Source organism: Streptomyces sp. NPDC004065 (assembly GCF_044903565.1).
Taxonomy (GTDB): Bacteria; Actinomycetota; Actinomycetes; order Streptomycetales; family Streptomycetaceae; genus Streptomyces.
On record NZ_JBJDQT010000001.1, the window covers coordinates 112957 to 167838 of the forward strand.

52 protein-coding genes (2 of these 52 cut by a window edge) are annotated in these 54882 nt (G+C 74.3%); 20 read left to right on the plus strand and 32 right to left on the minus strand.

Translation table 11 applies throughout. The annotated features are described in order from the left end of the window. The 7 genes from ACI2LW_RS00515 to ACI2LW_RS00545 all read right to left on the minus strand — a co-directional run. On the minus strand, positions 1 to 752 hold the beginning of the coding sequence (locus ACI2LW_RS00515) for a dipeptide ABC transporter ATP-binding protein (protein WP_404728900.1). It extends 1048 nt beyond the left edge of the window; 752 of the gene's 1800 nt are visible here — the first part of the coding sequence; it begins with the start codon at positions 750 to 752; its stop codon lies off the left edge, out of view. Then, positions 749 to 1756: an ABC transporter permease gene (locus ACI2LW_RS00520; protein ID WP_404728901.1), complete on the minus strand. Its 1008-nt coding sequence runs from the start codon at positions 1754 to 1756 to the stop codon at positions 749 to 751. Before ACI2LW_RS00520 ends, ACI2LW_RS00515 begins: the two co-directional genes overlap by 4 nt. After that, entirely contained in the window at positions 1753 to 2820 is a 1068-nt protein-coding gene (locus tag ACI2LW_RS00525) for an ABC transporter permease (protein WP_404728902.1), read from the minus strand. The genes ACI2LW_RS00520 and ACI2LW_RS00525 overlap by 4 nt, the downstream gene beginning before the upstream one ends. 4 nt (positions 2821 to 2824) lie before the next feature. Further along, positions 2825 to 4543: an ABC transporter substrate-binding protein gene (locus tag ACI2LW_RS00530; RefSeq protein WP_404728903.1), complete on the minus strand. Its 1719-nt coding sequence runs from the start codon at positions 4541 to 4543 to the stop codon at positions 2825 to 2827. A gap of 207 nt (positions 4544 to 4750) precedes the next feature. Beyond that, positions 4751 to 4843: an Ms4533A family Cys-rich leader peptide gene (locus ACI2LW_RS00535; RefSeq protein WP_404728904.1), complete on the minus strand. Its 93-nt coding sequence runs from the start codon at positions 4841 to 4843 to the stop codon at positions 4751 to 4753. Positions 4844 to 4899: 56 nt separating this feature from the next. Next, positions 4900 to 6627, minus strand: coding sequence for a DUF3152 domain-containing protein (locus ACI2LW_RS00540; protein WP_404728905.1), 1728 nt, complete (start codon positions 6625 to 6627; stop codon positions 4900 to 4902). 7 nt (positions 6628 to 6634) lie between these two features. Further along, entirely contained in the window at positions 6635 to 7870 is a 1236-nt protein-coding gene (locus ACI2LW_RS00545; protein WP_404728906.1) for an alpha/beta fold hydrolase, read from the minus strand. Positions 7871 to 8046: 176 nt separating this feature from the next. On the opposite strand from ACI2LW_RS00545, the gene ACI2LW_RS00550 reads away from it, so the two are divergent. The 4 genes from ACI2LW_RS00550 (at position 8047) to ACI2LW_RS00565 (ending at position 10156) form a co-directional block, all read left to right on the plus strand. Continuing rightward, positions 8047 to 8265, plus strand: coding sequence for a hypothetical protein (locus tag ACI2LW_RS00550; protein ID WP_404728907.1), 219 nt, complete (start codon positions 8047 to 8049; stop codon positions 8263 to 8265). Between the two features lie 204 nt (positions 8266 to 8469). Continuing rightward, positions 8470 to 9114 (plus strand): TetR/AcrR family transcriptional regulator, encoded by a 645-nt coding sequence (locus ACI2LW_RS00555; RefSeq protein ID WP_404728908.1) that lies wholly within the window; start codon positions 8470 to 8472, stop codon positions 9112 to 9114. Between the two features lie 237 nt (positions 9115 to 9351). Further along, positions 9352 to 9579 (plus strand): DUF3107 domain-containing protein, encoded by a 228-nt coding sequence (locus ACI2LW_RS00560; RefSeq protein ID WP_189705270.1) that lies wholly within the window; start codon positions 9352 to 9354, stop codon positions 9577 to 9579. 307 nt (positions 9580 to 9886) lie between these two features. Beyond that, positions 9887 to 10156, plus strand: coding sequence for a hypothetical protein (locus ACI2LW_RS00565; RefSeq protein ID WP_404728909.1), 270 nt, complete (start codon positions 9887 to 9889; stop codon positions 10154 to 10156). Positions 10157 to 10224: 68 nt separating this feature from the next. On the opposite strand, the gene ACI2LW_RS00570 is transcribed toward ACI2LW_RS00565, so the two are convergent. Next, the gene (locus ACI2LW_RS00570; RefSeq protein WP_404728910.1) at positions 10225 to 10971 is read right to left on the minus strand and encodes a ferritin-like domain-containing protein; all 747 of its coding nucleotides are present in this window, start codon (positions 10969 to 10971) and stop codon (positions 10225 to 10227) included. Between the two features lie 526 nt (positions 10972 to 11497). Between ACI2LW_RS00570 and ACI2LW_RS00575 the strand changes: the two genes are divergently transcribed. Further along, entirely contained in the window at positions 11498 to 13918 is a 2421-nt protein-coding gene (locus tag ACI2LW_RS00575; RefSeq protein ID WP_404728911.1) for a DEAD/DEAH box helicase, read from the plus strand. A gap of 185 nt (positions 13919 to 14103) precedes the next feature. Next, positions 14104 to 15012, plus strand: coding sequence for an alpha/beta fold hydrolase (locus tag ACI2LW_RS00580; protein ID WP_404728912.1), 909 nt, complete (start codon positions 14104 to 14106; stop codon positions 15010 to 15012). 7 nt (positions 15013 to 15019) lie between these two features. Here ACI2LW_RS00580 and ACI2LW_RS00585 read toward each other — a convergent pair whose 3' ends face one another. Next, positions 15020 to 15919: an NYN domain-containing protein gene (locus tag ACI2LW_RS00585; protein WP_404728913.1), complete on the minus strand. Its 900-nt coding sequence runs from the start codon at positions 15917 to 15919 to the stop codon at positions 15020 to 15022. 235 nt (positions 15920 to 16154) lie between these two features. Here ACI2LW_RS00585 and ACI2LW_RS00590 point away from each other — a divergent pair, with 235 nt between their 5' ends. After that, positions 16155 to 16307 (plus strand): hypothetical protein, encoded by a 153-nt coding sequence (locus ACI2LW_RS00590; RefSeq protein WP_404728914.1) that lies wholly within the window; start codon positions 16155 to 16157, stop codon positions 16305 to 16307. 180 nt (positions 16308 to 16487) lie between these two features. Here ACI2LW_RS00590 and ACI2LW_RS00595 read toward each other — a convergent pair whose 3' ends face one another. The 3 genes from ACI2LW_RS00595 to ACI2LW_RS00605 form a co-directional block, all read right to left on the minus strand. Next, positions 16488 to 17093, minus strand: coding sequence for a MarC family protein (locus ACI2LW_RS00595; protein ID WP_404728915.1), 606 nt, complete (start codon positions 17091 to 17093; stop codon positions 16488 to 16490). 153 nt (positions 17094 to 17246) lie between these two features. Further along, positions 17247 to 18104, minus strand: coding sequence for a PHP domain-containing protein (locus ACI2LW_RS00600; protein WP_404728916.1), 858 nt, complete (start codon positions 18102 to 18104; stop codon positions 17247 to 17249). 334 nt (positions 18105 to 18438) lie between these two features. Next, positions 18439 to 19080 (minus strand): DUF6758 family protein, encoded by a 642-nt coding sequence (locus ACI2LW_RS00605; protein ID WP_404728917.1) that lies wholly within the window; start codon positions 19078 to 19080, stop codon positions 18439 to 18441. A gap of 186 nt (positions 19081 to 19266) precedes the next feature. Between ACI2LW_RS00605 and ACI2LW_RS00610 the strand changes: the two genes are divergently transcribed. Next, on the plus strand, positions 19267 to 20496 hold the full coding sequence (locus ACI2LW_RS00610; RefSeq protein ID WP_404728918.1) for an MFS transporter: 1230 nt from the start codon (positions 19267 to 19269) through the stop codon (positions 20494 to 20496). 96 nt (positions 20497 to 20592) lie between these two features. On the opposite strand, the gene ACI2LW_RS00615 is transcribed toward ACI2LW_RS00610, so the two are convergent. Then, positions 20593 to 21177: a suppressor of fused domain protein gene (locus tag ACI2LW_RS00615; protein WP_404728919.1), complete on the minus strand. Its 585-nt coding sequence runs from the start codon at positions 21175 to 21177 to the stop codon at positions 20593 to 20595. A 508-nt stretch (positions 21178 to 21685) separates the two neighbouring features. Here ACI2LW_RS00615 and ACI2LW_RS00620 point away from each other — a divergent pair. Then, the gene (locus tag ACI2LW_RS00620; RefSeq protein WP_404728920.1) at positions 21686 to 22801 is read left to right on the plus strand and encodes a magnesium and cobalt transport protein CorA; all 1116 of its coding nucleotides are present in this window, start codon (positions 21686 to 21688) and stop codon (positions 22799 to 22801) included. A 139-nt stretch (positions 22802 to 22940) separates the two neighbouring features. After that, complete coding sequence (locus ACI2LW_RS00625; RefSeq protein WP_404728921.1) at positions 22941 to 23453, plus strand: hypothetical protein; 513 nt, start codon at positions 22941 to 22943, stop codon at positions 23451 to 23453. Positions 23454 to 23647: 194 nt separating this feature from the next. Here ACI2LW_RS00625 and ACI2LW_RS00630 read toward each other — a convergent pair whose 3' ends face one another. Beyond that, on the minus strand, positions 23648 to 24403 hold the full coding sequence (locus ACI2LW_RS00630; protein WP_404728922.1) for a hypothetical protein: 756 nt from the start codon (positions 24401 to 24403) through the stop codon (positions 23648 to 23650). 226 nt (positions 24404 to 24629) lie between these two features. Here ACI2LW_RS00630 and ACI2LW_RS00635 point away from each other — a divergent pair, with 226 nt between their 5' ends. From ACI2LW_RS00635 to ACI2LW_RS00645, 3 genes are read left to right on the plus strand one after another with little or no spacing between them, the layout of a single operon-like run. Next, entirely contained in the window at positions 24630 to 26030 is a 1401-nt protein-coding gene (locus tag ACI2LW_RS00635) for a magnesium transporter MgtE N-terminal domain-containing protein (protein ID WP_404728923.1), read from the plus strand. Continuing rightward, on the plus strand, positions 26020 to 26613 hold the full coding sequence (locus ACI2LW_RS00640) for a DUF1003 domain-containing protein (protein WP_404728924.1): 594 nt from the start codon (positions 26020 to 26022) through the stop codon (positions 26611 to 26613). Before ACI2LW_RS00635 ends, ACI2LW_RS00640 begins: the two co-directional genes overlap by 11 nt. 43 nt (positions 26614 to 26656) lie before the next feature. Next, positions 26657 to 27790, plus strand: coding sequence for an Mrp/NBP35 family ATP-binding protein (locus ACI2LW_RS00645; protein WP_404728925.1), 1134 nt, complete (start codon positions 26657 to 26659; stop codon positions 27788 to 27790). A gap of 167 nt (positions 27791 to 27957) precedes the next feature. Here ACI2LW_RS00645 and ACI2LW_RS00650 read toward each other — a convergent pair whose 3' ends face one another. The 5 genes from ACI2LW_RS00650 to sigE all read right to left on the minus strand — a co-directional run bounded on the left by ACI2LW_RS00650 (position 27958) and on the right by sigE (position 34128). Continuing rightward, positions 27958 to 28629, minus strand: a complete 672-nt coding sequence (locus ACI2LW_RS00650; protein WP_404728926.1) for a hypothetical protein — start codon at positions 28627 to 28629, stop codon at positions 27958 to 27960. A 332-nt stretch (positions 28630 to 28961) separates the two neighbouring features. Beyond that, the gene (locus tag ACI2LW_RS00655) at positions 28962 to 29429 is read right to left on the minus strand and encodes a sec-independent translocase (protein ID WP_404728927.1); all 468 of its coding nucleotides are present in this window, start codon (positions 29427 to 29429) and stop codon (positions 28962 to 28964) included. 134 nt (positions 29430 to 29563) lie between these two features. Further along, positions 29564 to 31696 (minus strand): trypsin-like peptidase domain-containing protein, encoded by a 2133-nt coding sequence (locus ACI2LW_RS00660; protein ID WP_404728928.1) that lies wholly within the window; start codon positions 31694 to 31696, stop codon positions 29564 to 29566. Positions 31697 to 32476: 780 nt separating this feature from the next. Continuing rightward, positions 32477 to 33472, minus strand: a complete 996-nt coding sequence (locus ACI2LW_RS00665; RefSeq protein WP_404728929.1) for an anti-sigma factor family protein — start codon at positions 33470 to 33472, stop codon at positions 32477 to 32479. Next, positions 33469 to 34128, minus strand: coding sequence for an RNA polymerase sigma factor SigE (gene sigE, locus ACI2LW_RS00670; protein WP_404728930.1), 660 nt, complete (start codon positions 34126 to 34128; stop codon positions 33469 to 33471). The genes ACI2LW_RS00665 and sigE overlap by 4 nt, the downstream gene beginning before the upstream one ends. Before the next feature lie 276 nt (positions 34129 to 34404). Between sigE and ACI2LW_RS00675 the strand changes: the two genes are divergently transcribed. Next, positions 34405 to 35103, plus strand: coding sequence for an O-methyltransferase (locus ACI2LW_RS00675; RefSeq protein ID WP_404729480.1), 699 nt, complete (start codon positions 34405 to 34407; stop codon positions 35101 to 35103). Between the two features lie 116 nt (positions 35104 to 35219). Here ACI2LW_RS00675 and ACI2LW_RS00680 read toward each other — a convergent pair whose 3' ends face one another. After that, positions 35220 to 35387, minus strand: a complete 168-nt coding sequence (locus tag ACI2LW_RS00680; RefSeq protein WP_003966491.1) for a DUF3117 domain-containing protein — start codon at positions 35385 to 35387, stop codon at positions 35220 to 35222. 395 nt (positions 35388 to 35782) lie between these two features. Here ACI2LW_RS00680 and ACI2LW_RS00685 point away from each other — a divergent pair, with 395 nt between their 5' ends. Beyond that, positions 35783 to 36586 (plus strand): enoyl-CoA hydratase/isomerase family protein, encoded by an 804-nt coding sequence (locus tag ACI2LW_RS00685; RefSeq protein WP_404728931.1) that lies wholly within the window; start codon positions 35783 to 35785, stop codon positions 36584 to 36586. Positions 36587 to 36883: 297 nt separating this feature from the next. Here the strand turns inward: ACI2LW_RS00685 and ACI2LW_RS00690 are convergent, their stop codons facing one another. Together ACI2LW_RS00690 and ACI2LW_RS00695 are read right to left on the minus strand one after the other, a co-directional pair. Next, the gene (locus tag ACI2LW_RS00690; RefSeq protein ID WP_404729481.1) at positions 36884 to 37468 is read right to left on the minus strand and encodes a DNA-3-methyladenine glycosylase I; all 585 of its coding nucleotides are present in this window, start codon (positions 37466 to 37468) and stop codon (positions 36884 to 36886) included. A gap of 116 nt (positions 37469 to 37584) precedes the next feature. Beyond that, positions 37585 to 37941: a DivIVA domain-containing protein gene (locus tag ACI2LW_RS00695; protein WP_404728932.1), complete on the minus strand. Its 357-nt coding sequence runs from the start codon at positions 37939 to 37941 to the stop codon at positions 37585 to 37587. A 124-nt stretch (positions 37942 to 38065) separates the two neighbouring features. Here ACI2LW_RS00695 and folP point away from each other — a divergent pair, with 124 nt between their 5' ends. Next, complete coding sequence (gene folP, locus ACI2LW_RS00700) at positions 38066 to 38926, plus strand: dihydropteroate synthase (RefSeq protein ID WP_404728933.1); 861 nt, start codon at positions 38066 to 38068, stop codon at positions 38924 to 38926. Between the two features lie 154 nt (positions 38927 to 39080). Here folP and ACI2LW_RS00705 read toward each other — a convergent pair whose 3' ends face one another. Next, a complete protein-coding gene (locus ACI2LW_RS00705; protein WP_404728934.1) occupies positions 39081 to 39839 on the minus strand; it encodes a TIGR00730 family Rossman fold protein in 759 nt (252 codons plus the stop codon). A 217-nt stretch (positions 39840 to 40056) separates the two neighbouring features. Further along, positions 40057 to 41136 carry a succinyl-diaminopimelate desuccinylase gene (gene dapE / locus ACI2LW_RS00710; protein WP_404728935.1) on the minus strand — a complete coding sequence of 360 codons (1080 nt, stop codon included), beginning with the start codon at positions 41134 to 41136 and terminating at the stop codon, positions 40057 to 40059. Positions 41137 to 41230: 94 nt separating this feature from the next. Between dapE and ACI2LW_RS00715 the strand changes: the two genes are divergently transcribed. Together ACI2LW_RS00715 and ACI2LW_RS00720 are read left to right on the plus strand one after the other, a co-directional pair. Continuing rightward, on the plus strand, positions 41231 to 42301 hold the full coding sequence (locus ACI2LW_RS00715; protein WP_404728936.1) for a heavy metal transporter: 1071 nt from the start codon (positions 41231 to 41233) through the stop codon (positions 42299 to 42301). A gap of 314 nt (positions 42302 to 42615) precedes the next feature. Then, positions 42616 to 43035 (plus strand): ATP-binding protein, encoded by a 420-nt coding sequence (locus ACI2LW_RS00720; protein WP_404728937.1) that lies wholly within the window; start codon positions 42616 to 42618, stop codon positions 43033 to 43035. Between the two features lie 289 nt (positions 43036 to 43324). On the opposite strand, the gene ACI2LW_RS00725 is transcribed toward ACI2LW_RS00720, so the two are convergent. Then, positions 43325 to 44422, minus strand: a complete 1098-nt coding sequence (locus tag ACI2LW_RS00725; RefSeq protein ID WP_404728938.1) for a bifunctional succinyldiaminopimelate transaminase/glutamate-prephenate aminotransferase — start codon at positions 44420 to 44422, stop codon at positions 43325 to 43327. Positions 44423 to 44543: 121 nt separating this feature from the next. Further along, the gene (fdxA, locus tag ACI2LW_RS00730) at positions 44544 to 44861 is read right to left on the minus strand and encodes a ferredoxin (RefSeq protein ID WP_404728939.1); all 318 of its coding nucleotides are present in this window, start codon (positions 44859 to 44861) and stop codon (positions 44544 to 44546) included. Between the two features lie 140 nt (positions 44862 to 45001). Between fdxA and ACI2LW_RS00735 the strand changes: the two genes are divergently transcribed. After that, the gene (locus tag ACI2LW_RS00735; RefSeq protein WP_404729482.1) at positions 45002 to 46096 is read left to right on the plus strand and encodes a GNAT family N-acetyltransferase; all 1095 of its coding nucleotides are present in this window, start codon (positions 45002 to 45004) and stop codon (positions 46094 to 46096) included. A gap of 30 nt (positions 46097 to 46126) precedes the next feature. Then, complete coding sequence (locus tag ACI2LW_RS00740) at positions 46127 to 46978, plus strand: tetratricopeptide repeat protein (RefSeq protein WP_404728940.1); 852 nt, start codon at positions 46127 to 46129, stop codon at positions 46976 to 46978. A gap of 1650 nt (positions 46979 to 48628) precedes the next feature. Here the strand turns inward: ACI2LW_RS00740 and ACI2LW_RS00745 are convergent. The 6 genes from ACI2LW_RS00745 to ACI2LW_RS00770 all read right to left on the minus strand — a co-directional run. After that, positions 48629 to 49243, minus strand: a complete 615-nt coding sequence (locus tag ACI2LW_RS00745; protein ID WP_404728941.1) for a response regulator — start codon at positions 49241 to 49243, stop codon at positions 48629 to 48631. Continuing rightward, complete coding sequence (locus ACI2LW_RS00750) at positions 49240 to 50454, minus strand: sensor histidine kinase (protein ID WP_404729483.1); 1215 nt, start codon at positions 50452 to 50454, stop codon at positions 49240 to 49242. Before ACI2LW_RS00750 ends, ACI2LW_RS00745 begins: the two co-directional genes overlap by 4 nt. Positions 50455 to 50459: 5 nt before the next feature. Further along, a complete protein-coding gene (locus tag ACI2LW_RS00755) occupies positions 50460 to 51200 on the minus strand; it encodes an ABC transporter permease (RefSeq protein ID WP_404728942.1) in 741 nt (246 codons plus the stop codon). Continuing rightward, positions 51197 to 52129 carry an ABC transporter ATP-binding protein gene (locus ACI2LW_RS00760; RefSeq protein ID WP_404728943.1) on the minus strand — a complete coding sequence of 311 codons (933 nt, stop codon included), beginning with the start codon at positions 52127 to 52129 and terminating at the stop codon, positions 51197 to 51199. Before ACI2LW_RS00760 ends, ACI2LW_RS00755 begins: the two co-directional genes overlap by 4 nt. A 119-nt stretch (positions 52130 to 52248) precedes the next feature. Then, complete coding sequence (locus ACI2LW_RS00765) at positions 52249 to 54534, minus strand: hypothetical protein (protein WP_404728944.1); 2286 nt, start codon at positions 54532 to 54534, stop codon at positions 52249 to 52251. 155 nt (positions 54535 to 54689) lie between these two features. Continuing rightward, positions 54690 to 54882, minus strand: partial view of a DUF6113 family protein gene (locus ACI2LW_RS00770; RefSeq protein WP_404728945.1) — the final stretch only. The gene runs 236 nt beyond the window's last position; only the last 193 of its 429 coding nucleotides appear in the window; its start codon lies beyond the right edge, outside the window; it ends in the stop codon at positions 54690 to 54692.

Sequence of the window (54882 nt, forward strand, 5' to 3'; positions counted from 1 at the left end):
CCGAGCAGTTCCCTGGTGTACGGCTGCGCGGGCGCGCCCAGCACGCCGTCCACCGGGCCGTGCTCCACGGCCCGTCCGTGCCGCATGACCAGCACCTCGTCCACGCTCTCGGCGGCGACCCCCACGTCATGGGTGACGAGCAGCAGGCCCATGCCGGTCTCCTCGCGCAGCGCGTGCAGCAGGTCGAGGATCTGCGCCTGGACGGTCACGTCCAGCGCCGTGGTCGGCTCGTCGGCGATCAGCAGATCCGGCTCGCACGCCAGCGCCATCGCGATCAGCGCACGCTGGCGCATGCCGCCGCTGAACTCGTGCGGGCGCGAACGCGAGCGCCGGGGCGCGTCCGGTATGCCGACCCGGCCCAGCACCTCCACGGCACGCGCGCGTGCCGCGCGCCGGGGCGCCCGCGTGTGCACCCGGTACACCTCGGCGATCTGGTCGCCGATCGCGTAGTACGGGTCGAGGGACGACAACGGGTCCTGGAACACCATGGCGGCCCGCCCGCCGCGCAGCCGCCGCAGCTCCTCGTCACCGGCCCGCTGGACGTCGACGCCGGCCACGCGGACCCCGCCGCGCACCCGCGCCCCGGTTCCGCGGTGCAGCCCCAGCAGGGCGGAGGCGACCGTGGACTTGCCCGAACCGGACTCGCCGACCAGGGCCAGGGCGGCCCCCGGCGCCAGCCGGAAGGAGAGCCCGTCCACGGCGCGCAGCGCCCCGAACTCGACCGTGAGGTCCGTGACGTCGACCAGGCTCATACGAGTACCACCCGTCGGTCGGCCACCGCGTACAGGACGTCCGCGACGGCGTTGGCGATGACGACGAAGAAGCCGACGACCAGGACCATGCCGACGACCACCGGCAGGTCCACGGCCTTCACCGCGTGCACCAGCTCCTGGCCGATGCCCGGCAGGCCGAACAGGGTCTCGGTGAGGACGGCCCCGCCGACGGCCGAGCCGACGTTGTTGGCGTTCAGCGCGATCACGGGCGCCAGCGCGCCGCGCAGGGCGTGCCGTCCGACGATCGCGCGTTCGCCCACGCCGTACGCCCGGAAGGTGCGGATGTGGTCCTCGGCGAGCGTCTCCAGCATCGCCGCCCGGGTGAGCCGGGCGAACGCGGCCGCCTCGATCAGGGCCAGCGACAGCCAGGGCAGCAGCAGGTTCCACGCCCACTGCTCGGGGTCGTCGGTGAACTTCACGTACTGCGGAAAGGGCAGCAGCCGGAGCTCGCCGCAGACGACGATCATCAGGACCAGCCCGAGCACGAAGACGGGCGTCGCCCAGCCGGCGAGCGTGACGACGGTCAGCAGGCGCTCGGAGAGCCGGCCGCGCCGCCATGCGGACAGCACGCCGCTGCCGACGCCGAGGACCAGCCACAGCACCATGGCGCCGAGGACCAGCGACAGGCTGACCGGCAGCTTGGTCAGGATGATGTCCAGGACCTGCCGGTCGCTCTGGTACGACAGCCCCAGGCAGGGCGCCGGGCAGTGCTGCACCGAGGTGCCCGTCGAGTAGTCCTGGCCGGCGAAGAGGCCCTGAAGGAAGTGCCAGTAGCGCAGGGGCAGCGGGTCGTCGAGCCTGAGCTGCGCGGCGACCTGGTGCACCTGTTCGGGTGAGCAGCGCGGTCCGCAGGTGATCTGGGCGACGTCGCCGGGGGTGGCGTAGAAGACGACGTGGACGAGCACCGAGATGGCGAGCAGGGTGACCGCCGTGCCCACGGCGCGGCGCAGCAGGAAGCCGCCGAGTCCGCCGAAGCCGCTCATGCGGACGCCTCCTCGTCATGGCCCGGCGCCTTGTCACCGCCGGACGCCTTGTCACCGCCGGACGCCTTGTCGCTGCTCGGCGCCTTGTCCTCGCGGCCGGTGCCGACGCGCAGGCGGGAGGCCGCGCGCGGGTCCAGGGCGGTGCGCACGCCGTCGCCGAGGACGGTGAGGGCGAGGACGGTGACGAACAGGGCTCCGGCCGGCAGCAGCAGGTACTGCGGCGCCGCCTGGTACCAGACGTCGGCCGCGGTGAGCATCTGCCCCCAGGACGGTGTCGGCGGCTTCACGCCGACACCCAGGAAGGACAGGGCCGCCTCGGCGGAGATGTTCGTGGGCACCAGCAGCGCGGCGTAGGTGATGACGGGCGCGGCGAGGCCCGGCAGCAACTCCCGCCGGGCGATCCGCCGGACGCTCCAGCCGCTGAGCCGGGCGGCGGAGACGTAGTCGAGCCCCTTGAGGGCGAGGGTCTGCGCTCGCACGATCTTCGCGATGTTGCCCCACGCGATCAGGCCGATGACGAGCGTGACCAGGACGGGCCGGGGGAAGCTCGACGGCACGATCGCGAGCAGGGCCAACGACATGATCATCAAGGGCAGGGCCACGATGACGTCCGTGGCGCGGCTCAACACTTGATCAACCCATCGGTTGCCGAGGGCGGCGGCCATGCCGACCACGACGCCGACGGTGACCTCGATCAGGGTGGCCGCCAGGGCCACGCCCAGCGACACCCGTGCCCCGTACACGAGCCGTGCGAACAGGTCGCGGCCGGTCTGCGGCTCGACGCCCAGCCAGTGGCCGGCGCTCGCGCCGCCGAACGGCCCGACCGGCACGCCTCCGCGCGCGGAGTCGACCAGGGACGGGTGGTAGGTGGTCGGGTCCTGGCCCTCCAGCGCGGTGAGCAGCGGCGCGGCGAGCGCGACCAGGACGAGGAGGGCGACGACGGCCGCCGCGACGAGGGCGGCGCGCCGCGCGCGCAGCCGCCGCCAGAACTGACGGGCCCCCGTGGCCGCCGGGACGGGGCTGTCCGTCCCGGCGGCCGGGGAGGCGGCAAGGGCCTGGCTCACGGCGTCACTTCACCGCGACCTGGGAGATGTCCAGCACGCCGGTCCAGTCGCTGATCACGACGTTCCTGACGTCCTTGCCGTACAGGCGCTTGTAGACGGGGTGGAACAGCGGCACGGTCAGGGCCTGCTCGCCGATCTTCTTGTCCAGGGCGCCCCACCGCCGGGCGGCGGCGTCGAGGTCGGTCAACTTGTTGATCGCATCAATCTCGTTGTTGACGGACCTGTCGTTCAGCAGGCCGGTGTTGAAGTTCGCGCCGTTCTTGACGATCTGCCGGCCGTCGAAGATCGGGGCCAGGAACGGACCGCCGGAGGGCCAGTCGGCGCCCCAGTGGGCGAGGAAGAAGCCCGGCTCGGTCCTCACGTCGTGGATCTTGTCGGAGTAGTCGTTGTCCTCCAGGCCCTGGAGTCTGACGGTGATCCCGGCCTTCTTGAGCGCGTCCTGGACCGCGGTGGCGATCTCCGGGCTGGTCTCGGAGTCCTTGCTGTTGGAGTGGGTCAGCGTGATGGTGAGCCCGTTGCCGTGACCGGCCTCCTTCAGCAGCCGGCGGGCCTTGGCCGGGTCGCCCGACTTCCCTGCCGGGAAGAGGTCGTAGGGCGTGTGGCCGAAGGACTTCTGGTCGGGCAGGAAGGTGGTCGCGGGCTCGGCGAGCGCGGAGCCGCCCGCCGCGTTGACGACCGACGACCGGTCGACGGCGTACGAGATCGCCTGCCGCACCCTGATGTCGTCGAACGGCTTGACCGTGGGGTTGAACGCCAGGTAGTTCGTGTAGCCGAAGTGGCCGGTGCCCACGCGGGCGGCCAGCTCCTTGTCGCCGGTCACCTTGGCGAGTTCGGCGGGGCCGAGGTTGGTGTCCGTGGTGACCGCGGCGGCGTCCGCACCCTGGGACGCGGACAGCCGCTGGTTGATCACCGAGGAGTCCAGCCCCGACCGTACGTCGATCCGGTCCGGGTAGGCCTTGCGCTCGGCGTCGGTGGCGGCCGACCAGTGGGTGTTGCGCTCCAGGACGAGGTGCTCGCCGTCGTTCTCGTTCCTCACGACCTTGTAGGGGCCGGACGAGACCGGGTGCTCCTCGTACTTCGTGCCGGTGTCCTTGGCCTTCGGCACCGGCGTGAACTGCGTCTGGGTGGCCAGGAAGGGGAACTCGCCCTCGGGCTTGTTCAGATGGAAGACGATGGTCCGGCTGTCCGGCGTCTCGATCGCGGCGAGGCCCTTCTTGTCCTTGTACGGCCCCTGGTAGCCGGCCGCGCCGGCCAGCCAGTCGCGCAGGTAGGGGGCGCCGCCGGAGAGTTCGGGCGCGAAGGAGCGCTCGATGCCGTACTTGACGTCGGCCGAGGTGATCGGCGTGCCGTCCTCGTACTTCAGGCCCTTCTTCAGGGTGTACGTCCACACGGTCGCGTTCTCGCTGGGGCGCCCGGTGTCGGTGGCGAGGTCCGGGACGACCTTCGCGCCGGCCGCGCCGTTCTCGCGGTTGCGGGTGGTGAGCGTGCGGAAGACGAGGGAGGGGACGTTGCCGCCGCCGGAGGTGTACAGGCGCGCGGGGTCGAAGTCCTGCTGGGGACTGGCGTTCAGCACGGTCAGGGTGCCGCCCTTGTGGGGCGGGGAGTCACCGCCCGTGCCCTTGGCATCGTTGTCCTCGGGCCCGCAGGCGGCGGCGCCCGCCGCCACGGCCACGGCGAGCGACACGGCGGCCAGGCGGGATCTCTTCACGGACGGTTGACGCATCGGAATGACGACCTCTCGGAGGGAGTCTCGGGCGTCCCGGATCGCGAGACGCATTGACGAGGAGTGAGACGACAATGCACAGACGTCTGCCTCGGCGGCGGGTCGTCGGAACACCGCGCACCCTCGGACGTGGCGGCTGTGAGCCGTCAGGTGCCAGGGGTCACGGCGGGGAAAGGGGGGTGCGACGCGCGCGCCGGAGGGCGGGCGTCAGCGACAGTGGACGTCGGCCACGCAGAGGGCGGTCACGCCGATGAGCGCGAGCTCGATGGCTGCGCTGTCGACGGCATGACGGGACCACATGCGCAGAAATATGAACGAACTTTCGGCGTGTGTCAATGTGACGAGAGTGGCGCCTGTCAACTCGTGGGGTGCGGCCAGGGGTTGGGCAGGCAGTGGATGCCGTCGTGGTCCAGGAACTTGGTCTGCTGCTGCATCACGGGCGCCAGGCCGCCGTCCTTGTCGCAGGTGACGTGGCCGAAGCCGAGCCGGTGGCCCACCTCGTGGTTGATCAGCATCTGCCGGTAGGCGAACATCCGGTCGCCGAAGGTCTTCGAGCCCTGGGCCCACCGGTAGGCGTTGATCATGACGCGCTCGGTGGCGGCCGAGTCGCACGAGACGTTGTCCTCGGTGGTGTCCAGGCCCGACTTGGCGCACCAGGTGGCCGTGGTGCCGGGGCTGGCCAGCGTGATCACGAAGTCGGCCTTGCCGGAGGAGACGCGCTCGAAGGTGCGGGCGCCTGCGTGGGCCCAACTGCGGTCGTCGTTGAGCGTCTTCTGGACGGCCTCGGCGAACAGCAGGCCGTCGAGTCCGAGGCCCTGCTCCACATCGACCCGGTAGGTGTACGTGCGTCCCTTGCCAGGCGCCTTGGCGGAGCCCGGCACGGTCTCGAACCGGCCCGACCCCTTGAGGTCCGCCCCGAGCGGGTACTTGGCACTCATCTTCTGGTCGTACGTCAGCACCGTCGCCTTGGGCGGCGCGGCCGGGTCCGCCTGGCCGCCCAGGGCGCTCCGCGCGTCGCCGGCCCGGTCCGGGGCGCTCTGCGCCCGGGCTCCCGGGTCCCCGTTGCCGTCGGTGACCTGTCCGGCGACGACGACGGCGAGCACGGTGGTGACGGCCGCGGCGGCGATGCCGGTGAACGTCCGGCCCTTGGTGCCCCTGGCGGACGCGGGCTCGTCGGCGGGCGGGGCGGTGTCGCCGTCGGCGCCACTGCCCCCGGCGGGCACGGCGCCGTGCTCGGCGGGGGCCGCGGCGCCGGTCACGGCGGACGCGGCACCGCGCGGCCGGGGCACGAAGAGGTCCTGGTCGCTGTCGAAGGCGTCGAGGTAGTCCTGCCTCGGCGCACCCGGGGAGGCGGGCACCGGCGCCTCGGCGGGCGCCCGCCGCTGCCGGGGGAACGGGGCGCCCGGACGGGGCGAGGTGACGGGTCCCGCGGGAGCGGCACGACCGGCGGCAGCACCGGGAACGACACCGGCGCCCGGGCCGGCGGCGGTCCCGGGGAAGACGCCGGCACCCGGGCCGGCGGCGGCTGCCCGCCCCCGTGCCCCACGGATTCCGGCACCGCCCTGCGGCCCCAACTGCCCCCAGCCGCCGCCCGCTTCCCACTGCTCGGGATGTCCGCCCCTGGCCTGGGGAACGCCGCGCGCGGGAGTCCCGTCGGGCAGCCGCGGCACACCGTGCGCGGGGGTGCCGTCCGGGAAACGGGGGACGCCGTGCGCCGGCGTACCGTCGGGGAACCCGCCGTACGCGGGGCCGCCGCCCTGGTGCCGCCCGGGCAGCGGGCCGGTGCCCGGCCACGGTCCCGCGGGCGGGCCCTGGACGGTCCCCGGACGCCCTTGCGGGCCGCCGCTCCAGCCGCCCGGCCCCGTCAGGCCCTCGGCGGCACCCCGTGTGTCGCGGCCGCCGTCCTGGCCGAACCGGCCGTGCTGGTTTGTCGGGAAGCCCGGATCCCCCGGTCCCTCCGGACCGCTCCGGTCGTCGCGGCCGCCGGAAGCGCCCCGTCCCTCCCGGCCTTCCCGGCCGTCCCGTCCCGCGGTCGTGGCGCCGGTGCTCTTGGGAGCAGGCCCGCGGCGGCTGTGGCGTCCCACTTGGGCCTCAGCCTCCCGCGCTCGTGTCTGTGTCCGTGCCTGTGTCTGTGTCTGTGTCTGTGTCTGCGTCGGTACGTGCAGCTGTACCTGTACCTGTACCTGTACCTGTGTCTACGTCCGTGCCCCTGCCCGTGTTCACGTCCGTGGCCGTGCCCGTAGTCACGTTCGCGTCCGCGTCGCCGCCAGTACCCTTGCCCGCCCCGGCGTCAGGGGCCGCAGCCGCACCGGATCTCCCGGGGCCGCCCGGGCCGCCGGCCGTCTCCGTGCGCCTGGCCTTCACCGCGTCCAACTCTCCCGTCTCCACCAGAAGTTCCCGGAACGCGGTGGCGACCGTCTCCGGGTACTCCATCATCGCAACATGCCCGGCGTCCGGGAGCGTCACGAGGCGGGAGTCGCGGAAGGCGCGGGCCGCGCGCTGGGCCATGCGGAAGCCGACCAGCCGGTCCCGGCCACCGTAGACCAGCAGTGTGGGCGCGAGAACCCGCTCGGCCTGGCGCCACAGCCCGTGCTGACCGCCCAGCGTGTAGGCGTCCACCAGCCCGCGCGCGGAACGCGCCATCGCGTCCCAGAAGTACGGCAGCCGCAGCCGGCGCTCCATCTCCTGCACGGCGTTGCGGAACCCCTCCGGCGTGACCCGGCCGGGGTCGCCGTAGCACAGGGCCATGACCGAGCGGACCCGCTGCTCCGCCGTCCAGGCCCGGGTGAGCCGGGTGAAGAGCGCGGCCACGCCCGGCACCGCGAGCAGCCCGGTCGGCACGGCGGTGCGCTGCACCCGTAGCTCGGGCAGCGCGGGCGATACCAGGGTGAGCGTCCGTACGAGGTCCGGCCGCAGCGCGGCGACGCGCGTCGACACCGCGCCGCCCAGCGAGTTGCCGAACAGATGGACCGGTCCGCGCCCGGACGCGTCCAGGAGGCGGATCACCGCGCGCGCGTGGGCGCTGACGGAGTAGTTGCCGTCGTCCGGTGGCGGGGAGTCGCCGAAGCCCGGCAGGTCGGGCGCCTCGCCGTCGACGACACCGTCGAGCTCCGCCATCAGCGCCGACCAGTTCTGCGAGGAGCCGCCCAGCCCGTGGACGAACAGCGCGGGCGGCAGCCCTTCGCGCACGGGCGGCCTCGACCGGACCGACAGGGTGATCCCCGGCAGTGCCACCGTGCGCAGCCGCTCCCCTTCCCCGGCCCTGACGGGAGCCACCCTCGGAAGGACGTTGGCGGGCGGCACGGAGGGCAGCTCGGTCGAAGACATGCGGCAATGTTACGAGGCGATCACACAGTGGTTCATGTGTTCGCCGTCACAGATCGCACGCGGACCGGGTCCCGAATCGCATAGCGTCCACTTCGGGTGTCTCCTACGCTCGTACAGAGGGCACCCGCATGTGGCCCCTGCTTCTTCCAGGGACATCCGTAGGAAGGGAGCCCAGCATGGCATTCGACCCCACCGATCCCGAGACGTTCGACGACGAGGCCGCCGCCGAGGAGATCGACGTCGAGGCTCCGGAGAACGACGCCGCCGAGCAGCAGGCGGACATCGCTCCGGAGGACGACGACCCGCTCACCGAGGTGGACCCCGACCGCGGCAACGAGGCGGACCTGATCGAGCAGGCGAGGGTGGTCTCCCTCGACGAGGACGACTACCGGTGAGGTGCGGGACGACGCCCGGGGAAGACCGCCGCTGAGCAGGAGTGGAGCCGGGCCTTGCCCGGCCCGCCCCGGTTTGAAACCTTCTGTGCCTTTCGCTGCCGTCCGGTCCGTGAAATTCTGCGTTCGCACCGCGCACAGCAGGGTTACCGAAAAGTACGATGGCGGCGCGGCGCACACCGCATGTGGACGACTTTGGGAGGCGGCGTGACAGCCATCGAGCAGACAGAGGCGGCACGCCCGCGAGGCACGCGCCTGCCGCGCCGTGCCCGACGGAACCAGCTGCTGGGCGCCGCCCAGGAAGTGTTCGTGGCGCAGGGCTATCACGCGGCCGCCATGGACGACATCGCCGAGCGGGCCGGCGTCAGCAAGCCGGTGCTCTACCAGCACTTCCCGGGCAAGCTCGACCTCTATCTGGCGCTGCTGGACCAGCACTGCGAGGCGCTCATCCAGTCGGTGCGCGGCGCGCTCGCCTCGACCACGGACAACAAGCAGCGCGTGCGGGCCACGATGGACGCCTACTTCGCCTACGTCGAGGACGACGGCGGCGCCTTCCGGCTGGTCTTCGAGTCGGACCTGACCAACGAGCCCGCGGTGCGCGAGCGCGTCGACAAGGTCACCAACGAGTGCGCCGAGGCCATCTGCGAGGTCATCGCCGAGGACACCGGCCTCTCGCGCGCGGAGTCGATGCTGCTCGCCTCGGGTCTGGGCGGCCTCGCCCAGGTGGTGGCCCGCTCCTGGCTGCACAGCGACCGCAGCGTGCCGCGCGACCAGGCGGTGCAGCTGCTCACCTCCCTCGCCTGGCGGGGCATCGCCGGCTTCCCGCTGCACGGCAGCGAGCAGCACCACTGAGCGTCCCCGCTGAGCAGCACCACCGAGCGTCCCCGCCGCAGCACGACCGAGCGGACCGCTGCCCGCCGCAGGCCCACAGGGCTTCGGCGGGCAGCGGCTTCGCGGCGGCCCTCTTCCCGTCCCCTGTTCGCTCCTGGCGTTCTTCGGCGGAGCGTGTCCGTCCCCTCACCGGGCTAATGTGTGCTGGGTACGGCGCGGAAGGTCGCGCACTTCACTGACCGTCGGAGGGACATAGCCGTGGAGGTCAAGATCGGCGTGCAGCACGCGCCCCGCGAGATCGTTCTGGAGAGCGGTCAGAGTGCCGAGGAGGTCGAGCGGGCGGTGGCCGAGGCACTGGCGGGCAAGTCGCAGCTGCTGACCCTTGTGGACGAGCACGGCCGCAAGGTGCTGGTCCCGGCCGAGCGCCTCGCCTACGTCGAGCTGGGCGAGCCGGCCCCGCGCAAGGTGGGCTTCGGCGCGCTGTAGCCGACCGACCGGCCGCGCGCGCACCGCACACGGGCGGCGGACGACGCGGACGGACGCGACGAGGGGCCCGGCGGCAGTGCCGCCGGGCCCCTCGTGCGTTCCCGCGACTCCCCGCACACCCCTCACCGGGCAGTCCTTGCTCCTTCCTGGACGACCGGTTCACGAACAGCGCCGCACAGCCGGTTCACGCACGGCCCCTCAGGGCGGGTTCACGAACAGCCCAGGGGAAAGGGTTGTGCTCCGCAGGTCAGGGGTATGACGGGCTACGACCGTCGAGCACCGGCCGCCTGCGTGGGAGGGACTCGTAATGATCTTGGAAGCGCTCGGCTCCGCCGTGCTCGGCCTGCTGTTCGGCTGGGCCGCGCTCCACCGCCTGTCCCACCGGCTGCCGTCCCGCCGCCTGGTGCTGTCGACCGGGATCGCGGGCGCGCTCTTCGGTGACTTCGTCACGCACAGCGCGCTCGGCACCGGCAGCGTCCTGCCGGGGCTGCTGGGCGCGGCCGTCGTGTCCGCCGCCTCCCTCTCGCTGCTGCTGCGCCCCGCGGGAAGACTGCGCCGGCGATCGGCGCCGGCCTGACCCGGCGCCGCCGGCGGCGCGTCCCCTGAACGGCGGCAGGCGTGGCGCCAGGGCGCAACACGCCCTGGCTAGGCCGCCAGCCCCAGCGCGGCCATCCGCTTGGTGTGCGCCTCGGTGATACGGGAGAACATCCGGCCGACCTCGGCCAGGTCGAAGCCGTCCGCCACGCCGCCGACCAGCATCGTGGACAGCGCGTCCCGGTCGGCGACCACCCGCTGGGACTGCGACAGGGCCTCGCCCATCAGGCGCCGCGCCCACAGCGCGAGCCGGCCGCCGACCCGCGGGTCCGCGTCGATCGCCGCGCGCACCTTCTCGACCGCGAAGCCGGCGTGCCCGGTGTCGTCGAGGACGGCCAGCACCAGTTCCCGGGTGTCCGAGTCCAGCCGGACGGCCACCTCGCGGTAGAAGTCGCTGGCGATCGAGTCGCCGACGTAGGCCTTGACGAGCCCCTCCAGCCAGTCCGAGGGCGCCGTCTGCTTGTGGAAGCCGTCGAGCGCGGCGACGAACGGCTCCATCGCGCGGGTCGGCTCCTCGCCGATCTCCGTGAGCCGGTCGCGCAGCCGCTCGAAGTGGTGGAACTCGGCCGACGCCATCTTCGCCAGTTCCGCCTTGTCCGCGAGGGTGGGCGCCAGCTTGGCGTCCTCCGCGAGCCGTTCGAACGCCGCGAGCTCTCCGTACGCGAGCGCGCCGAGCAGGTCCACGACCGCGGCGCGGTACTGCGGGTCGGCGGCGGCCGTGGCCCAGTCCTGGGCGGCGATGCCGGTGCGGCCGGCGGACGCGTCGGAGGGGTTGTCAGGCTTGTCAGAGCTCGTCATGCAGCGCACAATAGCCCGCTCGGCGCTCCTGCGAAGGACCTGGTCAACCAGTGTGACGACGACTACGTGACCAAATCGGCCATCGCGTGTGCGCGTTTCCGGGGTATGGTGGTAATGCGCCTGCTGCGTATGCCGAGGTTTTCCGACGTACAGCGACAGGCCGCACGCATGAGGATGCCCGGTCGGTGGCCCGATCGGCTCCGACCCGACAGCCCTCCCTGACCGTACGGCACCACGCGTACGACGATCGGAGGGACACCCTCAGCGGTACGAGCGCTGGGCCTGTCCACGGACGGGTCCTGGAGCGTCGGCAGAGGTCCCGTGCCATTCGGCCGGTCCGAGCGGTTCGCCCGCACGGCCGCCGACGTCCCCGGCACGGTCTGACACGACCCCCGCGCTCGCCTCGCGCCGCGCACACAGAAGAGGCAGCACCCTGACTACGACGTTCCGAGCACTCGGGATCCTTCCCGAGACCGCCGAGGCCCTCGAAGCCGTCGGCATCACCACACCCTTCCCCATCCAGGAGATGACCCTGCCCGTGGCCCTCACGGGCACGGACGTCATCGGCCAGGCCAAGACCGGCACCGGCAAGACGCTGGGCTTCGGCCTCCCGCTCCTCGAGCGCGTGACCGTCCCCGTCGACGTCGAGGCGGGCCGTGCCAAGCCCGAGGACCTCACCGACGCCCCGCAGGCGCTCGTCGTCGTCCCCACCCGCGAGCTGTGCGTCCAGGTCACCAACGACCTGCTGACCGCCGGCAAGGTGCGCAACGTGCGGGTCGTCGCCATCTACGGCGGCCGCGCCTACGAACCCCAGGTGGAAGCCCTGAAGAAGGGCGTCGACGTGGTCGTCGGCACCCCGGGCCGGCTGCTGGACCTCGCCGGGCAGAAGCGGCTGAACCTCAAGCACGTCAAGTGCCTGGTCCTCGACGAGGCCGACGAGATGCTCGACCTCGGCTTCCTCCCGGACGTCGAGAAGATCATCGACATGCTCCCGGCCAAGCGCCAGACCATGCTGTTCTCGGCCACCATGCCGGGCGCGGTCATCGGTCTCGCGCGGCGCTACATGTCGCGGCCCACGCACATCCGCGCCACCGCGCCGGACGACGAGGGCGTCACCGTCGCCAACATCAAGCAGTTCGTCTACCGCGCGCACTCCATGGACAAGCCGGAGATGGTCGCCCGCATCCTGCAGGCCGAGGGCCGCGGACTGGCGATGATCTTCTGCCGGACCAAGCGCACGGCCGCCGACATCGCCGAGCAGCTGCAGCGCCGCGGCTTCGCCTCCGGCGCGGTCCACGGCGACCTCGGCCAGGGCGCCCGCGAGCAGGCGCTGCGCGCCTTCCGCAACGGCAAGGTGGACGTCCTCGTCTGCACCGACGTCGCCGCGCGCGGCATCGACGTCGAAGGCGTCACCCACGTCATCAACTACCAGTCCCCGGAGGACGAGAAGACGTACCTGCACCGGGTCGGCCGCACCGGCCGCGCGGGCGCGAAGGGTACGGCGATCACGCTCGTCGACTGGGACGACATCCCGCGCTGGCAGCTGATCAACAAGGCGCTGGAGCTGGACTTCAACGACCCGGCGGAGACGTACTCGAGCTCCCCGCACCTCTTCACCGACCTCGGCATCCCCGAGGGCACCAAGGGCGTCCTGCCGCGCTCGGAGCGCACGCGCGCCGGGCTGGACGCGGAGGAGCTGGAGGACCTCGGCGAGACCGGCGGCCGCGGTGGACGCGGCCGCGGTGACCGGGGCGGCCGGGGCGGCCGGGGCGAGGCACGCTCCGCCGACCGGGACCGTGACCGCGAGGGCGAGCGCGCGGCGCGTACACCGCGCCGACGCCGCCGCACCCGCGGCGGCGCACCGGTGGACCCGTCCGCGGGCGCCGCTCCGAACACGCCCGCGGCTGGTGGTACGTCCTCCGAGGCGCCGGCGGTCGACGCCCCGGCCGCCGAGGAGGCGACCGCGACCCGCACCCCGCGCCGCCGCCGGCGCACGCGCGGCGGGGCCTCGGCCCAGCCGGAGGCGCGGGCCGACCGGGCGACGACGGCGGAGGCTCCCGCCCCCGAGGCCGCCACGACCGCCGCCCCTGCCGCAGCGGCCGAAGCGGCCGAAGCGGCCGAGGCAGCCGAGGCCGTGGTGGACACCGCCGAGGGCGCGCAGGAGCAGCCGCAGTCCAGGCCGCGCCGCCGCACCCGCAAGCCGGTCGCCGAGCAGGCCGCCGAGGCCACGGAGGCCGCCGGGATCCCGGCGCAGGCCGCCGACGGTCCGGACAGCGCCGCAGTGGCGGTGGCCGACACCGTCGAGGCCGGCGAGAGCAAGCCCCGCCGCCGCACCCCCAAGGCCGCCGCAACGGCGGAGGCACCGGCCGAGACCGAGGCAGGGGCCGGGGCCGGGGCCGCCGAGGCGGCCAAGCCCCGCCGCACCCGCAAGGCGACCGCCACCGCCGAGGCGGCCGTGGACACGGCCGAGGCCACGGAGGCCCAGCCGCGCCGCCGCACGCGCAAGGCGACGGCCGCGACGGAGGCTCCGGAGGGCGCCGTCGAGGCCAAGCCGCGCCGCACCCGCAAGGCCGCCGAGCCGGCCGCCGCTGTCGAGGCCGAGGCCCCGGCGGCGGGCGAGGAGGCGGAGGCCAAGCCGCGCCGCCGCACCCGCAAGGCGACCGCCCCGGCCGCCGAAGCGGTGGAGTCCGCGGAGGCCGTGACCGCCGAGGCCAAGCCCCGCCGCACCCGCAAGGCAGCGGCGGCTACCGCGGCCCCCGAGGCGGCGGTGGACGCCGCCGAGGGCGCCGTCGAGGCCAAGCCGCGCCGCCGTACCCGTAAGGCCGCCGAGCCGGCCGCCGCGGAGATCCCGGCGCAGGCCGCCGCCGAGCCGGAGGCCAAGCCGCGCCGCCGCACCCGCAAGGCGACCGCCCCGGCCGCCGAAGCGGTGGAGTCCGCGGAGGCCTGAGCCACGGTCCCCGGCCGCCGGCCCGGGGAGACGTGAGTGCACGGGCAGCACCCGACGGCCCGGTCCACACCGTGTGGACCGGGCCGTCGGCGTTCCCCCACGGCCGGACGCGCGGGATGTCCGGTTCGGGTGCGCACGGACGGCCGCGGCCCACGCCCGCCGGCCCGGACCGATAACCTCGGCTCATGAGCAGGCCTCCCTCCTTCGTTCCGCCGCCCGGCGCCCGGGCGTACCGGCTGCGCACCGCCCGGGGCGAGTTCGCCGTGGTCGACGCGCCCGTCGCCGCCGGCGTCGAGGCGCGCGGCACCGTGCTGCTGCTGCCGGGGTTCACCGGGAGCAAGGAGGACTTCAACCCGCTGCACCGGCCGCTCGCGGCGCGCGGCTACCGGACGGTGGCGGTGGACGGGCGGGGCCAGTTCGAGTCGGACGGCCCCGAGCACGACGAGTCGGCCTACGCCCAGGAGGAACTGGCGCGGGACGTGCTCGCGCAGGCGGAGGCGCTCGGCACCCCGCTGCATCTGCTGGGCCACTCGCTCGGCGGGCAGATCGCCCGGGCCGCCGTCCTGCTCGACCACTCCCCCTTCCTCTCGCTCACCCTGGTGGCCTCCGGCCCGGCGCAGATCTCCCCCTCCCAGCAGCAGCGGGTGAAACTGCTGCGGGACGCGCTCGAGGTGATGCCCATGGCCGCCGTGTGGGAGGCCATCCAGGCGATGGAACCGCCCGAGGAGACCGACACCGGCGCGGAGGTCGACGCGGGCCTCGACGACCGGGAGGACCTGCGCCGCCGCTGGCTGGGCAACAAGCCGGCCCAACTGCTGGCCACCGGACGGCAGTTGTGCCTCGAGCCGGACCGGGTGGACGAACTGGCCGCCGTGCCGCTGCCGTTCCACGTGCTGTCCGGCGCGCTGGACGACACCTGGCCGGTCTCCCTGCTCGACGACATGGCGCGGCGGCTGAACGCCCGCCGCACGGTCGTCGCGGGCGCCGAGCACTCCCCCAACTGCGAGCAGCCGTCCGCCACCGCCCGTGCCCTCGCCGGCTTCTGGGACACGACGGGCCCCGGCGCGTCCCGCGATTCGGCCGGGGCTGTGTGACGATCCACTAGAACCGCGTGTGCAGGTGCTCCCAGAAGCCGTCGCGCAGGGCGCGGCGCAGGTCGGCCTGGCCGCGCAGCGAGTACTGCAGCAGGCCCTCGGCCTCGACCAGCAGGTCCTGGTCCACCGACCCGGGCAGATAGGGATGGCCGGGCAGGAGTTCCACCAGGGCGTCCCGGCCGCGCGCGGCGAGCCACTTGGCGGCGATCTGCGCGCCCACGAAACGCACGTCCTCCCGCGTCGGCCGGGCCGCGTTGGCCGTGTTGTCGTAGGCGGCCGGTGTGCGCCGGGAGACGTACGGCTTGAAGAAGTCGAGGTCGAGGGTGCGCTGGCTGTCGACCTCCCACAGCAGCGGCTCGGCCTGGTTGCGGCCCTCCGGGGCCTCGATGCCCCACAGGTGGACACGGGCGCCGTAGCCCTGCGCGGCCTCCACCGCCGAGACGAGGTCCTCGTCTCCGCCGAGGAGCGCCGCGTCGCTGATGGCGCGGTGCCGGGCCAGTGACTCCAGGTCGGAGCGGATGAGCGAATCCACGCCCTTCTGCTGGTTGTTGGCGTTCAGATTGCCCAGCCGCACCTTGACGTCGGGCAGTTCGGCGATGGACTGCTGCTCGGCGGTGTGGATGCGGCGCCGGGCGCCGTCGTACCAGTACACGCGCAGCAGCCGGCTGTCGGCGAAGACGGTGCGGGCGCGGTCGATGAGCGCGTCGATCAGCCCCTCGGCGTCCAGGTCGAAGGCGCGGCGGTCCTCGGTGCCGGCCACCAGTCGTCCCGCCGCCGCGTAGAGGTACCCCGCGTCGACGAAGATCGCGTGGGTCGAGGGCGTCTTGGCCACCTCGGCGAGCATGCGTTGCAGCAGCTCGTTCGTGCGGTCGATGCGGGCGCCGAGCGCCGCGAGGTCGTCGTTCATCGCGTCCCATTGTCCCGGCGGTCACGCTGCGAACACAACCGGTCCCGATCGGTCCGACGGAGCTGTCTTACTGGTCAGTAATTAGTCGTTCGAAAAATTTCTTTAGCGTAGGGAATGTTTGTAACCGGCACGCCGTTGCATAGGTACGGAACACCCGGCCTCACCGCCCCGTGCACCGCTCCATCCATCTCCAGTAATTCTCCGCAGGAGGATGACCAGACGAAGGGAGAAGCCCATGCGCTTCGAGATCATGCGACTCGACGAGGTCGACGGCACCCCCGTGGACAGCACCGTCGTGGACGCCGCCTCCGTCAACCGGATCGTTCAGCAGGCCGCCGCCATCGGCCAGCGGCTCTGGATCCGCCCGGCCGCGACTCCGGCCTCGTAACGCAAGCGGATCACCGAAGAAGCTTCGGAGCCCCCGTACGGCACGCGCACTCGCGCTCGCCGTACGGGGGCTCCGTGCGTCGGCGTCCCGGGCCGGCCCGCCCGGCCGCCCGGCCGCCCATACGCCCGCACGCCCGCACGCCCGCACGCCCCTACGACCCCTACGCGCCCCTACGGAGACTCAGGCGCCGTGGACGACCTGCATCACCCCGTTGATGATCTGCTGCACGGCGATCGCGGAGAGCATCATGCCCGCCAGCCGGGTCACCAGCACCACCCCGCCGTCCTTGATCACCCGGATGATCAGCAGCGAGTAGCGCATCACCAGCCACAGCACGACGTGGATGGCGACGATGGCCGTCCACACCGAGACCTGGGTGGCCACGCTGTCGGCCTTCTGCACGGCGAGGATGACGGACACGATCGCGCCGGGCCCGGCCAGCAGCGGCATGCCGAGCGGCACCAGGGCGACGTTGACGTCCTTGGTCTGCTGCGGCTCGTCCGTCTTGCCGGTCAGCAGGTCCAGCGCGATCAGCAGCAGGAGCAGGCCGCCCGCGATCATCAGCGCCGGGACGGACACGTGCAGGTAGTCGAGGATCTGGTGGCCGAGCACACCGAAGACGGCGATGACCCCGCCGGCCACGCAGACCGCCTGGAAGGCCATCCGCTTCTGCACCTTGCCGGGGCGTCCGGCGGTCAGCGCGAGGAAGATCGGGGTGATCCCGGGGGGATCCATGATGACGAAGAGGGTGAGGAAGAGGGAGCCGAAGACGGCGGCGTCGAACATCGCTGAGCAGACCTTGCCGAAGAACGTGGTGACATGCGGAACGGAGGGCGCCGGCCGGGACGCGGGCGCGGAGCCGGCAGCGCGGCACGGCGTCGTACGACGCCGCGTGAAGGGTGTGACGTGGACGGGGGCGGGCCGGCCGGCCTCGCGGGCTCAGGCCCCGCCGGTTCCCGGCACCGGGAACGCCCCGGTCGCCCGCCGCGTGATCTCCCCGTACACCTCGGGGTCCGTGGTGAACGCGCCGAGCGCCACGGTCTTGCGGCTGCCGTGGTAGTCGCTGGAGCCGGTGACCAGCAGGCCCAGCTCGCCGGCCAGGCCGCGCAGCCGGGCCCGGGTGTCCGGGTCGTGGTCCATGTGGTCGGCCTCGATGCCGTCCAGCCCGGCGGCGGCCATGTCCGCGATCGCCGACTCGGGGACCGTACGGCCCCGCTTGACGGCCGCCGGGTGGGCGAACACGCAGACGCCGCCGGCGCCCTTGACCAGCCGGATCGCCTCGAACGGGTCCGTCTCGTGCTTGGGCACCCAGGCCCGTCCGCGGTCGGCGAGCCACTGCGGCGTGAAGGCGTCGTCCACGGTCGGGACGACGCCCAGCTCGACCAGGGCGGAGGCGATGTGCGGCCGGCCGACCGAGCCGTCGCCCGCGATCCGCGCGACCTGCTCCCAGGTGACGGGCACGCCCAGTTCGTTCAGCTTGGCGATCATGCTCTTGGCCCGCGGCACCCGGTCGTCACGGACCAGCTCCCGCTCGGCGAGCAGCGCCGGCTCCTCCGGGTCGAACAGGTAGGCCAGCATGTGCATGCTGACGCCGTCGATGCGGCAGGACAGCTCGGCGCCGGTGACGAGGGTCAGCCCCTCGGGCAGCGCCGCGACCGCCTCGGCGTGGCCGCGGGTGGTGTCGTGGTCGGTCAGCGCGACGACGTCCAGTCCGGCCGCGGCGGCGTGGCGCACCAGCTCGGCCGGGGAGTCCGTGCCGTCGGACGCGGTGGAGTGGGTGTGCAGGTCGATGCGCACGACGCGGACTCCAGCGGTGACGGGGCGGAAGCGGACACCCAAAGGATAACGGGGACGCGGGCATGCCCTGTCACACCCGCACGTCGGTCACGCCCCCTACACCCCGGGGGCGCGCGGGAGCCGCCGGGCGAGGCACGGCCCGACACCACGGGAGGAGGCCCACCGCGCGGAGGGCGATGCGGCACCACGCGAGTGTCACCGGACGAGGGCCGGTGCGGCACCACGCGAGAGTCACCGCACGAGGGTCGGCGCGGCGCCCGCGCGACGGGCCCCCGCGTGAGCCCCCGTACGGCAGGGCGGCGGCCCCTGAAGCGCCTGGCGGACCAGCGGCCCCCTACGGCCGCAGCAGGCGCGGTGAGAGCGCGCCGCACGGCACCAGTTCCACCTCGGCGCCCGCGTCGCGCAGATCGGCCAGCACCAGCTCGTCGTACATCAGCAGTCCGGACTGCTCGGGCCACACCACCGCCCACAGCCACAGCCCGCGCGCCTCGCCGGCGAAGACGGCGCGGTCGGCGGGGGTGCCGGAGACAAGCCAGAGCGGGGTGGGGCGCCCGCCGGCGAGGACCTTGGCGTCCGGGGGCTTCTCGACGTTCAGATACGGGCCGGGGTCCGGGCCGTCGATGCCGGCGTAGCGCGCGCCGAGGCCGACGCCCAGCTCCTCGGCGACCAGGATCAGCTCGCCCATGCCGCCGAGCGGTCCGGGTCCGGAGCAGGCCACGGCCGTGGCCCGGCCGCCGCTGCGGTCGTCGCCCGCGCTGGCCACGCCCGTGAACAGCCAGCCCACCGGCAGCGGCCACGGCATCCACACCGGTACCTGCGTACGGTGCACCACGACATCGAGGGCCTCGACGCTGGGCGGGATCACGGGCTGCAGTGGATGCACCGTGCCGTGCACATCGCACTGCCAGGAGTCGCTGAAGAGTCCGGGAGCCCTGACCCGGCCACCACACTTCGGGCAACTGGGTTCGCCCCTCATAGGGCCCCACGGTCCTACCCCGGCAGCGCCGCGTCAAGGACGATCACCCGTCCGGGCGGAACCGCGCGAGCCGGAAGTGATACGTGCGCATTGCATTTATTAGCCGCACTAACTTAGTGTGTGTATAAGCCAACTATCACCACCCCCCTCACCACCCCCTCACCACCCCTCCGGATTGGAGAAGGCATGGCCGCGGATCCCTTCGACGCGGGTGCGGGCAGCATCCTGCGGCAGCCGAAGGCAGTGTGGGCGACGGCCGGCGCGTCCGTCGTCGCCTTCATGGGCATCGGACTGGTCGACCCGATCCTGCCCTCCATCGCGCAGGGCCTGAACGCCACTCCCAGCCAGGTCTCCCTGCTGTTCACCTCGTACTTCCTGATCACCGCGTTCGCCATGCTGGTGACCGGCTTCGTCTCCAGCCGCATCGGCGGGCGCAGGACGCTGCTGCTGGGCCTCGCCCTCGTCGTGGTCTTCGCCGCCCTCGCCGGCACCTCCGGCTCGGTCGCCGAGCTGGTCGGCTTCCGGGCGGGCTGGGGACTGGGCAACGCCCTCTTCGTGTCCACCGCGCTCGCGGTCATCGTCGGCGCGGCGGCCGGGGGCAGCGCCGCGGCGATCCTGCTCTACGAGTCGGCCCTCGGCCTCGGCATGGCGTGCGGGCCGCTGCTGGGCGCCGTGCTCGGCGACGCGAGCTGGCGCTACCCGTTCTTCGGCACCGCGTTCCTGATGGCCGTCGGCTTCCTGTGCGTCGCGGCGTTCCTGAGGGAGCAGCCGAAGCCGGCCCGCCGGACCTCGCTGCTCGACCCGGTCAGGGCGCTCGGCCACGGCGGTCTCGCCTCGGCGGCCGTCTCGGCGTTCTTCTACAACTACACGTTCTTCACCGTGCTGGCCTTCACGCCGTTCGTGCTGGACATGACGCCGTACAAGTCCGGCGCGGTCTTCTTCGGCTGGGGCGTGCTGCTCGCCGTGTTCTCGGTGATCGTGGCGCCCCGGATGCAGGAGCGGTTCGGCTCGCTGAAGGTGCTCGGCGGCTCGCTGGTGCTGCTCGCGGCCGATGTGCTGGTGCTGGGCTTCGGCGACCACACGACGGCGATCGTGTGCACCGTCCTGTCGGGCGCGTTCATCGGCGTGAACAACACCGTCTACACCGAGCTGGCCCTCGGTGTGTCGGACGCGCCGCGCCCGGTGGCGAGCGCGGGTTACAACTTCGTGCGGTGGTTCGCCGCCGCCGCGGCGCCCTACTTCGCGCCGAAGATCGAGGAGTGGACGGACATGCGGGTGCCGTTCGTCGTCGCGGGCGCCACCGCCCTGCTGGGCGCGCTGGTGGTCCTCGTACGGCGCCGCTCCCTCACTCACGAGGCGGAGGAGCTCCAGCCGCGGCACGCCGCCGAGGACGGCGTCGCCGTCTTCGCCAACTGACCGTTCACGCAGGCGCGTCGGGCACGCGGGCGCACACGCCGGAGCGTCCGGGTTCAGGCGCCCGCGCCCGGGCCGGTGACCTTGGTCACTCCGGGGTCAGTCCAGCGGGACGGACCGGCGGGCGGGGTCCCTCAGGTCCGTCCCGTTCGTCAGCCAGCGCTCCTGGAGGGCCCCGGCGCCGTGCACCCGCTTCCAGGCGGCCTCGTTCGGCGTCATCGGCAGCAGCGGCAGGAACCGCACGGGCTCCATCGGCTCGTCCAGCTCCAGGTCCTCGACCAGGCCGCCCGGCTCGGCCACCAGGACCGAGGTGAACGGGGCGCCCGGCCACAACGGCCCGCCGACGTCCAGCGAGGCCCCCGGCGCCACGACCACACCTTCGACCTGCGGGGACGCGCCGAGCACGGCGAGCGGCCGGAGCACCTTGTCGGTGTCGGCCAGACCGGCCCGCACCGAAAGGACGAGCTCGGCGCGCGGCCCCCTGAGGGGGTCGGCGACCATCGCGGTGGGGTCGCTCATCGGCTGGGCGGACATGCCGAGCGTGGCGTACCGGACGACGTCCCCCTCGTGGAAGCGCAGTACCTCGACGCGGTCCGCGCCGAGGAAGGTGACCGAGGCACGCGCGTCCGGTTCGCCCAGGGCGCTGCGCAGCCGGGCCTCGACCAGAGGAAGAACATCTGCCATGCGGCGAGCATAGAACTCGTCAGCAGCGGGCAAAGCAGCGCCTTGACACACCGGGCGACTGGTACCCTGAGCCGGTGGTTCGGGCAGCATGCAGAAGCATCGCGTATCGAGTCCCGACACCGATGAGAATCCCCCAGTGGGATGGGATCGTCCCTCACCAGGGACCGGCCGGAGGAGGTGGGGCTGTCATGGATCGAAGTCGACCGTGCAGTACCACCCGCTCTTCCGGCTGTTGATGGAGTAGCCGTCAAGGCTCCGGTGCACTGTTCCCGCTCCGGCTGGCTGCCGCCTTTCACCGTCGTGCCCTCGGGCGCGTCACGCGGAAGAGCACTTCGTTTGTTTGCCTGATCTGTCTGATCTGACCCAGCGACGAAACTCGCCACCGCGACGGTGCGGTGCTCCCCGCTTTGTGGACGTGCCAAACATCCGGAAGTCAGGACGTCCTCATTCCGGGCAGTTCCAACCGCCGTCGGCGGCGCCTCGTCGCCTGCCGCGAAGGAGCCCTGCCATGTCGATGATCCGTGACCTGCGCGCCGTGGTCCGCCCGTCCCGCCCGGCGCCCCGCAAGGACGGCGGCGGCTACGACACCACGCGCGACCCGGCCACTCCCTCCGCCGTCGTCGACTGCGCCGTCTACCGCGACGGGGCCCGCGTCACGACGCCGGGACCGCTCACCCCGCAGGAGGCGATGCGACTGGTACGGCGCGACGGGGGCTTCGTGTGGATCGGGCTGCACGAGCCGACCGAGGCGGAATTCGCGGGGATCGCGGGGGAGTTCGGACTGCACCCGCTGGCCGTCGAGGACGCCGTCCAGGCCCACCAGCGGCCCAAGCTGGAGCGCTACGACGACTCGCTGTTCACCGTCTTCAAGACCATCCACTACGTCGACCACGACCGGCTCACCGCCACCAGCGAGGTCGTGGAGACCGGCGAGGTGATGTGCTTCACCGGGCGGGACTTCTTCATCACCGTCCGGCACGGCGGCCAGGGTTCGCTGCGCGCGCTGCGGCACCGGCTCCAGGACGACCCCGAGCTGCTGGCCAAGGGCCCCTCGGCGGTGCTGCACGCCATCGCCGACCACGTCGTCGACGGGTACATCGCCGTGGCGGACGCCCTCCAGGACGACGTGGACGAGGTCGAGACCGAGGTGTTCACACCCGGCCGGGGCGGCACCGCGCGCGGCACCGACGCCGGGCGGATCTACCAACTCAAGCGCGAGGTCATGGAGTTCAGGCGCGCGGTGGCGCCGCTGCTGCGGCCCATGCAGCTGCTGAGCGAGCGGCCGATGCGGCTGGTCGACCCCGACATCCAGAAGTACTTCCGGGACGTGGCCGACCACCTCGCGCGCGTCCAGGAGCAGGTCATCGGCTTCGACGAGCTGCTGAACTCCATCCTCCAGGCCAACCTCGCCCAGGCGTCGGTGGCGCAGAACGAGGACATGCGGAAGATCACCGCCTGGGCCGCGATCATCGCCGTGCCGACGATGGTCTGCGGGGTGTACGGCATGAACTTCAGCTACATGCCGGAGCTGCACTGGAAGTACGGCTACCCGGTGATCATGAGCATCACGGTGGCGATCTGCCTCGGCATCCACCGCACCCTGAAGCGCAACGGCTGGCTGTGAGGGGGCGGCCGGCTGCGCGAGGGCGGCCGGCTCTGATGGGGCGGCCGGCTGTGCGGGGGCAGCCGCCGGGGCCGGTCGCCGGGGTGCCGGGGCCGGTCGGCGGGGCCGGGGCTCGCGGGCGTCTCGTTAGTCTTCTGCCATGACAAGCGAGCTGCTCGGCCAGGCCCTCGTCGAGGAGGCCACGAAGAAGTCCGGCCTCATCTGGGTCAAGGGTCCCGGTGTCCCGGCCCGCGCCCTGTGGCACGTCTGGCACGAGGGCGCGGCCTGTGTGGTCGGCGACGGGCCCGGTGAGCAGCCGATGCCGGGGCTGGCCGACGGGGGCGCCGCCGAGGTGACCGTGCGCAGCAAGGACAAGGGCGGGCGGCTGGTCACCTGGGCCGCGCGGGTCGTGGAGCTCGCGCCCCGGTCCGAGGCCTGGGAGGCGGCGGTGGCCGAGCTGAAGGGCAAGCGGCTCAACGCGCCCGACGGCGAGGCGATGACGGAGCGCTGGGCGCGCGAGTGCCGGGTACTGCGCCTGGAGCCGGCCGGCGACCGGGCGCCCCTGCCCGAGGACTCGCTCGCCGCGCCCCCGCTGCCGACGCCGGCCACCACCCGCCGGCCCGCGCCGGCGGGACTGCCCAAGCTGCTGCTGAAGAGACGACGGCGCGCGTAGCCGGGCGCAAGGGCCGGCCGCGCCACTGCCCGCGGCCGCCGCGGAGGACCACCGCGGCGGCGGGGGAAGGAGAAGGCCGGATGGCACCAAGGACGAGCACCGCGCACGCGACGGCGGGCCGCCCGGCGGGGGCCGGGGGTCCGCCGGGCCCGGTGCCGCCGCGGGCGGGCCGGACGCCGCGGCCGGCGCGGGCGCTACGACGTGGGAAGCTGCTTGCCGTAGTCGACCGTGTCGTTCTTCTCCGGCTCGGTGAGGGAGAAGGGCTTGCCCCAGTCGGAGAAGGTCAGGGTGCCCGCGCCGCCCGCGCGGACCAGGCGCAGGGGGTAGGGGGTGCCCTCCAGGGAGACGTCCAGGGTGCCGCCGGAGCCGTCGTCGCCGGTGACCCGGATCGTCCGGACGCCGGACTGCTCGTGGTGGCCGTCGGTCGCCAGCGTGCCGTGCAGCGTCAGCAGCCCGTCCAGGAGGACGTTCTTGTCCGTGAAGCCGCTGAACCGCTTGTACGCGGGGTCGCCCTGCGGCACCTTCACGTACTTGCCGTCGAGCTTGTCCGCCGCCCCGGTGTCGTCCTTGCCGCCGGCGTCGCCGTCGGCGTGGCTCCAGAACTCCGCGTCCGCCTTCAGGAACAGCTGCGAGCCCACCCGCAGCAGCCCGAAGGTGACCCCCTGCGAGGTGACCGAGCCGGTGGCGCCCCGGGACTTCAGGCGCATGTCGAGCCGGTACGTACGGCCGTTGCTGACCACGTTGCCGGACAGGTGCACCGTGGCCGCCGAGTCCGCCGCCGCCCTCGTCCGGCTCTGGATCTTCTCGGCCGGCAGCTTGCCCACCCCGTTGGTGCCCGCGTCCGGGTCGTCCCCCGAGCACCCCGTCAGCCCTGTCCCGGCGACGGCCAGCGCGCACAACGCGCTCGCCAGCACTGCCCGGCGGGTACGGCCCTGGGGGATCGCAGACACAGGTGGGGCTGCCTTTCTGACGGGGGTGGTCGCGCGGCGTACGGCAGCGTACCGGGGCCGCGACAGGCGGGCGGAGCCAGCTCGTCCGGACCCCTCACCAGGGCGTATCCGAACAGGACGGGCTAGCCTGAAGCCCACCTGAGCGGGCAATTGGGAAAAGGAACCCACCCCATCCACCACGTCACACGCATCACGTGTCACCAAGCCACGCAAAGGAGGCGCAGCCATGGCAGCGGGCGCCCCCCGGATCTTCGTCTCGCACCTCTCCGGCGTCGCCGTCTTCGATCCGAACGGCGACCAGGTGGGGCGCGTACGCGATCTGGTCGCCATGCTGCGGGTCGGGCGGAGGCCGCCCCGCCTGCTCGGACTGGTCGTCGAACTGTCCACCCGGCGCCGCATCTTCCTGCCCATGACCCGGGTCACCGGCATCGAGTCCGGCCAGGTCATCACCACCGGAGTGCTCAACGTCCGACGCTTCGAGCAACGCCCCACCGAGCGGCTCGTCTTCGGTGAACTGTTCGACCGCCGGGTGACGCTGGTGGAGACGGGCGAGGAGGTCACGGTCCTGGACGTGTCGGTGCAGCAGCTGCCGGCCCGCCGGGACTGGGAGGTGGACCGGGTCTTCGTCAGGAAGGGCAGGAAGGGCGGGGCCTTCCGGCGCAGCAAGGGGGAGACCCTGACCGTCGAGTGGTCCGCGGTCACCGGCTTCTCGCTGGAGGAGCACGGGCAGGGCGCGGAGAACCTGCTCGCCACCTTCGAGCAGCTGCGCCCCGCCGACCTCGCCAATGTGCTGCACCACCTCTCCGCCAAGCGGCGGGCGGAGGTCGCCGCGGCCCTGGACGACGACCGGCTCGCCGACGTCCTGGAGGAGCTGCCCGAGGACGACCAGATCGAGATCCTCGGCAAGCTGAAGGGGGAGCGCGCGGCCGATGTGCTGGAGGCGATGGACCCGGACGACGCCGCCGACCTGCTCGCCGAGCTGCCCGAGGAGGAGCAGGAGCGGCTGCTCGGCCTGATGCAGCCCGCCGACGCGGCCGACATGCGGCGGCTGCTGTCGTACGAGGAGCACACGGCGGGCGGTCTGATGAACCCCGAACCGATCGTGCTGCGGCCCGACTCGACCGTCGCCGACGCCCTGGCCCGGGTGCGCAACCGGGACCTGTCGCCCGCGCTCGCCGCCCAGGTCTACGTCTCCCGCCCGCCCGACGAGACCCCGACCGGCAAGTACCTGGGCACGGTCCACTTCCAGCGGCTGCTGCGCGAACCGCCGTACACCCTGGTCGGCTCGATCCTCGACGACGACCTCCAGCCGCTCGCGCCCTCCGCCGCGCTGCCGGTGATCGCGGGGTTCTTCGCCACGTACGACATGGTGGCGGCGCCCGTCGTGGACGAGGCCGGCTCACTGCTGGGCGCGGTGACGGTGGACGACGTGCTGGACCACATGCTGCCGGACGACTGGCGGGAGACGGAGTTCCATCTCGAGGAGGACACGCCGGACGGCACACATGAGGCCGGGGGCGGCGGGGGCGCCGCGGCGGGCGGCGCGCGGGGTGCCGCGGCGGGCGGTGGAACGCGCGGCCGGACGGACCGGGCGGCGGACGAGGGGGCGGCCGGCCATGGCACCTGAGCGCGAGAGCACCCGCGAGCGGCTGCCGGCGGGGGCCACGGCGGCCCCCCGGCAGCGCACCCGCCTGGACCAGCCGCGCCCGACGCGGCGCCGGCTGCTGCCGGAGTGGGACCCGGAGGCCTTCGGGCGGCTTTCCGAGCGCATCGCGCGCTTCCTGGGCACCGGGCGGTTCATCGTCTGGATGACCGTGGTGATCATCGTGTGGGTGCTGTGGAACGTGGCCGCGCCACGGCACCTGCGCTTCGACGAGTACCCGTTCATCTTCCTGACGCTGGCGCTGTCCCTGCAGGCCTCCTACGCCGCCCCGCTGATCCTGCTGGCGCAGAACCGGCAGGACGACCGGGACCGGGTCAACCTGGAGCAGGACCGCAAGCAGAACGAGCGGTCGATCGCCGACACCGAGTACCTGACCCGGGAGGTCGCCGCGCTGCGCATGGGCCTGGGCGAGGTGGCGACCCGGGACTGGCTCCGCTCGGAACTGCAGGACATGGTCAAGGAACTCGAGGAACGGCTCGACGGGCACCGCCGGCCGCACGTATTCCCGGCAGAACACCCGCGCGCACGTGACGTGGATGACCGCTGACGGGGGTCCCGGGCCCGCCTCGGCGCGCCGTACCATCGTCCTTATGGCTACGGAAGACGCGGTGCGCGACGCGCTGGCGACGGTGAACGACCCCGAGATCAACCGACCCATCACCGAACTCGGCATGGTCAAATCGGTGGAGATCGGCGCGGACGGAGCGGTCGCGGTCACCGTGTACCTGACGGTCTCCGGCTGCCCCATGCGCGAGACGATCACACAGCGGGTCACCGACGCGGTCTCCCGCGTGGAGGGCGTCACCCGCGTCGACGTCTCGCTCGACGTGATGAGCGACGAGCAGCGCCGGGAGCTGGCGGCCGCGCTGCGCGGCGGCCAGGCCGAGCGCGAGGTGCCCTTCGCCAAGCCGGGCAACCTCACCCGGGTCTACGCGGTGGCCTCCGGCAAGGGCGGCGTCGGCAAGTCCTCGGTGACGGTGAACCTGGCGGCGGCGATGGCGGCCGACGGGCTGAAGGTGGGCGTCGTCGACGCCGACATCTACGGCCACAGCGTGCCGCGCATGCTGGGCGCGGACGGCCGTCCCACCCAGGTCGAGAACATGATCATGCCGCCGTCGGCGAACGGCGTGAAGGTCATCTCCATCGGCATGTTCACCCCGGGCAACGCGCCGGTGGTCTGGCGCGGCCCGATGCTGCACCGTGCGCTCCAGCAGTTCCTCGCGGACGTGTACTGGGGCGACCTGGACGTCCTGCTGCTGGACCTGCCGCCCGGCACCGGCGACATCGCGATCTCCGTGGCCCAGCTGGTCCCCAACGCCGAGATCCTGGTGGTGACGACGCCGCAGCAGGCCGCCGCCGAGGTCGCGGAGCGGGCCGGCTCCATCGCCGTGCAGACCCACCAGAAGATCGTCGGCGTGGTCGAGAACATGTCCGGCCTGCCCTGCCCGCACTGCGGCGAGATGGTCGACGTCTTCGGCACGGGCGGCGGCCAGCTCGTCGCCGACGGCCTGAGCCGCACCACGGGCACCACGGTCCCGGTCCTCGGCTCCATCCCGATCGACGTCCGGCTGCGCGAGGGCGGCGACGAGGGCAAGCCGGTCGTGCTGAGCGACCCGGAGTCCCCGGCGGGCTCGGCGCTGCGGTCGATCGCGGGCAAGCTGGGCGGCCGGCAGCGCGGGCTGTCGGGCCTGTCGCTGGGCATCACGCCGAAGAACAAGTTCTAGTACGGGCCGCCTGCGGGCGGCTGCCGTGCCCACGACCGTCAAGGGCGCCGTCTCCGGGAGACGGCGCCCTTCGGCGTGCCGGGCCGTACGGCGGTGTGCCGGGCCCGTCGGGGCGGGGTGCCGGGCCCGTCAGGCGGCGTGCGGCCCGTCAGGCGGCGGCGGGCCGGTCAGGCGTACGTGGTGATGTCGTTGATCACGGCGAAGCCCAGGCCGTACGCGCTCATGCCCCTGCCGTACGCGCCCACGTGGACGCCCTGCGGGGTGGAGCCGGCGAGGACCCAGCCGAACTCGGACTCCCGGTAGTGGAACGGCGTGGGAACGCCGTCCACGGGCAGCGACAGCGACGACCAGGCGGGGCCGGACAGGTCGTCGGCCAGCACCCAGGCGGTCTCCGTCTGCTGCTCCAGCCAGTCGTCCCGCAGCGCGTGGTCCATCTGCCCGGGCCAGGTGAACGACAGCAGCCCCACCCCGGCCAGCCAGGCCGCCGAGGACACCGAGGTGGCCTCCAGCAGGCCGGTGCCGTCCGCGCTGCGCCGCACCGGGTTGGCCGCGACGGTGACCACGACCGCGAACCGCTCCCTGGGGTCGTCCGGCGAGCCGGACGCGTACTCGTTGCGCACGGAGGGCTCGTCGCCGTGCCCGGTCGAACCGTGCTCCACCGAGCCGTCCGCCGAGGTACCGACCTGCATCAGCCAGCGCGGCCCCGTGAAGGCCTCGTCGAGGCCGTACCACGGGAAGGGCGCCAGCAGGTAGCCGTCGACCGTGCCCCGGGCGGGGGCGAGCCGCTGTCCGCCCTCCGCGGCCGGCGCCTGCGCGACCGTCCTACTCGTCGTCTCCATGTGCCCGGACGCCTCCTCGCTCTCGTCGGACCGGGACGGCCCGCCCCCCTTCGGGCGTACTCGTCCGGTCCGCACAACAACTCGGCAGCATATCCACCCCGCCTCCGTGAGCCGGGCAAAGCGCCCGCCGCGTGGGTCGCGGAACGGGCGGGTTCAGGCCGCGCACGGCCCGCGCGCGGTATGAAACGCGTCACGTACGGCCGTACGGCGCGGCCCGTGGGGCGGGTGGGTCCGGCGCCACGTCGGGTGCGGTGGGTGGTCGCGGTGTTCCTGCGCCGCGGGCGGTGCGTGGGCCGGGCGGGCGATACGGCGACGCGCCGGTCCGGGTGGTCTCAGGTGGCGTCCGCGTCGAAGGGCGGGTGGTCGTCGCGGCCGGCTCCGTCGCGGCCCTTGGTCATGTCGATCCGGCCACCGGAGGGCGACGCCCCGGACGAGGCGGACGAGGGGGACGAGCCGGGCGAGGCGGACAGGTCGCCGTCGCGGCTGTGCACCGCGTCCGTGACCTCGGCCATCTCCTTCTTCAGGTCGAAGCCGTTGCGGATCTCCTTCAGCCCCAGTTCGTCGTTCTCCAGCTGCTTGCGGATGAACGTCTTCGGGTTGAGGTCCTCGAATTCGAAGTCCTTGAACTCCGGGCCCAGTTCCTGGCGGATGTCGTGCTTGGCGCTCTCCGAGAACTCCCGGATCTTCCGGACCGTGCGCATCACGTCCTGGACGACCTTGGGGAGCTTGTCCGGACCGAACACGAGCACGGCCAGGACGACGATCGTCACCAGCTCGAGCGGTCCTATGTCATTGAACACCTGAAGCTCCTTGCGATGTCCTCGGCCCTCGGGTGGTCCGGTCTGTGCGGGGCTGTCCGTGGTCCGGGCCGGATCCACGGTACCCGGCGCACGCGGCGCACCGGTACCGTCCCGAGGTGTCGGCGGGGTTTCTGTCAGTTGCCGTGCGAGGAGCCGAGCACGAGCGAGACGTGGTGCTCGATCCCGCCGCGCCGGACGGTGAGCCGCAGCCGGTCGCCGGGGCGGTGGGCGCGGGTCTTGACGATCAGTTCCTCGCCCGAGTGCACCCGCTGGCCGTCCACCTCGGTGATCACGTCGCCCGCCCTGATGCCGGCCTTGGCGCCCGGACCGCCCGGGGTGACCGGGGACCCGCCGTTGCGCCCCTTGGCGCCGACCTTGGCGCCGTCGCCGGTGTAGTTCATGTCGAGGGTCACGCCGATCACCGGGTGGCTGGCCCGGCCCGTGTTGATCAGTTCCTCGGCGACGCGCTTGGCCTGGTTGACGGGGATGGCGAAGCCCAGCCCGATGGAGCCCGCCTGGCCGGTCTGCAGGTCCGAGCCGGTGTCGGCGGAGCGGATGGCGGAGTTGATGCCGACCACCCGGCCCCGGGTGTCGAGCAGGGGGCCGCCGGAGTTGCCGGGGTTGATGGGGGCGTCGGTCTGGAGGGCGTCGACGTACGACACGTCGCTGCCGTCGCCCTTCTCCCCGCCGGCGGTGATGGGCCGCTCCTTGGCGCTGATGATGCCGGAGGTCACGGTGTTGGCGAGGTCGAAGGGCGCGCCGATGGCCACGACCGGGTCGCCCACCTGCACGTTGTCGGAGTTGCCCAGCGGCATCGGGGTCAGGCCCCGCACTCCGCGCACCTGGACGACGGCGAGGTCGTAGCCGCTGTCGCGGCCGATGATCCGGGCCTTGGCGGTCTGGCCGCCGCTGAAGGTGACGGATATGTCGCCGCTGGAGGCGGCGGCCTCGACGACGTGGTTGTTGGTGAGGATGTGGCCGAGGCGGTCGAGCACGAAGCCGGTGCCGGTGCCCTGCTCGCCGGAGCCGGTGACGTGCAGGGTGACGACGCTGGGCAGGGCGCGGGCGGCGATCCCGGCGACGCTGTCCGGGGCGCGTCCCGCGGGCTCGTGCCCGGCCTGCGGCAGTTCGACGGCGCCCACGCCGCCGTTGCGCTCGATGTACGCCCCGAGGAGACCGCCGAGCCCGCCGGAGGCCAGGGCGAGCAGCACGGCCGCCCCGGCGATGGCCCGCCGCACGCGCCGCCGCCGCTTCTCTGGCGAGAGCATGCCCGCACCGCTCTGCTGAAACGGCGCGGCGACCGGGCTCGCCGCCCAGGGGTCGTAGCGCTCCCAGGGCCCGGCAGCGGGCGGGGCGTCGGCGGGGACGGCAGCGGCACCGCCGAGGGGGGCGGGGACGGGAGCGGACGTGGTGTGGGGGCCGGGGGCGGGGGCGGGCGCCGCATGAGCGTCGGGAACGGGCGCGGGCGCCGCGAAGGGGTCGGGGGCGGGAGCGGACGCCGCGAGGGCGGCAGGGGCGGCAGGGGCGGCAGGGGCGGCAGGGGCGGCAGGGGCGGCAGCCGCATGGGGATCGGGGGCGGGAGCCGGCGCCGCGAAGGGGTCGGAGGCGGGAGCGGACGCCGTAGCGGGGTCCGCTCCGGGGTCCGCGGCCGGAGCGTGCCCGGCGGCCGGGTGCCCGACGGGTGCGGACGCGGACGCGGTGACATCGTCCTGCGGGGCCGGGGAGGGCCCCTGGGCAGGCGGGACGGGCGGTACGGGGCCGGGGGCCCGAACCGTGCCCGGCGGCTGCGCGCAGTCGCCGGGATGCGCGGGCACGGGCGGCTGCGCCACGCTCCCGCCCGCCGCGGAGGCCACGGCGGGGTGCTGGACAGGCGGCGCGGGCGCCCAGGGCCCCGGCTCGCCGTAGGGCGGGGTGCTGTAGGGGTCGGGGTCGTGCAGGGGCCGGGGCCACTCCTCGCGGGGGCCGTCGCCGAGGGCCGGCGCAGGGGCCGCCTGGACGGCCGGTGGCTCGCTTGCGGCCGGCTGTCGGGTCCCGGGGTGCTGACCGCTCTCCGGTACGACGGCTGGGGCCCCGTCCCCTCCCACCGCGGGCGGCGAGACTTGCCCGGCCGCGGGCACCTCGGCGGCGGGCTCGCCCTGCTGGGCCGGGGAACCCGGACCCTGCGCGGGCGCGGGCACCTCGGAGGCGCCGCCGCCCTCCTCCGCCGGGGAAGGCGAAACCTGCCCGCCCGCGGGCACCCCGGAGCCGGGGTCACTCTCGACCGGCATGGAACCCGAACCCTGCCCGGGCGCGGGCGCCTCGGAGGCAGCCTCGCCCCCCTCCGCCACGCAACCGGGACCCTGCCCGGGCGCGGGCCCCTCGGCGGCGGCCTCGCCCCCCTCCGCCACGCAACCGGGACCCTGCCCGGGCGCGGGCCCCTCGGAGGCAGCCTCGCCCCCCTCCGCCACGCAACCGGGACCCTGCCCGGGCGCAGGCCCCTCGGAGGCAGCCTCGCGCCCCTCCGCCACGGAACCGGGACCCTGCCTGGGCGCGGGCGCCTCGGAGGCAGCCTCGCCGGCGGGAGCCGGCGGGGTGGGGCGGGGGAGCTCGAAGTCGCCCTCGCCGGCCGTGCCGGCGGAGGTCGGGTCGGGGCGCCCCGGGACGCAGTCCTCGGGCGCGTCCTGCCCGGCGGCGTCCGTCACGCCGTCCGGGTGGGCGGCGGGCCGCTCCAGCTCGTAGTCCCCCTCGTCGCCCGCGTGCCGCGTGGCCCCCGCCGTCGCGTCTCCCGCCCGTGCCGGCGGCACGGACGGTGCCGCCTCCGGGCCCGGCGCGGGTGCCGGGTCCCCGGACTGCCCGGGAGTCACGGGCCGGGGTCGGTTCCACCACTTCGGGCGGGTGGACTTCGTGGGCTTCCCCTCGTTCATGTTCTCCCCACAGCGGGCCCCGGCACGGCTCCTCGGCGCTGGCCGTGCGTCGTCGTCTGCGCGCCCGGACCGGTGTCATGGGCGCGACCACCATGGATTCAACCAGGTTCGCGCGCCGCGGCGCAGGGCCGGGACGCCGCCGCCTCAGTGCGCCGTGCGCGCGGGCGCCGCGGGGGCGAGGCCGGGCGTCGTACCGGGGACGGACCCGGTGACCAGGCCGGGGGTGCCGGGGGCGGCTCCCGTGGACCAGGAGGTCAGGGAGATCGGCGGGGTCGTGTTGAGCGGACGTATCAGCGGGGACATGACGGCCGCGCCCGCGAGCACCGGTGTGGTCAGGGTGCGCAGTTGCTCCGGCGCCTGCCCGTCGGCCGGAAGCGGCGCTCCGGGGAGCAGCGGCGCGGACAGCGCGGTCGGCGCCGCCGGTGCGCTGCCCGGGGCCCGCCGGCCGAGCGCCGAAGGCGGCCCGGGCGACTGGCGGCGCCGCGCGACCTCGGGGGCCGTCGCGGCGGAGCCCGCCGTACCCGCCGGAGTGACGTTGCTTCCGGTGCCGGAGCCGCCGCGGGCCTCCGCGGCCGCGTCACCCGGCGTACCGGCGGTCACCCCGCCCAGGGCGACCGCGGCCAGCGACACCGCCCCTGCGGCCACGAAGGCGAACCGCAGCCCGCGCGAGGCGGAGCGCTCCCCCTCGGTGCGGCCGACGGGGTGGATCCGGAAGCCACCGCCGGCCTCCGGGCCGACGGGGCCCGGCCCGGCGGGAAGCACGCCGAACCCGAACCGGTCCTCGCGCTCGAGGCCGAACGTCCCGGACCCGCCGGACCGTCCGGGGAGCCCCGGCAGCCCGCCGGGGAATCCTCTCCCGCCCAGCGGTGGGCCGTCCCCGCCGGCGCCGCCGCCCGGCAGGCCCTGGAGGCGGGCCAGGAAGCTCTCCGAGGGCGGCGGCGGGGCCGCCTCCGCGAAGACGTTCTTCAGACGGCGCTGCGCGTCGACCTCCGCCTTGCACTTCGGGCAGGTCGCCACGTGCGCCAGTACGCGCTCGCGCGCGTCATGGCCGAGCTCTCCGTCCACCAGGGCGGAGAGCCGGTCTCCCAGATGCTGTTCCGCGAGGCCGCTCGCGGCGGGGTCGGTTCGGGATCCACTCACGCGGTCGCGCCCCCTCCTCCCAGCGCGGGGACCCGGGGCACGAAGCTGCGGCGCTCGGCGCGGGCCTGGGGCGAGCGGTGGGCGAGGGCCTTGCGCAGCTGGGAGCGGCCGCGGTGGATGCGGGAGCGGACCGTGCCGAGCTTGACGCCCAGGGTCGCGGCGATCTCCTCGTAGGACAGTCCCTCGATGTCGCACAGCACGACCGCGGCGCGGAACTCCGGCGCGAGGGTGTCCAGCGCCTGCTGGACGTCGGCGTCGAAGTGGGCGTCGTTGAACAGCTGCTGCGGGGTGGGCTCCTTGCTGGCCAGCCGCTCGGCCGCGTCCTCGCCGAGCGCGTCGAAGCGGATGCGCTGCTTGCGGCGGACCATGTCGAGGAAGAGGTTGGTGGTGATGCGGTGCAGCCAGCCCTCGAAGGTGCCCGGGGTGTAGGTCGACAGGGAGCGGAAGACGCGGACGAAGACCTCCTGGGTGAGGTCCTCGGCGTCGTGCTGGTTGCCGGTGAGGCGGTAGGCCAGGCGGTAGACACGGCCGCTGTGGGTGCTGACGATCTCCTCCCAGGTGGGCGGAGTCCACGCCTGCCCGTCCGCGTCGGTGGAGAAGGTCGCGGTCTGGGCGTAGCCGTCGGCGTGGCTCGGGTCAGCAGCGGTGTCGTTCACGGATTTCGGCCTGCCCGGCGATCCGAGGAAGCGCCGGAGCACTCCTCCCCGATCCACGGGCGGGGCCGCACCTCCCCTGTCGGCTCTGGTGGTGTCCAGTGGAGCCCCTACCATAGCCACCTCGCCCGTTAGCTCCGGATAAGCGGTTTTACGAAAGTTTGACACGCGCTGCCACGGCTCATCCGGCTGCGGCAGCACTTGCCGGCCGTCCCGTTCCATCCCTTACCCCCCGCCGCGTCCCCCGTCACTTCCTCTCCCCTTCAAACGACTGGTCCCATCTGCGGGTTCCCGGGCCCAACGGATACAGTCACGCCCAGGCACCCACGGGGACAGGAGAGGGTCATTACCGGCAACCGGCAGACGAGCTGGGCGTTCGCCGACGCCTATGTCGCCGAGGACGACGCGCTGCGGTGGGCCCGGGAGCGGGCCCGTGAGGCAGGGCTGCGCTCGGTGTCGCCCGGCGCGGGCGCCGCGCTGCGGCTGCTCGCCGCCACCGTGGACGCCAAGGCGGTCGCGGAGATCGGCACCGGTACCGGGGTCTCCGGCATCCATCTGCTGCACGGCATGCGGCCGGACGGGGTGCTGACCACCGTCGACCCCGAGCCCGAGCATCAGCAGTTCGCCCGGCAGGCCTTCCGGGCCGCCGGCTTCGCCGGCAACCGCGCCCGGTTCATCCCCGGCCGCGCCCTGGAGGTGCTGCCCCGGCTCGCGGACGCCGGGTACGACCTGGTCTTCTGCGACGGCGACCGGCAGGAGTACCTGGACTACCTCGCTGAATCGTTGCGCCTGCTGCGTCCGGGGGGCCTGGTCGTGTTCGAGGGCGTCTTCGCGCACGGGCGGACGGTGGACTCCGGGCCGCAGCCGACGGAGGTCCTCAGACTGCGGGAACTGCTGCGCACGGTGCGCGAGAGCCAGGAGCTGGTGCCGTCCCTGCTGCCGGTCGGCGACGGCCTGCTGTGCGCGGTCAAGCGCTGAACCGGCGTCGGGCCGCTGTGCGCGGTCGGGCGCCGAGCCGGGCCGGGTCCGGGAAAACAGCGGCCCCGGCACCGCTTACGATGCCGGGGCAGCCGAAGAGTATGGTCGCTTGCGCGTCAGCCGACGACCTTCTTGAGGGCGTCGCCGAGCGCGTCGGCCTCGTCAGGGGTCAGCTCGACGACGAGTCGACCGCCGCCTTCGAGCGGAACGCGCATGACGATGCCCCGCCCCTCCTTGGTCACCTCGAGCGGGCCATCACCCGTCCGCGGCTTCATGGCCGCCATGCTCGTTCCCCTTCCTGAAACCCAGCTCATCGTCAAAGCCGACGGCCCCATCGAGAGGGCACGCGCGCGGTTTCCTGCCCAGAAACGGTCCAGGACACGCGACACCGGCATCGAACACATTGCTTCCCAGCCATTATCCCGCATCTCAGGACCCGATGACCAACATCAGTCGGCATCGCTTGGGCAACGCGCGCGAGCAAAACCACTCAATTCGGGGATGTGACTGCGATACTGCGCGCTCTCCCCGACCCGCGCCGGCCGCGCACCCCGCGGAATTCTTTGACGCAGGTCACACGTCAGGTCCGCGCCGCCACCGGTGAACTCCGTCATGCTGTCCTCGGACAAGGGACGTACTGAGCGGTACGTCAGGACCGTGACTGCGGAGGGGAAGACCCATGGCCGACACCGTGCTCTACGAGGTGAGCGACGGGCTCGCGACGATCACGCTGAACCGCCCCGAGGCGATGAACGCGCTGAACGTCGCGACCAAGGTCGCCCTCCGCGACGCGGTCCAGTCCGCGGCCGGCGACGGGGCCGTGCGGGCGGTGCTGCTGACCGCGGCCGGGGACCGGGCGTTCTGCGTGGGGCAGGACCTCAAGGAGCACATCGGGCTGCTGGCGGCCGACCGGGAGACCGGCTCGGGGCACACGATGAGCACCGTGCGGGAGCACTACAACCCGATCGTGCGGGCGCTGGCCGGGGCGGCCAAGCCCGTGGTCGCGGCGGTGAACGGGGTCGCCGCCGGGGCGGGCCTCGGCTTCGCGCTCGCCGCGGACTACCGGGTCGTCGCCGACACGGCCTCCTTCAACACCTCGTTCGCGGGTGTCGCGCTGACCGCCGACTCCGGCATCTCCTGGACCCTGCCCCGGGTCGTGGGCCCCGGCCGCGCCGCCGACCTGCTGCTCTTCCCGCGCAGCATCAGCGCGCAGGACGCGTACGAGCTGGGCATCGCCAACCGGCTGGTGCCGGCCGCCGAGCTGCGCGCCGAGGCGGAGAAGGTGGCCAGGGCGCTGGCCGAGGGCCCGACGGTGGCGTACGCGGCGCTCAAGGAGGCGATGGCCTACGGGCTGACGCACTCCCTGGAGGAGACGCTGGAGAAGGAGGACGAGCTCCAGACACGCGCCGGGCAGTCCGAGGACCACACCATCGCCGTCCAGGCGTTCGTGAACAAGGAGCGACCGAAGTACCTCGGCCGCTGAGGCGGGGCGGCCGGGACCGGCCGCTGAGCCGGGTCCCCTGGACGGGCCGCCCGGACGAGCGAGTCCCGGGACCCGCCGCCGGGACGCGCCACCGCGACGGGTCCCCGGGACGGCCACCGGGCCGGCCCGCCAGGACCGGCCGGCGCGACGAGTCCCAGCACCGGCCACCGGGCCGGCCCGCCAGGACCGGCCACCGAGCGCGCCACCGGCACCGGCGGCCACCGCGGCGGGCCACCGCGACGGGCCGCCGGGTCGGTGCGCCCCGCGGGTGCGCGTCGTCCCGGCCCCCGCCGGGGGTCAGGGGCGGCGCGCCACGCAGTCGGTGAGGTGGTCGTCGACCAGGCCGCAGGCCTGCATCAGGGCGTACGCCGTCGTCGGGCCGACGAAGCGCAGGCCCCGCTTCTTCAGCGCCTTGGCCAGGGCCGTGGACTCCGGGGTGACCGCGGGGACGTCGGACAGCACCCTGGGGGCCGGGCGGCCGGCCGGGTCGGGGGCGTGCGACCAGATCAGGGCGTCCAGCTCGCCCGGCTCCCACTCGGCCAGCACCCGCGCGTTGGCGAGGGTGGCGTCCACCTTGGCGCGGTTGCGGATGATGCCGGGATCGGCGAGCAGACGCTCGCGGTCGGCGTCGGTGAACCGGGCGACCGCCGCGATCCGGAAGCCCGCGAAGGCGGCGCGGAAGCCGGGGCGGCGGCGCAGGATGGTGATCCACGACAGGCCCGACTGGAAGGCCTCCAGGCTGAGCCGTTCGTAGAGGGCGTCGTCCCCGTGCACCGGGCGGCCCCACTCCTCGTCGTGATACGCCACGTACTCGGCCGCGGACAGCGCCCACGGGCAGCGCGGCCGCCCGTCGGGCCCGGCGACCGCCGCGCCGGCCGTCACCGCGGCCGGCGCACCCGCGTCCCGTTCCGGCAGGCCGGCCGCCGCCACGGCGTCCGCCGTCCGTCCCGCCGTCCGTCCCGCCGTGGGCTCCGCGCCCCGCACCGCGGCCGCGTCGGTCACTGCTGCTCCTCCGTCCCGGGCTTGTTCAGGCGGACGTGGGCCGCCGCCGCCCGGGCGCCGGCCAGCGCGGACTCCAGCTCGGCGATCCGGGAGTCGCGCTCGGCGAGCTCCGCGCCGAGGCGGCTGAGGGCGTCGTCCACGTCCGCCATGCGGTAGCCGCGCGGCACCATCGGGAAGCGGAGGCTCTCCACGTCGGCGCGGCCGAGGGGCCGGTCCGGCGGCAGCGGGTCCTGCAGCCGCTCGGGCGCCGCCTCCGGCAGCGGGCCGGTGCCTTGACCGCCGCCGACCACGGCGAGGGTCACCGCGGCGACCACGACGGCGAGTGCGACGACCAGGAACAGGAACATAACCATCGCTGAGGTCCCCACGGGGTTTCGGAGTCGGTCGGGTGTGTCAGGGTCCGATCGTGCCATGCGACGCCGGCGGTTAGGGTCGCCGGCGGACGGAAACCGGAAGCAGAAGGAGAGGTCACAGCGGATGCTCAGGCTGGGCAGGCGTGAGTTCGGTGCGCACGAGCCGGTGATCATGGCGATCGTGAACCGGACCCCCGACTCCTTCTACGACCGGGGGGCGACGTTCCGGGACGAGCCGGCCCTCGCGCGCGTGGAGCAGGCGGTCGCCGAGGGAGCGGCGATCATCGACATCGGCGGGGTGAAGGCCGGCCCCGGCGAGGAGGTCACGGCCGAGGAGGAGGCGCGGCGCACCGTCGGTTTCGTGGCGGAGGTGCGGCGGCGGTTCCCCGACGTGGTCATCAGCGTGGACACCTGGCGGGCCGACGTGGGCGAGGCCGTCTGCGAGGCGGGCGCCGATCTGCTGAACGACGCGTGGGGCGGTGTGGACCCGCGGCTCGCCGAGGTGGCGGCGCGGTACCGGGCCGGGCTGGTGTGCACGCACGCGGGGGGCGCACGGCCCCGGACGCGGCCGCACCGGGTGGCGTACGACGACGTCATGGCCGACATCCTGCGGGTGACCGTGGGGCTGGCCGAGCGGGCGGTGGCGCTGGGCGTGCCGCGGGAGTCCGTGCTGATCGACCCGGGGCACGACTTCGGGAAGAACACCCGGCACAGCCTGGAGGCGACCCGGCGGCTGGGCGAGATGGTGGCCACCGGGTGGCCGGTGCTGGTGTCCCTGTCCAACAAGGACTTCGTCGGGGAGACTCTGGACCGGCCGGTGAAGGAGCGGGTGGTGGGCACCCTGGCCACCACGGCCGTCTCCGCGTGGCTGGGGGCGCAGGTCTACCGGGTGCACGAGGTTGCCGAGACGCGGCAGGTGGTGGACATGGTGGCCGCCATCGCCGGCCACCGGGGACCCGCCGTCGCCCGCCGGGGTCTGGCCTGAGCGCCCCGCCCCGCCGGGGTCTGGCCTGAGCGCCCCGCCCCGGCGGAGGACGGCCCGGGCCCGGCGCGCGGCCCGGCCCCCGCGGGGTCGGCCCGGCCCCCTGCCTCCCCCGCCTCCCCCGCCTCCGCCGGCGTCGAGGCGGTCTAGCGCAGGTCTAGCGCCCCGCCTCCTTGGACATCAGGGACACCGCCTCGTCCACGTCGTCCGTGACGTGGAAGAGGGTCAGGTCGCTCTGCTTGGCCTTGCCCTGGGCGATCAGGGTGTTCTCCAGCCAGTCCACCAGGCCGCCCCAGTACGCGGCACCGAAGAGCACGATCGGGAACTGGGTGACCTTCTGGGTCTGGACCAGGGTGAGCGCCTCGAAGAGCTCGTCGAGGGTGCCGAGGCCGCCGGGCAGGACCACGAACCCCTGGGCGTACTTGACGAACATCATCTTGCGGACGAAGAAGTAGCGGAAGTTCAGCCCGATGTCGACGTACGGGTTCAGCCCCTGCTCGAACGGCAGCTCGATGCCCAGTCCGACGGAGGTGCCGCCGGCCTCGCACGCGCCCTTGTTCGCCGCCTCCATCGCGCCCGGGCCGCCGCCCGTGATCACCGCGAACCCCGCCTCGACCAGGCCCCGCCCGAGCCGCACCCCCGCCTCGTACTCGGGCGAGTCCACCGGCGTACGCGCCGAGCCGAAGACGCTGATCGCCGGGGGGAGCTCGGCCAGGGTGCCGAAGCCCTCGATGAACTCCGACTGGATGCGCAGCACCCGCCAGGGGTCGGTGTGGACCCAGTCCGTGGGGGCGCGCTCGTCCAGCAGGCGCTGGTCTGTGGTACTGGCCTGGACCTGGCCCCGCCGCCGGAGGACCGGTCCCAGGCGCTGCTCCTCCGGTGGCCGCCGCTTGCCCTCGGGGTTGCCTGTAGCCATGTGTGCTCCCTCCGCAGTGAGGTCTCCCCGGCCCGGGCGGGATGGGAGCCCGGGCGGGGGTCGTTCCGGATCAGCCTAGATCCGGACGGGTGGCCGGCGGGGGACCTCGCCGTGTCCGCCGTGCGCAGCGGCCCGACCGCCCCTGCCCGACCGCCCGTGCCCGACGGCCCGTGCCCGACGGGGGCCGGGCGATCAGGCGGTCAGGCGGTCGGGACAGTCAGGCGGTCAGCCAGGCCCGGAGCCGCTCCTCGCCCGCCAGGATCTTCGCGGTGTCCACCCGCTCGTCCCGCTTGTGCGCCAAGTGCGGGTTCCCGGGGCCGTAGTTGACCGCCGGGACGCCGAGCGCGGAGAAGCGGGAGACGTCCGTCCAGCCGTACTTCGGCCGCGGGGTGCCGCCGACCGCCTCGACGAACGCCGCCGCGGCCGGGTGGCTCAGCCCCGGCAGGGCGCCCGGGCTGTGGTCGTCCACCACGAACTCCGCCACCCCGCAGCCGGCGAAGACCTCGCGGACGTGGGCGACGGCCTCCTCCTGCGTACGGTCCGGGGCGTACCGGAAGTTGACGGTGACCACGCACTCGTCGGGGATGACGTTGCCCGCCACCCCGCCCGAGATGCCGACCGCGTTGAGGCCCTCGCGGTACTCCAGCCCGTCGATCACCGGGTACCGCGGCTCGTACGCGGCCAGGCGGGCCAGGATCGGCGCCGCCGCGTGGATCGCGTTGGAGCCCATCCAGCCGCGCGCGGAGTGGGCCCGCTCCCCGGTGGTCCTCAGCAGCATCCGCAAGGTGCCCTGGCAGCCGCCCTCGACCTCGCCGTCGGAGGGCTCCAGCAGGATGGCGAAGTCGCCCGCCAGCCACTCCGGGCGGGCCTCGGCGATGTGCTTGAGGCCGTTGAGCTCGGCCGCGACCTCCTCGTTGTCGTAGAAGACGAACGTCAGGTCGCGATTGGGGGCCGGAACGGTGGCCGCGATGCGCAGCTGCACCGCCACCCCCGACTTCATGTCGCAGGTGCCGCAGCCCCAGAGCACCCCGTCCTCGTCCAGCCGGGAGGGCACGTTGCCGGCGATCGGGACGGTGTCGATGTGCCCGGCCAGGATCACGCGCTCGGAGCGCCCCAGTGCGGTGCGGGCCACGACGTTGTTGCCGAGGCGGTCCACCGTCAGGTGCGGCAGCGCGCGCAGCGCCGACTCGACGGCGTCGGCGAGCGGCTTCTCCGTGCCGCTCTCGGAGGGGAGGTCGACGAGCTGCGCGGTCAGCCGTGCGGCGTCCAGCGAGAGGTCAAGCGGGGTATCGGCCATGCGGTCGACCCTAACCCGCCGAACCTCCCGAGGGCCGCCGCGTTTTGTCCACACCCGGCTCGGCGGCCCCAGGGGCCTCCAGTACCTTGTACGCGTGTCTGAGCCGTCCCCCACCCCCCAGCGCAAGCGCCGCGGCCGCCTCCTCCGCCTCGGGGCGGCCCTCGCGGTCCTGCTCGCACTCGCGGGCTACCTCACGGTCCAGTACCTCACGGGCGGCGCCGGCGGTCCGGGCTGCAAGGTCGTCTCCGGCAAGGAGGACGGCGCGTCGTACGAGTTCACCCCGGAGCAGGCGGTGAACGCGGCGACGATCGCGGCCGTCGGCAGCGGGCGCGGCATGCCCGAGCGTGCCGTCACCATCGCCCTGGCCACCGCCCTCCAGGAGTCGGGCCTGCGCAACATCCGGCACGGCGACCGGGACTCCCTCGGCCTGTTCCAGCAGCGGCCCTCGCAGGGCTGGGGCACCCCCAAGGAGATCATGGACCCGACCTACTCGGCCGGGATCTTCTACGAGCACCTCGCCAAGGTCCCCGGCTACACGCGGCTGCCGCTGACCGTGGCCGCGCAGCGCGTGCAGCGCAGCGGTTACCCGCAGGCGTACGCCAAGCACGAGCCGGACGCCACCCTGCTGGCCGCCGCCCTGACCGGGCGCGCCGCGGCGACGCTCACCTGCCAGGGACGCCCGGGGGCCACCCGCAGCACGGGTCCGGACGCGGTCCGCGCCGCGCTGGTGCGGGACTTCGGGCGGGAGGTCGTCCAGGAGGCGGGCGCCGAGGTGGGCGACGCGGGTGCGGACGGCGGGCGGACGGGGGCGGCCGGGTCCGCGGCGTCCGCGGGCACGGGCACGGCGCCGGCCTCCGACGCGGCCCCGTCTCCGGCGGCGGGCACGGGCTCCGGCTCCGGTACGGGCGGGCGGACCGTGACGCTGCCCGTGCGCGGGGGCGGCGGTGCCGGCGCCGCCGCCGGGCGGGACGCGCGGCAGCGCGGCTGGCAGCTGGCGCACTGGGCGGTCGCCAACGCCTCGGCCCTGCACATCGAGCGGGTGTCCTACGCCGGGCAGGAGTGGACGGCCGGGATCACCGACAGCCAGTGGCGGCGCACGGAGGCGGAGGGCGCCGCCGGGTCCGAGCGGGCCGCCGGCGCGGTGCGGATCACGACTGGGCGCTAGTACGGGCCTTCACCCTCCGGGGTGATGCCGGGCGTATCGGCGCGGTACGGCGGGAAGGATGCCGTGCGCCTCCGTCGTGGGCGCCGCACCCCTTGGGGACACAGCGCCGTAAGGATTCCGCAGACCCTTCGGGCGGCCGCTTCCCGCCCGGGTCCGACCGGAACCGACCACACGACGCATTACCAATTCTTTACGTCGGTCCTGCGCAACCTTCGAGGGCTTCGAGCGGTAGTCACTGCGTCCGAGTCCGGCCGGGGAACGAACCACCGGGCAAGGCTGGACACTTCAAGGATCTCTCCCGTCGAAGGAGCAACATGTCCCTCCCCCTGACCCGCCGGATCGCCCGTACCGCGCTGCTCGTCGCAGCGGGAGCGGCCGCCGGGGTCGGTGCGGCCGGCTCCGCCGGCGCTGCCACCCAGCTGCCGGCCACCCCGAACCTCGGCGGCCTGACCGCCGTGGACGGGGCACACGTCGGCAGCACCGTGGACAGTACGGCGCAGCACGTCACCGGGGTCGCGGGCGACACCGGCGGCAAGACCGTCAAGCAGACCGTGCCGGCCGCGGGCAAGGCCGGCGGCAAGCTCGTGAAGAAGACGGCGCCGATGGCGCAGAAGGCGGCGGGCGAGGCGGCCGGGTCCGCGGGGAACCTCCTCGGCGACACCACGCGGACCGCGACGAAGGCCGGGCTGCCCGGGAAGGGGCTGCCGGTCTCGGGGCTGCCGCTGGCCGGCTGACCGCCGGTCGCGCGTCCCGGCGGGCCCGGGCGGGGTCCAGGGTGCTCCCCTGGGCCCCGTCGGTGTATGAGTGCGCTCCTGGACCCCGCCGGTGTGTGCGGGCCGGGTCCAGGATGCGTTCCTGAACCCCGCCGGTGTGTGCGGGCCGGGTCCAGGATGCGTTCCTGAACCCCGCCGGTGTGTGCGGGCCGGGTCCAGGATGCGTTCCTGGACCCCTCCGGTGTGTGCGGGCCCTGCCGGTCCGTGGGGCTCCGTCCGTGCGCCGGTCCCGCCGCGATCGCGGCGGGCGTCATCCGGCGAGGCGCTCCACCGCCGCCCGCACCCGCTCGTCCGTCGCGGTCAGGGCCACACGGACGAAGGCGGCGCCCGCGGGGCCGTAGAAGTCGCCCGGGGCCACGAGGACGCCGCGCTCGGCGAGGTGGGAGACCGTGTCCCAGCAGGACTCGCCGCGGGTCGCCCAGAGGTAGAGGCTCGCCTCGCTGTGCTCGATGCGGAAGCCGTGGCCCAGCAGGGCCTCGCGCAGGGCCGTGCGCCGGGCGGCGTACCGCTCCCGCTGCTCGCGCACATGCGTGTCGTCGCCGAGGGCCGCCACGACCGCCGCCTGGGTGGGGGCCGGGGTCATCATGCCGCCGTGCTTGCGGATCTCCAGCAGCGGGCCCAGGACGGCCGGGTCGCCGGCCAGGAAGGCCGCGCGGTAGCCGGCCAGGTTCGAGCGCTTGGACAGCGAGTGGACGGCGACGATCCCCTCGTACGAGCCGCCGTTGACGTCCGGGTGCAGGACGGAGACCGGGTCCGCCTCCCAGCCCAGCTCGATGTAGCACTCGTCCGAGAAGAGCAGTACGCCGTGCTCGCGGGCCCAGGCGACGATCCTCGTCAGCTCCTGCTTGCCGAGGACGCGGCCGGTGGGGTTGGAGGGCGAGTTGAGCCAGAGCAGCCGCAGACCGTCCGGGTCCAGGTCCGTCGGGTCGTCGTAGGCCTCGTGGTCCGCGCGGGCCAGGCGGGCGCCGACCTCGTACGTCGGGTAGGCCAGGCGCGGGAAGGCGACCCGGTCGCCGGGGCCGAGGCCGAGCTGGGTGGGCAGCCAGGCGACCAGTTCCTTGGAGCCGACGACCGGCAGGACGTGCCGGTGGGTGAGGTCCCGGGCGCCGAGGCGGCGGCCGGCCCAGCCGGTGATCGCGTCCCGCAGCTCGGGGGTGCCCCAGACCGTCGGATAGCCCGGCGAGTCCGCCGCCGCGACCAGCGCCTTCTGGATCAGTTCGGGGACGGGGTCGACCGGGGTACCGACGGAGAGGTCGACGATGCCGTCCGGATGGGCGGCGGCCGTCTTCTTGTACGGCTCCAGCTTGTCCCAGGGGAAGGTCGGAAGCCGGTCGGAGACTGCGGACACGGGGATCAGGCTCACTTTCTGGTACGGCAAACGCCCCGGTCCCGTCGGGGTCGCGGCGCCCGGGGGCGTCCGGGCCGTACGGGACCGGGGCGGCACGCTGTGCGGACCGCTCGGGCGGCCGTCAGCCCTGCGGCGGCAGCGCGGCGACGATGGGGTGGTCGCGCTCGATCAGCCCCAGCTTGCTGGCGCCACCGGGAGAGCCGAGCTCGTCGAAGAACTCGACGTTCGCCTTGTAGTAGTCCTTCCACTCCTCCGGCACGTCGTCCTCGTAGAAGATCGCCTCCACCGGGCAGACCGGCTCACAGGCTCCGCAGTCGACGCATTCGTCCGGGTGGATGTACAAGGACCGCTGGCCCTCGTAGATGCAGTCGACCGGGCACTCCTCGATGCACGCCTTGTCCTTGACGTCGACACAAGGCTGCGCGATGACGTAGGTCACGCTGTCGTTCCTCCTCGATAGGGCGCTGGCGGGCCTCCACAGGCCCCGCCGCCTGGCGCGCGGGAGCGCGGCGTCGTCGATGCCCGCCCCTAGTATCTCCGTTCCGGGGCACGATCCGAACAGGAGGGGTGGACCGACCCGTGGAAATCTCGGCGACAGGACGCTACGAGGTCCGTATCACCGCTGCTGACGTGGGCAAACGGGTGTCGGTGCGGCGCTTGGGCGAACCGGGTGCGGCGGGTTGGAGGTTCACCGACACGGTCGGCGTTCTCACATCATGGGACGACGGTGTGCTGGTGATCACACGGAAGGACGGCGAGAGCGTCCGTATCGCGGAATCGTCCCTGGTCGCGGGCAAGGTCGTGCCGGCCGCCCCGGCCCGCCGCCGGGGTCCGGCGGCCGACTACGCGGAACTCGCGCGTGCCGCGGCCCGGGCGTGGCGCCCGGTGGAGAGCGAGTGGCTCGGCCAGTGGGAGCTGCGGGCCGCCGGCGGGTTCACCCGGCGGGCCAACTCCGTGCTGGCCCTCGGGGACCCCGGGTGCCCGCTCGACGAGGCGCTGGCGGCCGTACGGCGCTGGTACGGCGAGCGCGGGCTGCCCGCCTACGTCCAGGTGGCCACCGGCGCCGAGGGCACCCAGGAACCGCTGTGCGCGGAGCTGGAGCGGCGCGGCTGGGTGCGCGAGGTGACCGCGGAGCTGTGGACCGGGGCGCTCGCGCCGGTCGCGGACGCCGCCGGCGGCGCGGACGTCGTGCTGTCGCGCACCGCGGACGAGGCGTGGCTCGCGCGCTACCAGCGCAAGGGCGTGAGCGAGGTGGCTCTGCAGGTGCTGGGCAGCGGGCCCTCGGTGTGGTTCGCGACCCTGCCCGGCGACGGCGGGAACGGGCCCGGCGACAGCGCGGACGAGCACGGCGACGGCGAGGACGGGCCCGGCGACGGCGGGGGGAACGGGCCCGCCGCGATCGGGCGGTGCGTCGTGGACGGCCGGTGGGCCTCGTTCGCCGCGGTCGAGGTGGACCCGCGGATGCGGCGGCGCGGCCTGGCCACCGAGGTGATGGCCGCGCTCGCCCGCCGAGCCCTGGAAGAGGGCGCCTCCGCCGCCTGGCTCCAGGTGGAGACCGGCAACGCCGGGGCGCGGGCGCTGTACTCCCGGCTGGGCTTCGCCGCGCACCACGCGTACCACCACTACCGGGAGCCGGACACGGAATCCGGAACGTCCGGCACCGGACGGCGGTAGGCGATCACCGTGGAAGGGCACGAGGCTGGTATGCGTCAGCTGTTTCCGCCCTCGCCCGAGCGGGACGCGGGGCTGCGGCGGCGGTTCGCCGAGGAGGTCCGGGCCGGGCGGCCCGACCTCGCGACCCTGTGCCTGCTGGTGGGCGCGGTGGCCGACGGCGCGCTGGACGAGGCGGGGACGGACGCGGCGCAGATGGAGCTGGACCGGCTCGCCGGGCGGCTGCCGTTCCGGCCGGGCGGGCCGCGGGGCTGGGCGCGGGCCCTGTGCGAGCTGCTCGGCGAGGAGTGCGGGTTCCGCGGCTCCGCCGCCGACTACCAGCGGCTGGAGTCCTCGCTGCTGCACGAGGTGCTGCGGCGGCGGCGCGGGCTGCCCATCCTGCTGTCGGTGGTGTGGATCGAGGTCGCCCGGCGGGCCGGGGCGCCGGTGTACGGGGTGTCGCTGCCGGGGCACTTCGTGGTGGGCTTCGGGACGGCCGGGGAGCAGGTGCTCGCCGATCCGTTCGACGGCGGCCGGGTACTGACCGGGGCGGACGCGGAGCTGCTGGTGGTGGGGGCGACGGGGGCGCCGCTGCACCCCTCGATGCTGGTGCCGGCGGACCCGGTGCAGGTGGTGCAGCGGATCCTGAACAACGTGCGGGCGTGGGCGGCGGCGCGGCCGGAGCGGTCGGACGTGGCGCTGTGGGCGGTGGAGCTGTCACTTCTGCTGCCGGCGCATCCGGCGCGGTTGCGGTACGAGCGCGCGCAACTGCTGGTGCAGCGCGGCGACTTCGTGGCCGGGGCCGCGGAACTCGAGGCGTACGCCGAGGTGGTGGACGCGGTGGACCGCCCCGCGGCCGAACGCGTCCGGGGCCAGGCCCAGGCCGCCCGGGCGATGCTCAACTAGGCCCTCGCGCCCGGGTCGTACGGGGCCGCGGGGCAACGACCGGGCTCGCACCTGGGGCGTACGAGGCGCGGGCAGCAGCCGGGCTCCGCCCGGACCGGGCGGGCCTGACGGCGGGGCAGGCCCCGCACCCGAACCGGGCGGTCGCGGGCGCCGGGCGGGCTCCGCCCGGGTCGGGCGGGTCGCGGGCGGCGGGCTCGGCACCCGCATCGCACGCCCCTCACGGCGCGCGGGCCTCGCGCCCGGACGCGGCGAGCCTCACGACGGGGCACGCCGCCCCGCACCCGGCCCCTCCCGCCAGCCGCACGCGGGCAGACCCCGCCCCGGATCGGCGGGGCGCGCGGCGTGCGGGGCTCGCCTCCGGAACTGTCCCGCCCCGCCCGTACGGCGAGCGGGCGGGTGGGACGGCGAGCGAGGCCGGGGCTGACGGTGGGCAGGCCCGGCACCCGGATCTTCGGGCGTGCCCTGCCGAGTGCGGGCCTCGCCGTCCGGATCACCGAGCGGCCGCATGGGCCTTGGCCCCTCGCGGACGGCGTCGGCGCCGTGGGTGCGACCCGGCAGCGAAGGGCGCGGGCGGCGGACTCGGCACCCGTATCGCACGCGTTTCACGGCACGCAAGCCTCGCGCCGGACGGGGCGAGCCTCACGACGGGGCAGGCCACCCCGCACCCGGCCCCTCCCGCCAGCCGCACGGCGGGCAGACCCCGCCCCGGATCGGCGGGGCGCGCGGCGTGCGGGGCTCGCCTCCGGAACTGTCCCGCCCCGCCCGTACGGCGAGCGGGCGGGTGGGACGGCGAGCGAGGCCGGGGCTGACGGTGGGCAGGCCCGGCACCCGGATCTTCGGGCGTGCCCTGCCGAGTGCGGGCCTCGCCGTCCGGATCACCGAGCGGCCGCATGGGCCTTGGCCCCTCGCGGACGGCGTCGGCGCCGTGGGTGCGACCCGGCAGCGAAGGGCGCGGGCGGCGGACTCGGCACCCGTATCGCACGCGTTTCACGGCACGCAAGCCTCGCGCCCGGACGCGGCGAGCCTCACGACGGGGCAGGCCACCCCGCACCCGGCCCCTCCCGCCAGCCGCACGGCGGGCAGACCCCGCCCCGGATCGGGCGGGGCCCCGCCTAGTGCGGGCCTCGCGCCCGGATCGGGGGGCGGGCCTGATGGCGGAGTATGACCCCGCACCCGGACCACCGCGCAGGCCTCGCTGCGGGGCAGACCCCGCCCCGGATCCGGCGGGCCCCGCCGAGTGCGGGCCTCGCGCCCGGATCGGGGGGCGGGCCTGACAGCGGGGTGGACCCCGCACCCGGGCCACCGGGCACCCGCCTGACAGCGGGGCAGGCCCCGCACCCGGATCGGGCGTTCGCGGGCGGCGGGCGGGCTCCACCCGGGTCGGGCGGAGCCCCGCCGAGTGCGGCCTCTGTCTGGATCGGGGGGCGGGCCTGACGGCGGGGTGGACCCCGCACCCGGGCCACCGGGCACCCGCCTGACGGCGGGGCAGGCCCCGAGCTCGGGTCGGCGGGGCCCGCGGCGTGCGGGGCTCGTCTCCGGAGCGTCGGGGGGCCTCATGGGCCGTGGCTCACGGGGAGGGTGTCGGCGTCGTGGGTGCGGTGCCCGCCGGGGAACAGGGGCGGGTGCGAGGGGGAGCGGTCCTCCGCGTCCTTACAGCCAGCCCTTCTCCCTCGCCGTGCGGACCGCTTCCGTGCGGTTGCGGACCGCGAGTTTCTGGATGGCCGTGGAGAGGTAGTTGCGGACCGTGCCCTGGGACAGGTGCAGGGCCGCGGCCAGTTCGGCGTTGGTGGAGCCGTCGGCGGCGGCGCGCAGGACCTCGCGTTCGCGGTCGGTGAGCGGGTTGGCGCCCTCGGCGAGGGCCGCCGCGGCGAGGGTGGGGTCGATGACGCGCTCGCCGGCGAGCACCTTGCGCACGGCTTCGGCGAGCTGGGCGGCGGGGGCGTCCTTGACCAGGAAGGCGTCGGCGCCCGCCTCCATGGCGCTGCGCAGATAGCCGGGCCGGCCGAAGGTGGTGAGCACCACCAGCTTGACGGCGGGCAGTTCGCGGTGCAGCTGCGCGGCCGCCTCTATGCCCGTGCAGCCGGGCATCTCGATGTCGAGCAGTGCCACGTCCACGTCGTGGGTCCGGGCCGCCGCGAGGACCTCGTCGCCGCGTGAGACCTGGGCGACGACCTCGATGTCGTCCTCCAGGCCGAGCAGGGCGGCCAGCGCCTCGCGGACCATCGACTGGTCCTCGGCGAGAAGGACCTTGATCGTGCTGCTCATGCCCGGGATCCTACGGCCTCCGGGGAGCCGAGCGGCACGCGGGCGACGAGCCGGAAACCGTGCTTGACACGGCCCGCCTCCAGCCCGCCGCCCGCCTTCTCCATGCGCTCGGTCAGGCCGGTCAGGCCGTTGCCCGGTCCCTTGCCTGCGCCGCCCGAGCCGCCCGATCCGTTGTCCTCGACGCGGAGTTCGAGGAAGGGGCCGTCCAGGGTCTGCAGCCGCACCAGGTCCACCGCGCAGCGGCTCGCGCCGCTGTGCCGCACCACGTTGGTGACGGCCTCCCGCAGCGCCCAGGCCAGGGCGGCCTCGCTCTCCTCGGGAACGCCGGCGAGATCGGGCTCGGTGGGCACGGCCGCGGTGACGTCCGCCGCGGTGAGCGCCACCTGGGCGCCCGCCAGCTCGGCGGACAGGCGGGGGCGCCGGTAGCCGGTGACGGCCTCGCGGACGTCCACCAGGGCCTGGCGGCTGACCTGTTCGATGTCGGCGACCTGCTGGGCCGCCTTCTCGGGGTGGCCGGGCAGCATCCGCCCGGCGAGCTCGCTCTTCAGCGTGATCAGGGAGAGCGAGTGGCCGAGCAGGTCGTGCAGGTCGCGGGCCAGGCGCAGCCGTTCCTCGTTGGCGGCGAGCTGGGCGACGGTGGCCCGGGCGCGACGCAACTCTATGGTGGTGCGCACGAGTTGCCGTACGCCGGTCATGGCGAAGCCGATCAGCACCACCAGCAGGAGCAGCTGCCCGGTGTCCCGCTCCCCCACGCGCAGGCCGGCCAGCACCATGGCCAGACCGGTCAGCGGGATGGTCCAGTACGCCCCCTTCAGCGGCAGCGCCACCCCGCAGGCCACGGAGACGTACACGAACAGGCCGAGCCATTCGGCGCCGAGGGTCAGGCACAGTACGACGGCCAGCGCGCCGAGGGCGCCGATCAGGGCGCCGACGAGGGGCAGGGCGGCGGGGCGGTTGTCGGGCCGGCCCATGTTCCGGAAGACCAGCGCCAGGTAGACCACCACGAAGGCGGCGAGGCCCAGCCCGCCGGCGGCGGTGCCGGCGGGGGTGTGGCGGCCGGAGGCCAGGTCGTTGACGGGCGCGCTGAGGAAGACCAGCCAGATGCCGATCCAGATGCTCTTGCGCAGGGCCTCGCGCGGGTCGCGGGGCGACCGGCCGATGCGTATCGTCCGCCGCGCGCGGTCCGCCCGCGGTGCCCGGTCCTCGGTCATGGTGCTCACGCCTTCAGCGTGTCCTTCCGGTACAGCCACGCCGCGCCGCCCGAGAAGAGGACGAAGAACGCGACGAGGACGGCGATGTCCTTGCCCGCCGGGGCCTGGCTCTGCTCGATGGCCTGCCCCAGAGCAGCGTACGCGTGGGTGGGCAGCCACTTGGCGATGTCCTGCAGCCAGTCGGGGAAGGTGGTGGCCGGCATCCACAGGCCGCCGAGCATCGACAGGCCGAAGTAGATGATCATGGTGACCGGGCGGACGGCGTCCCCGGTGGCGAGGTAGCCGATGGCGACGCCGAGCGCGGCGAACACCAGGCTGCCGGCCCAGATGGTCCCGGTGAGGGCGAGCCACTGCCAGGCCTCCAGCCGGACCTGCTTGACGGCGGCGGCCACCGCGAAGACGACGACGATGGACGGCAGGCTGACCACGGCGGCGCTCGCGGTCTTGGCGAGGACGTAGCCGCGCCCGGGGAGGGTGGTGAGCCTGAGCTGGCGCACCCAGCCGCTCTCGCGCTCCTTGGCGATGCGCTCGCTGTTGCCCATGAGGACGGCGGTCAGCGCGCCGAAGGATGCCATGGACACCATCATGTACGTCGGGACGGTCAGCCCGCTGCCTTCGACCTTGGTGACGCCGTCGGCCTTGCCGGCGATCAGCAGGAAGAGGATCGAGGGGTAGAGCACCGAGAAGAACAGGAACTTGCGGTTGCGCAGGGCGCGGGCGAGTTCGAGCTTGATCAGGCTGGTCACGACTGCTTGGCCTCCTCGGCCTCGGTGATGGCGACGAACGCCTGCTCGAGCCCGAGCCCGGCGACTTCCAGGTTGCGGGGGTAGACGCCGAGCCCGTACAGGGCGTGGACGGTCGCGTCGGCGTCGGAGGACTGGATGCGCACGGTCTGGCCGGACACGTCGAGGGAGGTGAGGAAGGGCAGGCCGCGCAGGGCGGTCTCGTCGATCGGCCCCTCCAGGTCGAAGCGGACGCGGCGGGCGCCGGCCTTCGCCTTGATCTCGGCGGCGGTGCCGTCCGCCAGCAGCCGGCCCCGGTGCAGCACCAGCACGCGGTCGGCGATGGCGTCGGCCTCCTCGAGGTAGTGCGTGGCGAAGAGGACCGTGCGGCCCTGGTCGGCCTGCTCGCGCATGGTGGCCCAGAACGCCTGGCGGGCGGAGACGTCCATGCCGGTGGTGGGCTCGTCCAGGACGATCAGGTCGCTGTCGCCGGCGGTGGCCAGGGCGAAGCGGACGCGCTGGGCCTGGCCGCCGGAGAGCCTGTTGACCTTGCGGTCGGCGATCTGGGAGATGCCGGCGCGGGCCAGGACGTCGTGGACCTGGTAGCGCCGGGGGTGCAGGTCGCAGGCGAGCCGCACCAGTTCGGCGACGGTGACCTCCTCCATCAGCCCGCCGCTCTGCAGCATCGCGCCCACCCGGCCGGCCACGATCGCCTCGCGGGGGCTGGTGCCGAAGACGGCGACCGTGCCGCTGTCGGCGTGCTTGAGGCCGAGCAGCAGGTCGAGGGTGGTCGACTTGCCGGCGCCGTTGGGGCCGAGGAGGGCCACGGTCTCGCCCGGGTGCAGGGCGAGGCTCAGCCCGTCCACGGCCCGCACCTCGCCGTAGCTCTTGGTCACCTGGTCGAACGCCACCACGGCGGCCGTGGCCGTGGTGGTCTGCGCTGTCGTTGTCATGACCGCAATCCTGCCCGCGGGGCCCTTGGCTCCGGCAGTGTCGCGGATCCCGGCTGCCGCATGACATCTGTCATGCGGCAGCGGACGGGGGCGGCGTCGTGCGGCCCGGTTCGGGAGGGTCAGTCCGGGTTGGTGTCGATGACGCCGACGCGGTTGGTGGTGCTCCTCAGGGCGGGGCGCAGCGCGCCGATCACGTCGTCGACGGTGACGGGCGTCTTCTGGCCGGTGCCCCGGGCGATGGTGACGCCGTCGAAGGCGCCGCCGTACAGCTCCTTGAGCGCCGTCTTGTCGTAGTACTCGACGAGCTTGCCGTCGATCGCCTTGACGCGCACGAACTTCCACAGCGACTTCTGCGGGCTGAACGACACCTGGTGCGCGGCGTCCGTGCGCACCGTCACCAGTGCGGACATCGCCGGCCGGGCGAAGGCCTTCATCATCCGGTCGACCTCGGCGTCGGAGACCGTCGGCTGCCGGGTGGTGGTGGGCAGCGGGACGGGAGTGCCGCGGCCCGTCTCGACCTGGGTGCGGTACGCCTTCGCGACCGCGTCGGTGGAGCCGGCGGTGTCGACGCCCTTGCCCGCCTTGCCGTAGACGGCGACGGCCTTGCCGGGCTCGAACTTGATCGTCCCGTCGGTGAGGGTGCCGGCGCCGCCCGCCGCGTTGCGCAGGGCGACCTGGAGCTTCTCCTCGTCGACCGGCATGACCGGTTCGACGACCCGGTGGTTGCCGAAGAGTGAGCCGATCACGGAGACGGGGTTGTAGTCGCTCTTCGCCGCCGCGCTGGCCGTGGCCTGGGTGTCGAACTGGAGCCCGGCCTTGTCGGGGGCGAGTGTGACGGTCTTGCCGTCGACCGTCAGCTTCAGCGGCTGCTTCACCCGGCCGGCGAAGGCGTCGTCGAGCTTCTTCACGGCGTCGTCGCGGGTGCCGCCGCCGATGTCGACGCCGAGCACGGTGGTGCCCTTGGGCACGTCGGAGTGGTTCATCAGCAGCCCGGCGCCGTAGGCGACACCGGCCACGGCGACCACGCCGCCGGCCAGCAGCACCAGTTTGCTGCGGCCCTTCTTCTTGGCGGGCCTGGCGGCCGGCTTGGCGGCGGGGGCGGTGCTCTGCCCGCCCGGCTGGGGCGCCTTGGGGGGCGTGTGCGTGCGTGGGCCGTCGCCGCCGGTGCCCGGGCCGAAGGGGGCGTTCTGGCCGAACGGCGCGTTGGGGCCGGGCGGCACGACGGGGATGCCGCTGGTGACGGTGTGCCCGGAGACGTTGTCCGGCCGGCCGCCGTAGCCGGGGCCGCCCGGCTCGGGGGCGGTGAACTGCGGGGTGAGGACCGCGGTGTCGTCGCTCAGGCCGCCGCCCGGGCGGGCGGCGGGGGCGCCCGTGCCCGGTGCGGGGGGCACGGTGAAGTCGGCCTCGGGGCCCATGCCGGGCGGGAGCAGGGGGCCGTCGCCGGTGACCGGGCCGCCGGTGGGGCCCGCGGGACCCTGCGGGCCGCCGGGGGCGCCGGGACCACCCGCGGCGCCCGGGCCGCCGGGCCGCCCGTCGGCGAAGTACGGCAGTTCGTCCCGGCGCGGTTCGTCGCGGCGGGGCTCGTCGCTGCCGGAGCGGGGGCGGGAGCCGGCCGTCAGCGCCTCGGTCACGTCGAAGGAACCGGTGCCGCCGCCGTGTCCGGGGGCGACGGGGCCGCCCGTGGCGCCGGGCAGTCCGCTCCCGCCCGTGGAGCCGGACCGGGAGCCGCCGGGCAGGTTCATGGAGCCGGTCACGCCACCGGGGCGGCCGGTCACCGGACCGGCGCCGCCCGCACCGGAGCCGGAGCCGGGCGTACCGGGGGCGCCAAGCGTGCCGGAGGCGCCCGGCGTCCCGGCGCGGCCGGGGGCCGTGGCGCCCTGGCCGGGACCGGCCGCACCCGGGCCGGGACCGGCCGCGGGGCCGCCCGAACCGGTGGACAGTCCGCCGCCGTTGGCGGAGTCGCCGCCCTGGCCGGGCTTGTTCGCCGGGGACTTGCGCGGCGCGAACCAGTCGCTGGTCGGCTTCTCCTCGGCCGGGGCCGCCGGTTCGGCGGCGGGCGGCTGCGCGGCGGCCGCCGGGGCGGCCTCGGGCGCCTGCGGCTTCGGCAGGCTCCCGGTCTCCTCGGCGGAGCCCTTCGGGCCGCCCGCGGTCTCCGCCGCACTCTCCGAGTTGACGGGCTTGCGCACGACCACGGGCGGAATCGGCCGGGACCCGGGGATGTTGATCCGGATCCGGGTCGTCAGCGTGGTCTCGGTCTTGCGCTCCTCCGGCTGTGCGGCGGAACGGCCCGCGTCCGCACCGTCGCCGGACACCGCCGGGATGCCGTACGGCGGCGTACCCGAGGGGTAGGCGGCTCCGCCGCGCCCGTTGGGCCCGGAGGACGGAGTGTCAGTTTCACGACTCAAGGCAGGTTCTCCCGGTTGGCTCCGCCGCCCGTCTCAGCTCACGCGGGCGGCTCGGCGGCGCGCACCACCATACTGGCCACCTGCGGCACGTATCCCGGGACCGCCGGGGAAACCGGCACCGGACCCGCACCGGCACAGCGGGAAGAAGTGGTACGTCACTTGCCAAGTCGGACGTCACGGCCGCCGGGTTGCCGCCCCCGGACGAGAGTGGCGCAGATCACAGCGACCGCCATGCCACCGAGCAGGAAGAGATAGGAGCCGCCTCCCGCGGCGAACAGGAAGTCGCCCTCCGGGCGGCTGGCGGTGAGCAGCACGACGGCGGTCATCCAGCCGGCGGCGCCCGCCACG

What these genes read in the sequence shown, in the direction of transcription:
- ACI2LW_RS00660 (WP_404728928.1), bottom strand. Translation starts at nt 31,696, where the DNA reads ATGCCGGTCGAGAGTGACCCCGGCTCCGGGGTGCCCGCGGGCGGGCAG.
- ACI2LW_RS00570 (WP_404728910.1), bottom strand. Translation starts at nt 10,971, where the DNA reads ATGACGAGCTCTGACAAGCCTGACAACCCCTCCGACGCGTCCGCCGGC.
- ACI2LW_RS00605 (WP_404728917.1), bottom strand. Translation starts at nt 19,080, where the DNA reads ATGAGGGGCGAACCCAGTTGCCCGAAGTGTGGTGGCCGGGTCAGGGCT.
- ACI2LW_RS00680 (WP_003966491.1), bottom strand. Translation starts at nt 35,387, where the DNA reads ATGGCGGCCATGAAGCCGCGGACGGGTGATGGCCCGCTCGAGGTGACC.
- ACI2LW_RS00750 (WP_404729483.1), bottom strand. Translation starts at nt 50,454, where the DNA reads ATGACCGAGGACCGGGCACCGCGGGCGGACCGCGCGCGGCGGACGATA.
- ACI2LW_RS00640 (WP_404728924.1), top strand. Translation starts at nt 26,020, where the DNA reads ATGGCACCTGAGCGCGAGAGCACCCGCGAGCGGCTGCCGGCGGGGGCC.
- ACI2LW_RS00650 (WP_404728926.1), bottom strand. Translation starts at nt 28,629, where the DNA reads ATGGAGACGACGAGTAGGACGGTCGCGCAGGCGCCGGCCGCGGAGGGC.
- ACI2LW_RS00645 (WP_404728925.1), top strand. Translation starts at nt 26,657, where the DNA reads ATGGCTACGGAAGACGCGGTGCGCGACGCGCTGGCGACGGTGAACGAC.
- ACI2LW_RS00530 (WP_404728903.1), bottom strand. Translation starts at nt 4,543, where the DNA reads ATGCGTCAACCGTCCGTGAAGAGATCCCGCCTGGCCGCCGTGTCGCTC.
- ACI2LW_RS00575 (WP_404728911.1), top strand. Translation starts at nt 11,498, where the DNA reads ATGACCCTGCCCGTGGCCCTCACGGGCACGGACGTCATCGGCCAGGCC.
- ACI2LW_RS00535 (WP_404728904.1), bottom strand. Translation starts at nt 4,843, where the DNA reads ATGTGGTCCCGTCATGCCGTCGACAGCGCAGCCATCGAGCTCGCGCTC.
- ACI2LW_RS00590 (WP_404728914.1), top strand. Translation starts at nt 16,155, where the DNA reads ATGCGCTTCGAGATCATGCGACTCGACGAGGTCGACGGCACCCCCGTG.
- ACI2LW_RS00720 (WP_404728937.1), top strand. Translation starts at nt 42,616, where the DNA reads ATGTCCCTCCCCCTGACCCGCCGGATCGCCCGTACCGCGCTGCTCGTC.
- ACI2LW_RS00565 (WP_404728909.1), top strand. Translation starts at nt 9,887, where the DNA reads ATGATCTTGGAAGCGCTCGGCTCCGCCGTGCTCGGCCTGCTGTTCGGC.
- ACI2LW_RS00635 (WP_404728923.1), top strand. Translation starts at nt 24,630, where the DNA reads ATGGCAGCGGGCGCCCCCCGGATCTTCGTCTCGCACCTCTCCGGCGTC.
- ACI2LW_RS00760 (WP_404728943.1), bottom strand. Translation starts at nt 52,129, where the DNA reads ATGACAACGACAGCGCAGACCACCACGGCCACGGCCGCCGTGGTGGCG.
- ACI2LW_RS00550 (WP_404728907.1), top strand. Translation starts at nt 8,047, where the DNA reads ATGGCATTCGACCCCACCGATCCCGAGACGTTCGACGACGAGGCCGCC.
- ACI2LW_RS00610 (WP_404728918.1), top strand. Translation starts at nt 19,267, where the DNA reads ATGGCCGCGGATCCCTTCGACGCGGGTGCGGGCAGCATCCTGCGGCAG.
- ACI2LW_RS00620 (WP_404728920.1), top strand. Translation starts at nt 21,686, where the DNA reads ATGTCGATGATCCGTGACCTGCGCGCCGTGGTCCGCCCGTCCCGCCCG.
- ACI2LW_RS00685 (WP_404728931.1), top strand. Translation starts at nt 35,783, where the DNA reads ATGGCCGACACCGTGCTCTACGAGGTGAGCGACGGGCTCGCGACGATC.
- ACI2LW_RS00740 (WP_404728940.1), top strand. Translation starts at nt 46,127, where the DNA reads ATGCGTCAGCTGTTTCCGCCCTCGCCCGAGCGGGACGCGGGGCTGCGG.
- ACI2LW_RS00695 (WP_404728932.1), bottom strand. Translation starts at nt 37,941, where the DNA reads ATGGTTATGTTCCTGTTCCTGGTCGTCGCACTCGCCGTCGTGGTCGCC.
- ACI2LW_RS00585 (WP_404728913.1), bottom strand. Translation starts at nt 15,919, where the DNA reads ATGAACGACGACCTCGCGGCGCTCGGCGCCCGCATCGACCGCACGAAC.
- ACI2LW_RS00615 (WP_404728919.1), bottom strand. Translation starts at nt 21,177, where the DNA reads ATGGCAGATGTTCTTCCTCTGGTCGAGGCCCGGCTGCGCAGCGCCCTG.
- ACI2LW_RS00545 (WP_404728906.1), bottom strand. Translation starts at nt 7,870, where the DNA reads ATGTCTTCGACCGAGCTGCCCTCCGTGCCGCCCGCCAACGTCCTTCCG.
- dapE (WP_404728935.1), bottom strand. Translation starts at nt 41,136, where the DNA reads ATGGCCGATACCCCGCTTGACCTCTCGCTGGACGCCGCACGGCTGACC.
- folP (WP_404728933.1), top strand. Translation starts at nt 38,066, where the DNA reads ATGCTCAGGCTGGGCAGGCGTGAGTTCGGTGCGCACGAGCCGGTGATC.
- ACI2LW_RS00520 (WP_404728901.1), bottom strand. Translation starts at nt 1,756, where the DNA reads ATGAGCGGCTTCGGCGGACTCGGCGGCTTCCTGCTGCGCCGCGCCGTG.
- ACI2LW_RS00580 (WP_404728912.1), top strand. Translation starts at nt 14,104, where the DNA reads ATGAGCAGGCCTCCCTCCTTCGTTCCGCCGCCCGGCGCCCGGGCGTAC.
- ACI2LW_RS00625 (WP_404728921.1), top strand. Translation starts at nt 22,941, where the DNA reads ATGACAAGCGAGCTGCTCGGCCAGGCCCTCGTCGAGGAGGCCACGAAG.
- ACI2LW_RS00595 (WP_404728915.1), bottom strand. Translation starts at nt 17,093, where the DNA reads ATGTTCGACGCCGCCGTCTTCGGCTCCCTCTTCCTCACCCTCTTCGTC.
- ACI2LW_RS00745 (WP_404728941.1), bottom strand. Translation starts at nt 49,243, where the DNA reads ATGAGCAGCACGATCAAGGTCCTTCTCGCCGAGGACCAGTCGATGGTC.
- ACI2LW_RS00705 (WP_404728934.1), bottom strand. Translation starts at nt 39,839, where the DNA reads ATGGCTACAGGCAACCCCGAGGGCAAGCGGCGGCCACCGGAGGAGCAG.